The organism is Paenibacillus sp. FSL R7-0179, from assembly GCF_038002265.1.
In the GTDB taxonomy this organism is placed as follows: domain Bacteria; phylum Bacillota; class Bacilli; order Paenibacillales; family Paenibacillaceae; genus Paenibacillus_AQ.
Map to the genome: position 1 here is coordinate 2,555,044 of NZ_JBBOCC010000002.1, position 57,671 is coordinate 2,612,714.

Annotated in this window: 57 protein-coding genes (2 of these 57 only partly in view); 48 read left to right on the top strand and 9 right to left on the bottom strand. The window is 52.5% G+C overall.

Translation table 11 applies throughout. The features are described from left to right. Positions 1-363 carry the 3' portion of a hybrid sensor histidine kinase/response regulator gene (locus MKX63_RS27570; RefSeq protein WP_341023318.1) on the top strand. It extends 2,760 nt beyond the left edge of the window, so only the last 363 of its 3,123 coding nucleotides appear in the window; the start codon falls outside the window, past its left edge; it ends in the stop codon at positions 361-363. A gap of 40 nt (positions 364-403) precedes the next feature. Further along, on the top strand, positions 404-913 hold the full coding sequence (locus MKX63_RS27575) for a GNAT family N-acetyltransferase (protein ID WP_341021679.1): 510 nt from the start codon (positions 404-406) through the stop codon (positions 911-913). A 69-nt stretch (positions 914-982) separates the two neighbouring features. On the opposite strand, the gene MKX63_RS27580 is transcribed toward MKX63_RS27575, so the two are convergent. Further along, a complete protein-coding gene (locus MKX63_RS27580; RefSeq protein ID WP_341021681.1) occupies positions 983-1,522 on the bottom strand; it encodes a DUF4303 domain-containing protein in 540 nt (179 codons plus the stop codon). 189 nt (positions 1,523-1,711) lie between these two features. Here MKX63_RS27580 and MKX63_RS27585 point away from each other — a divergent pair, with 189 nt between their 5' ends. From MKX63_RS27585 to MKX63_RS27600, 4 genes are all read left to right on the top strand, one after another. After that, positions 1,712-2,830, top strand: a complete 1,119-nt coding sequence (locus MKX63_RS27585; RefSeq protein ID WP_445323541.1) for a phosphodiester glycosidase family protein — start codon at positions 1,712-1,714, stop codon at positions 2,828-2,830. 127 nt (positions 2,831-2,957) lie between these two features. Then, positions 2,958-3,890 carry a LysR family transcriptional regulator gene (locus MKX63_RS27590; protein ID WP_341021683.1) on the top strand — a complete coding sequence of 311 codons (933 nt, stop codon included), beginning with the start codon at positions 2,958-2,960 and terminating at the stop codon, positions 3,888-3,890. A 15-nt stretch (positions 3,891-3,905) separates the two neighbouring features. Further along, positions 3,906-5,021, top strand: coding sequence for a 5-methyltetrahydropteroyltriglutamate--homocysteine S-methyltransferase (locus tag MKX63_RS27595; protein WP_341021685.1), 1,116 nt, complete (start codon positions 3,906-3,908; stop codon positions 5,019-5,021). Between the two features lie 435 nt (positions 5,022-5,456). Continuing rightward, positions 5,457-5,912 carry a GNAT family N-acetyltransferase gene (locus MKX63_RS27600; protein WP_341021687.1) on the top strand — a complete coding sequence of 152 codons (456 nt, stop codon included), beginning with the start codon at positions 5,457-5,459 and terminating at the stop codon, positions 5,910-5,912. A 101-nt stretch (positions 5,913-6,013) separates the two neighbouring features. Here MKX63_RS27600 and MKX63_RS27605 read toward each other — a convergent pair whose 3' ends face one another. From MKX63_RS27605 to MKX63_RS27615, 3 genes are read right to left on the bottom strand one after another with little or no spacing between them, the layout of a single operon-like run. After that, complete coding sequence (locus MKX63_RS27605; protein WP_341021689.1) at positions 6,014-6,547, bottom strand: hypothetical protein; 534 nt, start codon at positions 6,545-6,547, stop codon at positions 6,014-6,016. A gap of 42 nt (positions 6,548-6,589) precedes the next feature. Further along, on the bottom strand, positions 6,590-7,813 hold the full coding sequence (locus MKX63_RS27610) for a hypothetical protein (protein ID WP_341021691.1): 1,224 nt from the start codon (positions 7,811-7,813) through the stop codon (positions 6,590-6,592). Between the two features lie 37 nt (positions 7,814-7,850). Beyond that, complete coding sequence (locus MKX63_RS27615) at positions 7,851-8,516, bottom strand: hypothetical protein (protein ID WP_341021693.1); 666 nt, start codon at positions 8,514-8,516, stop codon at positions 7,851-7,853. 300 nt (positions 8,517-8,816) lie between these two features. Between MKX63_RS27615 and MKX63_RS27620 the strand changes: the two genes are divergently transcribed. The 15 genes from MKX63_RS27620 to MKX63_RS27690 all read left to right on the top strand — a co-directional run bounded on the left by MKX63_RS27620 (position 8,817) and on the right by MKX63_RS27690 (position 23,710). Next, entirely contained in the window at positions 8,817-9,536 is a 720-nt protein-coding gene (locus tag MKX63_RS27620; RefSeq protein WP_076078109.1) for a YebC/PmpR family DNA-binding transcriptional regulator, read from the top strand. An 89-nt stretch (positions 9,537-9,625) separates the two neighbouring features. Next, positions 9,626-10,060, top strand: coding sequence for an NUDIX hydrolase (locus MKX63_RS27625; RefSeq protein WP_341021695.1), 435 nt, complete (start codon positions 9,626-9,628; stop codon positions 10,058-10,060). A gap of 18 nt (positions 10,061-10,078) precedes the next feature. Beyond that, positions 10,079-10,843: a TSUP family transporter gene (locus MKX63_RS27630; RefSeq protein WP_341021697.1), complete on the top strand. Its 765-nt coding sequence runs from the start codon at positions 10,079-10,081 to the stop codon at positions 10,841-10,843. Positions 10,844-10,866: 23 nt separating this feature from the next. Further along, positions 10,867-11,301, top strand: coding sequence for a GNAT family N-acetyltransferase (locus MKX63_RS27635; protein WP_341021698.1), 435 nt, complete (start codon positions 10,867-10,869; stop codon positions 11,299-11,301). A 3-nt stretch (positions 11,302-11,304) separates the two neighbouring features. Then, entirely contained in the window at positions 11,305-12,477 is a 1,173-nt protein-coding gene (locus MKX63_RS27640; protein ID WP_341021699.1) for an alanyl-tRNA editing protein, read from the top strand. A 149-nt stretch (positions 12,478-12,626) separates the two neighbouring features. After that, positions 12,627-14,978 (top strand): ABC transporter permease, encoded by a 2,352-nt coding sequence (locus MKX63_RS27645; protein ID WP_341021701.1) that lies wholly within the window; start codon positions 12,627-12,629, stop codon positions 14,976-14,978. Positions 14,979-15,012: 34 nt separating this feature from the next. Further along, entirely contained in the window at positions 15,013-15,795 is a 783-nt protein-coding gene (locus tag MKX63_RS27650) for an ABC transporter ATP-binding protein (protein ID WP_341021703.1), read from the top strand. A gap of 29 nt (positions 15,796-15,824) precedes the next feature. Continuing rightward, entirely contained in the window at positions 15,825-16,505 is a 681-nt protein-coding gene (locus MKX63_RS27655) for a response regulator transcription factor (protein WP_341021706.1), read from the top strand. Further along, complete coding sequence (locus MKX63_RS27660; protein ID WP_341021707.1) at positions 16,492-17,784, top strand: sensor histidine kinase; 1,293 nt, start codon at positions 16,492-16,494, stop codon at positions 17,782-17,784. The genes MKX63_RS27655 and MKX63_RS27660 overlap by 14 nt, the downstream gene beginning before the upstream one ends. A gap of 29 nt (positions 17,785-17,813) precedes the next feature. Next, the gene (locus MKX63_RS27665; protein ID WP_341021709.1) at positions 17,814-18,647 is read left to right on the top strand and encodes a GNAT family N-acetyltransferase; all 834 of its coding nucleotides are present in this window, start codon (positions 17,814-17,816) and stop codon (positions 18,645-18,647) included. Positions 18,648-19,130: 483 nt separating this feature from the next. Further along, on the top strand, positions 19,131-20,114 hold the full coding sequence (locus MKX63_RS27670; protein WP_341021711.1) for an aldo/keto reductase: 984 nt from the start codon (positions 19,131-19,133) through the stop codon (positions 20,112-20,114). 9 nt (positions 20,115-20,123) lie between these two features. Continuing rightward, positions 20,124-22,160, top strand: coding sequence for a translation factor GTPase family protein (locus MKX63_RS27675; RefSeq protein ID WP_341021713.1), 2,037 nt, complete (start codon positions 20,124-20,126; stop codon positions 22,158-22,160). Continuing rightward, the gene (locus MKX63_RS27680; protein ID WP_341021715.1) at positions 22,153-22,554 is read left to right on the top strand and encodes an NUDIX hydrolase; all 402 of its coding nucleotides are present in this window, start codon (positions 22,153-22,155) and stop codon (positions 22,552-22,554) included. Before MKX63_RS27675 ends, MKX63_RS27680 begins: the two co-directional genes overlap by 8 nt. Before the next feature lie 208 nt (positions 22,555-22,762). Continuing rightward, positions 22,763-23,188, top strand: a complete 426-nt coding sequence (locus MKX63_RS27685; protein WP_341021717.1) for a DMT family transporter — start codon at positions 22,763-22,765, stop codon at positions 23,186-23,188. A gap of 18 nt (positions 23,189-23,206) precedes the next feature. Further along, positions 23,207-23,710 carry a DMT family transporter gene (locus MKX63_RS27690; protein ID WP_341021719.1) on the top strand — a complete coding sequence of 168 codons (504 nt, stop codon included), beginning with the start codon at positions 23,207-23,209 and terminating at the stop codon, positions 23,708-23,710. A 93-nt stretch (positions 23,711-23,803) separates the two neighbouring features. On the opposite strand, the gene MKX63_RS27695 is transcribed toward MKX63_RS27690, so the two are convergent. Then, complete coding sequence (locus tag MKX63_RS27695) at positions 23,804-24,853, bottom strand: anthranilate phosphoribosyltransferase (protein ID WP_341021721.1); 1,050 nt, start codon at positions 24,851-24,853, stop codon at positions 23,804-23,806. A 12-nt stretch (positions 24,854-24,865) separates the two neighbouring features. Beyond that, positions 24,866-25,462 carry an ANTAR domain-containing response regulator gene (locus MKX63_RS27700; protein ID WP_341021722.1) on the bottom strand — a complete coding sequence of 199 codons (597 nt, stop codon included), beginning with the start codon at positions 25,460-25,462 and terminating at the stop codon, positions 24,866-24,868. A 339-nt stretch (positions 25,463-25,801) separates the two neighbouring features. On the opposite strand from MKX63_RS27700, the gene nirB reads away from it, so the two are divergent. The 6 genes from nirB (at position 25,802) to MKX63_RS27730 (ending at position 31,004) form a co-directional block, all read left to right on the top strand. Then, on the top strand, positions 25,802-28,231 hold the full coding sequence (gene nirB / locus MKX63_RS27705; protein WP_341021723.1) for a nitrite reductase large subunit NirB: 2,430 nt from the start codon (positions 25,802-25,804) through the stop codon (positions 28,229-28,231). 19 nt (positions 28,232-28,250) lie between these two features. Further along, a complete protein-coding gene (gene nirD, locus MKX63_RS27710; protein WP_076086655.1) occupies positions 28,251-28,562 on the top strand; it encodes a nitrite reductase small subunit NirD in 312 nt (103 codons plus the stop codon). A gap of 39 nt (positions 28,563-28,601) precedes the next feature. Continuing rightward, complete coding sequence (locus tag MKX63_RS27715) at positions 28,602-29,471, top strand: formate/nitrite transporter family protein (protein WP_341021724.1); 870 nt, start codon at positions 28,602-28,604, stop codon at positions 29,469-29,471. Then, positions 29,468-30,235 (top strand): uroporphyrinogen-III C-methyltransferase, encoded by a 768-nt coding sequence (gene cobA / locus MKX63_RS27720; protein WP_341021726.1) that lies wholly within the window; start codon positions 29,468-29,470, stop codon positions 30,233-30,235. Before MKX63_RS27715 ends, cobA begins: the two co-directional genes overlap by 4 nt. Positions 30,236-30,470: 235 nt before the next feature. Then, positions 30,471-30,791 carry an iron-sulfur cluster biosynthesis family protein gene (locus tag MKX63_RS27725; protein WP_341021730.1) on the top strand — a complete coding sequence of 107 codons (321 nt, stop codon included), beginning with the start codon at positions 30,471-30,473 and terminating at the stop codon, positions 30,789-30,791. 75 nt (positions 30,792-30,866) lie between these two features. Continuing rightward, the gene (locus MKX63_RS27730; RefSeq protein ID WP_341021732.1) at positions 30,867-31,004 is read left to right on the top strand and encodes a hypothetical protein; all 138 of its coding nucleotides are present in this window, start codon (positions 30,867-30,869) and stop codon (positions 31,002-31,004) included. A 71-nt stretch (positions 31,005-31,075) separates the two neighbouring features. Here MKX63_RS27730 and MKX63_RS27735 read toward each other — a convergent pair whose 3' ends face one another. After that, positions 31,076-31,834 carry an SDR family oxidoreductase gene (locus tag MKX63_RS27735; protein WP_341021733.1) on the bottom strand — a complete coding sequence of 253 codons (759 nt, stop codon included), beginning with the start codon at positions 31,832-31,834 and terminating at the stop codon, positions 31,076-31,078. A gap of 126 nt (positions 31,835-31,960) precedes the next feature. Between MKX63_RS27735 and MKX63_RS27740 the strand changes: the two genes are divergently transcribed. The 3 genes from MKX63_RS27740 (at position 31,961) to MKX63_RS27750 (ending at position 35,175) form a co-directional block, all read left to right on the top strand. After that, entirely contained in the window at positions 31,961-33,355 is a 1,395-nt protein-coding gene (locus MKX63_RS27740; protein ID WP_341021735.1) for a sedoheptulokinase, read from the top strand. Between the two features lie 135 nt (positions 33,356-33,490). Then, on the top strand, positions 33,491-34,126 hold the full coding sequence (locus MKX63_RS27745; protein ID WP_341021737.1) for a type 1 glutamine amidotransferase family protein: 636 nt from the start codon (positions 33,491-33,493) through the stop codon (positions 34,124-34,126). A gap of 131 nt (positions 34,127-34,257) precedes the next feature. Beyond that, complete coding sequence (locus tag MKX63_RS27750) at positions 34,258-35,175, top strand: class I SAM-dependent methyltransferase (RefSeq protein ID WP_341021739.1); 918 nt, start codon at positions 34,258-34,260, stop codon at positions 35,173-35,175. On the opposite strand, the gene MKX63_RS27755 is transcribed toward MKX63_RS27750, so the two are convergent. Then, entirely contained in the window at positions 35,165-35,764 is a 600-nt protein-coding gene (locus MKX63_RS27755; RefSeq protein WP_341021741.1) for a hypothetical protein, read from the bottom strand. The two genes, MKX63_RS27750 and MKX63_RS27755, sit on opposite strands and share 11 nt — an antisense overlap. Before the next feature lie 131 nt (positions 35,765-35,895). Between MKX63_RS27755 and MKX63_RS27760 the strand changes: the two genes are divergently transcribed. From MKX63_RS27760 to kdpC, 11 genes are all read left to right on the top strand, one after another. Further along, the gene (locus MKX63_RS27760) at positions 35,896-36,378 is read left to right on the top strand and encodes a GNAT family N-acetyltransferase (RefSeq protein ID WP_341021743.1); all 483 of its coding nucleotides are present in this window, start codon (positions 35,896-35,898) and stop codon (positions 36,376-36,378) included. A gap of 354 nt (positions 36,379-36,732) precedes the next feature. Then, on the top strand, positions 36,733-37,503 hold the full coding sequence (locus tag MKX63_RS27765) for a flavodoxin family protein (protein ID WP_341021745.1): 771 nt from the start codon (positions 36,733-36,735) through the stop codon (positions 37,501-37,503). 46 nt (positions 37,504-37,549) lie between these two features. Next, complete coding sequence (locus tag MKX63_RS27770) at positions 37,550-37,972, top strand: FMN-binding protein (protein ID WP_341021746.1); 423 nt, start codon at positions 37,550-37,552, stop codon at positions 37,970-37,972. 325 nt (positions 37,973-38,297) lie between these two features. Beyond that, positions 38,298-39,137, top strand: a complete 840-nt coding sequence (locus tag MKX63_RS27775; protein WP_341021748.1) for an RCC1 domain-containing protein — start codon at positions 38,298-38,300, stop codon at positions 39,135-39,137. A 119-nt stretch (positions 39,138-39,256) separates the two neighbouring features. Further along, complete coding sequence (locus MKX63_RS27780) at positions 39,257-41,917, top strand: sensor histidine kinase KdpD (protein ID WP_341021750.1); 2,661 nt, start codon at positions 39,257-39,259, stop codon at positions 41,915-41,917. After that, positions 41,910-42,626 carry a response regulator transcription factor gene (locus MKX63_RS27785; RefSeq protein ID WP_341021752.1) on the top strand — a complete coding sequence of 239 codons (717 nt, stop codon included), beginning with the start codon at positions 41,910-41,912 and terminating at the stop codon, positions 42,624-42,626. The genes MKX63_RS27780 and MKX63_RS27785 overlap by 8 nt, the downstream gene beginning before the upstream one ends. 249 nt (positions 42,627-42,875) lie before the next feature. Beyond that, positions 42,876-43,202: a hypothetical protein gene (locus MKX63_RS27790; RefSeq protein WP_341021754.1), complete on the top strand. Its 327-nt coding sequence runs from the start codon at positions 42,876-42,878 to the stop codon at positions 43,200-43,202. A gap of 231 nt (positions 43,203-43,433) precedes the next feature. Next, positions 43,434-43,511, top strand: a complete 78-nt coding sequence (locus MKX63_RS32615) for a potassium-transporting ATPase subunit F (RefSeq protein WP_445323565.1) — start codon at positions 43,434-43,436, stop codon at positions 43,509-43,511. Between the two features lie 19 nt (positions 43,512-43,530). Further along, positions 43,531-45,207, top strand: coding sequence for a potassium-transporting ATPase subunit KdpA (kdpA, locus tag MKX63_RS27795; protein WP_341021756.1), 1,677 nt, complete (start codon positions 43,531-43,533; stop codon positions 45,205-45,207). Positions 45,208-45,225: 18 nt separating this feature from the next. Further along, the gene (gene kdpB, locus MKX63_RS27800; protein WP_341021757.1) at positions 45,226-47,259 is read left to right on the top strand and encodes a potassium-transporting ATPase subunit KdpB; all 2,034 of its coding nucleotides are present in this window, start codon (positions 45,226-45,228) and stop codon (positions 47,257-47,259) included. 44 nt (positions 47,260-47,303) lie between these two features. Continuing rightward, a complete protein-coding gene (gene kdpC, locus MKX63_RS27805; RefSeq protein ID WP_341021759.1) occupies positions 47,304-47,924 on the top strand; it encodes a potassium-transporting ATPase subunit KdpC in 621 nt (206 codons plus the stop codon). A 157-nt stretch (positions 47,925-48,081) separates the two neighbouring features. Here the strand turns inward: kdpC and MKX63_RS27810 are convergent, their stop codons facing one another. Further along, positions 48,082-49,251, bottom strand: a complete 1,170-nt coding sequence (locus MKX63_RS27810; RefSeq protein WP_341021761.1) for a hypothetical protein — start codon at positions 49,249-49,251, stop codon at positions 48,082-48,084. A gap of 89 nt (positions 49,252-49,340) precedes the next feature. Here MKX63_RS27810 and MKX63_RS27815 point away from each other — a divergent pair, with 89 nt between their 5' ends. The 7 genes from MKX63_RS27815 to MKX63_RS27845 form a co-directional block, all read left to right on the top strand. Next, the gene (locus MKX63_RS27815; RefSeq protein WP_341021763.1) at positions 49,341-51,662 is read left to right on the top strand and encodes a universal stress protein; all 2,322 of its coding nucleotides are present in this window, start codon (positions 49,341-49,343) and stop codon (positions 51,660-51,662) included. A 169-nt stretch (positions 51,663-51,831) separates the two neighbouring features. Further along, complete coding sequence (locus MKX63_RS27820; protein ID WP_341021764.1) at positions 51,832-52,773, top strand: ketopantoate reductase family protein; 942 nt, start codon at positions 51,832-51,834, stop codon at positions 52,771-52,773. A gap of 565 nt (positions 52,774-53,338) precedes the next feature. Then, positions 53,339-53,740 (top strand): IS200/IS605 family transposase, encoded by a 402-nt coding sequence (gene tnpA / locus MKX63_RS27825; RefSeq protein WP_076154137.1) that lies wholly within the window; start codon positions 53,339-53,341, stop codon positions 53,738-53,740. 6 nt (positions 53,741-53,746) lie between these two features. Then, a complete protein-coding gene (gene tnpB / locus MKX63_RS27830; protein WP_341021765.1) occupies positions 53,747-54,820 on the top strand; it encodes an IS200/IS605 family element RNA-guided endonuclease TnpB in 1,074 nt (357 codons plus the stop codon). A gap of 168 nt (positions 54,821-54,988) precedes the next feature. Then, on the top strand, positions 54,989-55,474 hold the full coding sequence (locus MKX63_RS27835; RefSeq protein WP_341021766.1) for a nitroreductase family protein: 486 nt from the start codon (positions 54,989-54,991) through the stop codon (positions 55,472-55,474). 44 nt (positions 55,475-55,518) lie between these two features. Continuing rightward, positions 55,519-57,264: an ABC transporter ATP-binding protein gene (locus MKX63_RS27840; protein ID WP_341021769.1), complete on the top strand. Its 1,746-nt coding sequence runs from the start codon at positions 55,519-55,521 to the stop codon at positions 57,262-57,264. Further along, positions 57,248-57,671, top strand: the 5' portion of a protein-coding gene (locus MKX63_RS27845) for an ABC transporter ATP-binding protein (RefSeq protein ID WP_341021771.1). It continues 1,418 nt past the right edge of the window; only the first 424 of its 1,842 coding nucleotides appear in the window; the start codon lies at positions 57,248-57,250; its stop codon lies beyond the right edge, outside the window. Before MKX63_RS27840 ends, MKX63_RS27845 begins: the two co-directional genes overlap by 17 nt.

Sequence of the window (57,671 nt, forward strand, 5' to 3'; positions counted from 1 at the left end):
TGGGAAATTGATGAGACAAAATACATCAGGGTTCCTTTTTTGTCAATTCAGCCTCTCGTGGAGAATGCGATCAGGCACGGAGTCATGAAGCGCAAACGTGGAGGCCGCATTGTAATACGAATTTCTGTTGTGGAGACCCTTGCAGAGATAACCGTCCTTGATGATGGGGTAGGAATGGAAGAGGCTCAATTGCAACGAGTGCTGGATAGGAATTCAGCCAACCGATCCGGTGTTGGATTAATTAATACAGATCAGCGATTGAAACGACAGTTCGGTACGGGTCTTGATATCAAGAGCTCGTCGGATACAGGGACAACGGTCACTTTTCACGTTCCGCTCAGCGTAGAGAACGCCCGTGAATAGACTGTAATTACTTTGGAACGGAAAGGAAAAAAACGACCTTATGAGTCAATCAATTCATATCCGCCGGATGAAGTCCGAGGACACGGCATGGATACATGAGGGGCTGGCCCCGCACGATGTCAACAAACCGTTAGCTTATATTGAACAGTGTTGGAAGGAGAACGAAGGGGAGAAGCGGCTTACGCTCGTAGCCCTTCGTGAGAATGAGTTTACTGGCTGGGGACATATCGTCTATAGCTCTCACTATCCTTATTTTGCCGAGAATCACATTCCTGAGATCCAGAATCTTGATGTAATTCCCACCCTGCGGAAAAGCGGTATCGGCAGTATGCTGATGGACGCTCTCGAAGCAGAAGCCTTCGCCAGATTTGACACGGTTGGGATTGGGTTCGGACTATATGACAGCTATGGCACAGCCCAAAGGCTGTACATTAAACGGGGCTATGTCCCGGATGGCCGGGGACTCATGTATGACAATCTGCCCGCAGTTCCTGGAAGCCAGGTTCGGGTGGATGATGAGCTCACGCTATACTTAACAAAATCAAGGTAGCGCAGGAATTGTCATTACTATAGCGGCAGTCAGGGAGGTTAATTCCCGGGCTGCCGCTGTTTGGTTTCTTTAGCTCTCTGCATCATAACGTGTTAAAAACGCTGGAACCAATACAGGATTTGTCATCAGTGCCACCGATTCATTCTCTAATTCCTCAGCCAGCTCATCGTCGGTCATTGATATAAAGAAGGTAATGTCTTCTTTGGTTTGATTATATTTTGTGAAGATATCGCCCTTGGTTTCATTAACCACCTTGGCAATGATTTTGACCATTTCATCTTTATATTGGTATACATTATCCTGTGCATATAAAAAACGGCTGATATGATTGAAATGCGAATGCTCGCCATATTGGAACTCGGAAATTCCCCATCTGTAATAAAGCTCGGTTTCAGCATCATCACATAACCCTTCACTTCTCATATCGGAAATATGTCTGGCAAGGGATTGCTCTGTATTGACAGCAAGGAACAGAGTGACAAAGTCGCTATCCGTCCCGACTGCGCAGGCATATACCTTCTCATGTGCTGCTTCCTCTAAAATACCTTCAAGGTCCGCCACAAACCCCTCACGTATCTGTTGTTCAAATTCAGTCAGAAATGCGTTCATGATAACCCTCCTTATATTATGTTTAGTATGACTTCACTCTACCATAATTTAGCTGCAACATAAGCAGTTTACAGTTTATGGACAGAGAATTAAACAAACTGAAACTTTTAAATCCGGAATTTCGTCTATCATGGAAGTTGTGAGTTTGTAGATTTAACCATTATCAGTTTGTTAGGGAGGATTTCAGAAGTGAGCTCTTTACCACAACGTTCTACTGTCCGCAAGAAGAAGAAGCCGGCGCCGAAGCGCAAGAAAAGAGGTTTCTTCCGCACACTATTCAGGGTGTTCATGGTCTGTTTCATTCTGGTTATAGCAGCCGGAGGCTGGCTCTATTTCGCACCGTCGGCCAAGAATACGCGCTTCCTGATTGCAGATACGCTGATTACGACTCAACACCGGCACTGGGCCAAATATATTATCGGCGAAGAGGAGCTGAAGCACCGCGTCAGCGATTATACCAAGCGCTTCGAGGAGATGGGCGACGAGGTAGATACCCATGAGATCAAGCCTGAGCCTGTAAAGGAAGCTGAGCATACACCGCTGGTCCAGGTTAAAGAGGTATCGGGCAGCGGCTATAGCGGCTATGTCATGATTGTGAACGATCCCAAGAAGGTGCGCCTGGGTGTGCCGAGCAAAATCGGCTCCGGGGAAAAGGTATCCAGTATGGTGCAACGCACGGGGGCAATCGCCGGGGTGAACGGCGGCGGCTTTGCCGATCCGAACTGGAAGGGCAATGGCTTCAAGCCGATCGGGCTGGTGATCTCGCAAGGGAAGCTGTTCTATAATGGGCTGGGCGGCAAGAAATCCACACAGATTGTCGGCATTGATAAGGAAGGCAAGATGATTGCCGGGAATTATACCCTGGACCAGCTCAGCAAGATGGGCGTGCAGGAGGCAGTGACTTTTCAGCCACGGATTATTGTGAACGGTAAAGGCCAGATTAAGAATGCCGCCGAAGGCTGGGGCATCGCGCCAAGAACAGCTATGGGCCAACGGGCAGACGGTGCGCTCATCTTTGTAGTGATTGACGGACGGCAGCCGGGCTACAGCATCGGGGCGAACCTGTATGATGTGCAGCAGATTATGCTGAAGCATGGGGCGGTCATCGCAGCCAATCTGGACGGGGGATCTTCGACGGTGCTGGTGAAAGACAATGAGATTGTCAACAAGCCCTCTTCGCAGTATGGGGAGCGTTACTTGCCGACGGCATTCCTGGTATTCGATGACCCTGAGAACGCGAAGATCAAGAATATCTGGGAAGGGCTGGACCCGGCCAAAATCGACGCAGGCAAGAAGCGCACCCAGTAACATCCGCCAGGCCACCTTCTTCAATAATCTATAGTAGATCAGACGCGGCAGGTGTGCTAGGATAACAAGTAAATTCTTATTTTGATGAACCTGCCAGATGAAGTCCTTGATCGGAGGGGGAGAAGGTTTGACTTTGCAGCAGCTCCGCTACGCGATTGAGATTGCGAACAGCGGCTCTATGAATGAAGCGGCCAAACGGCTATTTGTGTCGCAGCCCAGCCTCTCGAATGCTATCAAGGAGCTGGAGAACGAGCTTGGCATCACGATTTTTGAACGGAATAACCGGGGGATCAGCATCTCGGCGGAAGGCATGGAATTCCTGGGCTACGCCCGGCAGATTATTGAGCAGACCGAATTCATGGAGAACCGCTATACCGGCAAGAAGCGCAGCCCGATCTATTTCTCGGTATCTACACAGCATTATGCGTTTGTTACGGATGCTTTTGTGAAGCTGATGAAGGAGAGTAAGGTGCAGGAGTACAACTTCAGCCTGAGAGAGACGCAGACCTATGAGATCATCGAGGATGTGCGTACCCTGCGCAGCGACATCGGGATTCTGTATATCAACGAGAGCAACTACAAGATCATGAACAAGCTGTTCAGTGACGGGAACCTGAAGTTCACTCCGCTGTTCAATACGAATCCGCATGTCTATGTGCGGGCAGGGCATGTTTTGGCTGCAAAAGAGAGAATTACGGCGGAGGACATTCATCCGTATCCTTACATTACTTTTGAGCAAGGGGATAATAATTCGCTGCATTTCTCGGAGGAGATGCTTAGCTTTACGCAGATCGAGAAGAATATTAAGGTGACTGACCGGGCCACGTTGACTCATTTGCTGCTCGGAAGCGATTCGTATACTGTGGGGACCGGGATTATGGCCTCTGAGCTGGATGATGCAGGGCTGATCACGATTCCTTTTGACAGCAAGGAAGTGTTCTCTGTCGGCTGGATCGCCCACAAGGACCGCAAGCCTAGTGAGATTATGTCTATATATATTGATTTTCTGAATGATTTGGTGTCGGGTAATGTGTTTAAGTTTGAATCTTTCTTATTATAAGAGCAGGAGGGACGTATGAGCAGTCCAGTGATCGGATCGACAAGAAACGCACCGCCCTTCCGTTACGACATTGTCGGGAGCTTCCTGCGTACAGAGGAGATCAAGAATGCGCGCAGCTTGTATGCCCAAGGCGAATTAACAGCCGGACAGTTGGCGGAGATTGAGAATATGGAGATTGGCAAGCTGCTTCAGCAGGAGAAGGCGCTTGGGCTGAAGGCTGTAACTGACGGCGAATTCCGCCGTTCCTGGTGGCATCTGGATTTCTTCCTGGGGATGGAAGGGACAGGCAAGATTACGCTTGGCCCTCCAGGCGCTTCCAAGGAGCAGACGAACCGGGCGGAGAGCTTCAGAATTACCGGTAAAATCGCCTTCGGAGACCATCCCATGGTCAGGGAGTTCCGCACCTTGCAGCAGATGGCCGGAGAGACTATGGCCAAAATGACGATTCCTTCACCGTCTTTGTTCCATTTCGTGCAGGAGTATAACGGGAACGAGATTTATTCCGATACCGAAACGCTGTACGGCGACATCATTCAGGTGTACCGGACGGGGATTCAGGCCTTCTATGATGCCGGTTGCCGTTATCTGCAGCTGGATGATACTACCTGGGGGACGCTTTGCAGCGGCAGACATCGTGCCCATCTGCGCAGCAGAGGTGTTGACCCGGATCAGCTGGCCAAAGACTACGTCCGGCTGATCAACGAGAGCATTGCCGGCCGCCCGGCGGACATGACCATTGCCCTGCATGTGTGCCGGGGCAACCTGCGCTCGACCTGGTTCGCTGCGGGCGGGTACGGGCCGGTTGCCGAGGAGCTGTTCTCGAATACGAACGTGGACGCGTTCTTCCTCGAATACGACAATGAACGCTCCGGCGACTTCGAGCCGCTGCGCTTTATCCGGGACCAGTTCGTGGTGCTGGGACTGGTGACCACCAAGCATGGCGGTCTGGAGAGCAAGGAGCAGCTCATCGCGCGTATCGAAGAAGCAGCGCAATATGTAGATATCAACAAGCTATGTCTAAGCACACAATGCGGCTTCGCCTCTTCGGAGGAAGGCAACATTTTGACGGAGGAAGAGCAGTGGGATAAGCTTCGGCTGGTGATTGAGACGGCGAATGAGGTATGGGTGTAGCGCTCAGTGGATCGGGATGAATTGGTGTGAATTGGGGAGGATTGCCCAGTGTGGCGATCCTCCTTTTTGGCGAGGGGCGCTAGGCAGCGGGCTGTGGCGGATCATAGGTGGATTTCCTCCACTTGCTGATGAAGGAATGGACTTTGCCGGGACAACAGTTGGATAAACGACACTTAAGTTCTTCTATATTACGCCGAAGCGGCATATATCGATGCAGAAGTTGCTGTTTTTCCACTTGCTTTCCTGAAAAGATTAGAAACCGGGAAATTAAGATACGTTATTCCATTTATTTCAGTCCTGCGGAGGCTCAAGTGTTCGTGTGCTTCTTGTGATAGCCTTTTTCTTTAACCATTCTATACCAACCGTAGAGATTCCCTCCACAGTATAATGTTGAAGAAGTTTAAATGCTGAAACTGGATCTTTGGAGGGAATATTATGGTTATTGAACTACGACCTGTAACGGCCGAGAACTGGTATGATTGCACATTGCTGAAGGTGAAGCCAGAACAACAAAGCGTTTTTCCTGCTCCGGTGGTTAATTGGATTGCTGAGGCAAAATTTGTGCAGGAGTTTGAACTTCTGGCTATTTATTCAGGAACTGTGGTGATAGGATTTATTGTTTTTTGTACTACTCCCGATGAGGACGGTAACTGCTGGATACCAGCCCTTATGATTGATGAACATCATCAAGGACAGGGTTATGCCAAACAAGCCTTGGGGAAGTTAATCGAGTATATGCGAAATGAAGGGTGTACCCGATTAATGATCGGACATAGACCCGATAATCGGATTGCCGGAATGTTGTATGAATCGCTTGGATTCCAAAAGGTCAGTGAAGAGTTATACGACGGTGAGGTTGTACGTTGTCTGGAGCTTAATCAATGCATTTGACCACAAATAGCCCTCCTGCAAAGAGGGCTGATCGTTTGGCCATAGGAGCCGGGACATTCGATTCTATTACTCGCATAGACCTAAATCGTGATTTCTTACTGTTACATACTGTTGAGAGCTTTTTCTATTTTCACTCCGAACTCTGTTTCGTTTAGCTTGGGTGTTTGAGTCTTTGAATCAGCGAGGGAGTAATACAGAACTAAATAATCTCCTGATTGGTAGATAATTGGCGCGTGGGAACTAAGCAGCTGAATACTTTCTTCAAAGTGTTTTGTTCCACTTTCTCGTTCCTCCTCCGATCCGAAAACGTAAACTTTTATAATTTCCTCATTACTCAGTTTATAGCTAACAGGTTTAATACCCTCAAGCAATTGGTCGTCAGGTGATTCAATTTGTGTAATGTTTTTTTCAAGGGAATTTATGGCTTCATTCAGGTTAGGATATTTCTCTTGAGAAGAACAAGCGATAAGGAATAGTAAGCTAAATAAAATGGCAAGTTGATTTTTTTTCATGATGGTCCTCCTGTTCACCAAAGATAATGAAACCAAGCCAAAAATGTTTCCAGTAGGTGGATTTCCTGCGGTTGCTGGGGAAGGAGCTGTAGTCTTCTTTTTTAACCGTTCTCTACCAATCACAGGGAATGGACTCCTTCAACTCCATGGTACGAAAGTTAACCGCTATAAGAATTTCAAATCTGACAAATTAATATAATACAATTTAGGTACAAGTTCTTCTCCAGTATTAGGGTCTTTATACCTCATTGTTAGTAAGAGCTTATCATTATATCTGGAAATATTAATTATAAAATATCTTTTGTCATCAGCATAAAACGTAGTTTTTTTAAATGTACCGTCTTTGTAATTCAATAGATACAAGTCATTTGTTTGGCTAAATGATTGATAAAATAATCCTGAGCGATTGCTCTTTACAGCTTCCGAAGACATCTCAAATTCCGGGTTAACAGTTTTAACAGAGCGGAGAGATCCATCCTCAATTTTCCCCAAAAATCTTGTAATACTAAAATTCGCATAGTAGAGATAATCGTTACTAACAACAAAACTGGATACGCCCTGACTTAATTCATTCTGACTCCCGTCTGAAGAATTAGATGAAACTGTTGAAACATCTGCGCTGCGCAGGAATTTCATATCGTGATTATATACATCCGCAAACAAGCGTGATTTACCACCTGATTCTATCTTTAACCGCAATAATGAAATTGTATTGTCGTCTGATGTAATTTGCCGGATGGCTTCGCCTACATTTTTTTTGTCATCAAAATCAAATTTTTGCAGAATCCTTCTTTTCTTCGTTTCTGTATTATATTCCTCTAACTCAGAGCCGCCTTTAATTACTCTAACCATTAGTAGTCTATTATCTACAGCGGTCATACTATTATAAGGAAATCCACCTTTTTCTGAAAAAACCACGGACATAGTATTGTTAATTAAATCTACTTTATAAAGATGAAGTGTTCTGTTTGCAATATCCGCTATTTCACCGGTTGTGACTAACATGTATAAAGAGTTTCCGATGATGGTTGTATCATATTTAGCTTCATAAGACCAATTTTTGACTGTTCCCAATTTAATATTTTCTTTAGTCTTAAAATTGTAACGATAATAATCCATTTCAGATATCGAGGCATCAGACACCGTTGGAATCTTAGTATAGATTATACTGTCACCGATGAGCACCAATGCTTCATAACGCTCAATTGTTCCGATTACTGAGTTGTTGATGTCATAAATCGAAATAGTTTCATTAGAAATCGAAGGTTTTGCAGTGAATGTTTGTTTTGGATTCTGGAGTTTTTCATCTTTGGAGTGGTTGGGTTGGTTATCACAACTACACAGAATCAATATAACAATCAAGCCAAGTAGTCTTATTATTTTTTTCAAACTAACCCTTCCTTTTCGCAAAAGCCATCTAATAGAATTAGAGAGGTGCTTGAATAACAAACACCTCTAGAATAATGAAACTTACCAGATTCACCACCAAATTATGACCACTTGTTGCATAATGCCAGTTTGCTCCAGATGAATTAGAAATCCCTACAGAAGAAGGAGATTTCATGGTTACGACATCATAATATAAATTGTTGAGCAAAGTTGTTTGAGTTGGATTTGCATTATAAATATAATGAACTTTACTTTGCTTGCTATTCAAATATGGTGCAATAGTTGTAGGATCTGTGCCGATAATTGAGGTTCCTAATGCACTTGCTATAGCACCTTGGCTATCAGATGATCCCGTAAGATATTGCACAATACTTTTTGTAGCGGCTGGAGAGCAGTAGTAACTTTGTGTCTGCTGGTAAATGTAGAATGTTCCCGGTATAGAAATTTTTGTTGCTGTTGCTGCCCGAGCCTGACTCCCGAGCTCTTCTGCAACGTTTTCTGCACTCTGGATTTTTTCCTTTATTTTTTCTTGTTCATCTTGGTTTAAGCTATTAAAATATTCATCGTTTTCAGCAGGACTTAAAACTTTTAAGCCAGAAGGGGCAGTTTCTGTTGAATTTTCTTCTGCATAGGCAACAGCAACAAAAGAAGACATCATACCCAAAATCAAGAGTAAACCTAGAAATCGTTTAGTTTTTTTCAAAATAAACATCCTTTCATGATTTTTATATTGAAAGCTGGCCAGCTATACAATCTTTTAGTGTTTACAATCATTTGAATCTTTGAAATGAAAATGAAGGTGCCTAACAAAGATAGACTATACTCTCTCAACCATATATTTACAATTATTTTTGGTGCAGAACCATGCCTCTGTTTAGGGAGCGGATGCTGAATTTGCTGGATTTGTGAAGGAGCGTGGACGGCCCTTTACGGGATCGATTGAAGAGAGGTATAATATACAAGACTGTTTTTAATTAAATGTTGGAAAGTGAGCGGTAACCATATGGGTCGTAAATGGAATAATATTAAGGAAAAGAAAGCATCCAAGGATGCTAATACAAGTAAGGTCTACGCCAAGTTCGGGGTAGAAATCTATGTTGCAGCGAAGAAGGGCGAGCCTGATCCGGAATCCAACCGGGCGCTGAAGGTCGTTCTGGAACGGGCCAAGACCTACAATGTACCGAAGGCGATTATTGACCGTGCCCTGGAGAAAGCCAAGGGCAGCGGCGATGAGACCTACGTTGAGCTGCGGTATGAAGGCTTCGGTCCAAGCGGCTCGATGATTGTAGTTGATGCGCTGACGAATAACGTCAACCGCACGGCTCCGCTGGTCCGTTCCACGTTCAGCAAGAACGGCGGCAACATGGGCGTCAGCGGATCGGTTACGTATATGTTCGATCCGACAGCGGTAATCGGGGTGGAAGGCAAATCAGCAGATGAGGTTATGGAGCTGCTGATTGAAGCAGATCTGGATGTTCGTGATGTGCTGGAAGAGGACGAGGCAGTCATCGTGTATGCTGAGCCGGACCAGTTCCATGCAGTACAGGAAGCCTTCCGCAGCGCGGGAATCACGGAATTCACTGTAGCCGAGCTGACACTGCTCCCGCAGAACTATGTAGCTATTCCTGAAGATGCGCAGGCCCAGTTCGAGAAGCTGATCGATGCGCTTGAAGAATTGGACGATGTGCAGCAGGTCTACCACAACGTGGATTCGGAAGAATAGAATAGCGGTCACATCAGTAAGCGGGCAAGCCGATTTCCAGGCTTGTCCGTTTATTCTTTCGTGTGCGGGAATGGGGAGGAAGAGCTGGAATGGAAGTCTTTCGATTCGTGAGTGTGGTTCATGTATTTCTGATCAAGGACGGGCAAGTCCTGCTATTGCGGCGCGCAAATACGGGACATCATGACGGGGAGTATGGGCTGCCTGCCGGGAAGCTGGATGGCGGCGAGCCGCTTCATACCGCTGCCATCCGCGAGGTCCGGGAAGAATGCGGTGCTGTTATAGCTCCCGCCGGGCTTACCCTGATCGGAACGATGCACCTGCGTACCTCCGGGGATGAGCGGGTGGATTTCTTTTTCAAGGCGGAGCAGTGGACTGGAGAGATCTGCAATATGGAGCCGGACAAATGCGCTGACCTAAGCTGGTTCCCGGTAGATGCGCTGCCGGAGAATATCATCCCGTTCGTACAGGAGGCGTGGAATACATTCAGGAATGGCGTCTGGTATGCTGCTCACGGATGGAATTAGAGGGGGAATGGCGCAGTAATGGAAGACTGGACGCTCAGTATGGTACTTATATTGGTGATATGCGGATTTCTGGCCGGGTTAATTGACTCTGTAGTGGGCGGCGGCGGTCTGATCGCGATTCCGGCCTTGCTGTCGGTGGGGATTCCGCTCCACCTGCTGCTCGGCAGCAGCAAATTGGCGGGATCGATGTGCTCGCTGACCAGCACCGCCTCGTTCGTGCGTTCCGGCAAAATCAATTTCAAGCTGGTTCGCACCCTCATCCCGTTATCCGTCATTGGAGCGATGGCCGGAACGCTGACTGTCCGTCAGGTGCCTTCCGAGTTCCTGAAGCCGCTGGTGATCGTGATGCTGATCGTAATTACCCTCTATACCTTGTTCAAAAAATCCTGGGGAGATATCTCCACCTTCTCCGCGAAAAACGGCAGGCTGCGCCTGGTCGGAAGCATGGCGGCACTGGTTATCGGCTTCTATGACGGGTTCTTCGGTCCGGGAACGGGGTCGTTTCTGATTTTCGCTTTTCTGATGATGGGGTTTGAATTTGTAACCGCCGCAGGAAACGCCAAAATCCTGAACTTCGCCAGCAATATCACCAGCCTGCTTACGTTCATTGCCCTGGGCTCTGTCAGCTACACCCATGGCCTGATTCTAGGGATTCCGATGGTGATCGGAGCCGTTGTCGGCTCCCGGATGGCTATCCGCAAAGGGGCAGCGTATATCCGGCCGTTATTCATTACAGTCACTGTGATATTGATCGGCAAGCAAATATGGGATACGATGCATTAAGCACAACTAATGGAGTGGATGAGATGGAGGTCAAGCTTATACATAAGGAAGAAGTCTGGAAGCTGAGGCATGAAGTCATGTGGCCTGAGCGGGAGCCGGATTATATTAAGCTGGCTGATGACGATCAGGGCAAGCATTACGGGCTGTATGTGGGAGATCGTCTGGTATCGGTGTTATCCTTGTTCGTCAACGGCACAGAAGCACAGTTCCGCAAGTTCGCGACCCTGGAGCTGGAACAGGGCCAGGGCTACGGCAGCAAGCTGCTGAAGACGGTCCTTGCGGAAGCGGAGCAGGCGGGGGTGCAGCGGATTTTCTGTAATGCCAGAACCTATAAGGCAGGCTTTTATAAGAAATTCGGCATGCAGAGAACGGATGAAGTATTCAGCAAAGGCGGCAAGGATTATGTGGTCATGGAGATGTTCTTCGGGCCTGCAACGGATGCGAATGGGGGAGCTTAAGGGATGACCAAGAAGCTATATTATGATTCAGCATATATTCAAGAATGGAGTACCGTAATCTCTTCTACGATGGAACGTGAAGACGGAATCTATGTGACGCTTGCAGAAACGGCCTTCTACCCGCACGGCGGCGGACAGCCCTGTGATACGGGAACCATCGGCGGAATTGCTGTACTGGATGTGGTGCTGGAGGATCAGGAGGTGCTGCATAAGGTAGCGGAGCTGCCCGGGCAGACTGATGTGTATTGCGCCATCGACTGGAACCGGAGATTCGACCATATGCAGCAGCACAGCGGCCAGCATCTGCTGTCGGCGGTATTCCGCGAACGGCATCAGGCACTGACACTGAGCTTCCACCTGGGCAGCGATTATGCCACAATAGATCTTGATCTGCCGGAACTATCTGCGGCGCAGCTGGCGGAGGCTGAACAAGAGGTGAACCGCAAGATCTACCGGAATCTGGCGATTACGAGCTACTTCGTGACTGCAGAGGAAATGGCCAAGCTGCCGCTGGTGAAGCTTCCTAAGGTAACGGAGGATATCCGGATTGTCGAGATTGAAGGTGTCGAGCATAACGCCTGCGGCGGCACCCATGTCGCTTCGACCGGGGCGATTGGGATGATCAAGCTGCTGCGGTCCGAAAAGCAGAAGGGTAATATTAGAATTACCTTCAAATGCGGAGACCGGGCGCTTGCGGAATTTAACGATCATATGCAAATCATGAGTCAGCTGTCCGCCCGATTCAATACAGGCAAGGACGAAATTATGGACCGGATCGGAAAGTGGGAGCAGGAGCAGAAGCTGTTGCAGGCGGAACTGGCTGCTGTGAAAGAGCAGAATGACTGCTATCTGGCCCGGGACCTGTTAGCGTCTATGGAAGAGGGCAGCGGGGTGCTCACCCATATTTCAGACGATAGACCGCTTAAGGATCTGCAGAGTCTGGCTGCGAAGCTGACGGCGCTGACCGACCTGCCGGTGCTGCTGCTGAGTGCGGCGGAGTATAAGGCGGTACTCGCGCATAGCGGATCTGCGGATTTCTCATGTGGCGCCTTCTTCAAGGCTCACCTGGGCGGCTACCAGGGCAAGGGCGGGGGCAGCGACAAGCTGGCACAGGCCGGATTCCCGTCATGGGAAGACGCACTCGCATTTTACAATTTTGCCAAAGCACAATTCTGAGGTAGGGCAAGTAAGGAGCTATGGAGCGTTTATGCCGTAGCTCTTTTTGCTGTTTTCATAGGGTGAGCAAGGATTGGACCGATTTAAGGATTATTTAACAATTGCCTGCTTATAATCAGGACAGAGCTTGACGAAGGGAGAAAATCAACGTGTTCCTGACTATTCTAAAAAAAGATTTGCGGCGCAAAAAGGTGATGAATACCGTTCTGCTGATCCTCATCATCCTGGCCTCCACACTAGCCGCAAGCAGCTCCAGCCTGATGTATTCTACCTCCAGCGCCCTGGGCAGCTTCATTGAAGCCAGCAAGGTTGCAGACCTTAATATCACGCTGGCCAATGCCCCCGGCTATAACTCGGCAGTAGAAGGCTGGGTGAAGCAGGAGAAGAAGGTAGAGACAGCTTATACCGAACGGCAGCTCAATCTCTTCCTGAATCAGATTACGATGCCTGAAGGCCGCAAGAGCTTCTCGGGAAATGTAAGCTTCGTGCTGTCTGCCATTCCTGAGCAGGTGAACCTGGTCTTCGGTGAGGACAATGAGCGATATTCACTTCGCCCGGGGGAGATCGGTCTTCCAGCCAGCCTGATGCTGGGCAGCGGCATCGTGCCGGGAGAACAGCTGAAGCTCAAGTTCGGTGAGACTACGAGAACGTTCACGGTGAACAGTTACTTCAAGGATGCATTCATGGGGGCAGATCTGCTGGGATTGAAGCGCCTCATGCTGTCGACAGAGGATTTCAAGGAAATAGAGAGGCTGGTGCCCGAAGATAAACAGATGAATCTATGGAGCTTCGTGGCGGCACCGGGTGTAGCATCTATGGAGATATCGGCTTCTTTTGCGAACAGTGATCTGCCCATCAGCTTCGAGGTGGATAAGGCGCTGGTCAAGATGACATATATGACGGACCGGATCATCTCAGCCATGATGTTTGCAATCAGCATGTTCCTGATCTTCATTGCGTTTCTGACCCTGCGCTTCACCATTGTCTCCACCCTGCAGGATGAATACAAGGAGATTGGTGCTATGAAGGCCATCGGGTTCAGGAACCGGGCGATCAAGCAGCTCTACCTGACAAAATATACTGGGCTGGCCTGTCTCGGCGGCATTCTCGGACTCGGCATCAGTCTCCCGCTGACTGCGCTGATGTCCCGCAAAACCTCGCAATATATGATTCTGCCCGCAAGCAGCATCAATATAATGATCTCGGCGCTTAGCACGCTGGTCATGATCGCATTCATTCTGCTGTTCTGCTTAGTCTGCATGCGCAAGATTAACAAGGCATCGGCCATCGATGCCATCCGGCAAGGCCAGACCGGCGAACGCTTCAAGGCATCCCGGCGCATTCATTTACATACAAGCCGTTTCCTCCGGCCCCCGTTCTTTCTCGCACTGAGCGATGTACTGAACCGGCTCAAGAGCTATACGTCGCTCATCCTGACGCTGATCTTAAGCTCGGCGATCATCCTGATCCCGGTCAATCTGACCAATACCATCGTGACACCTAAGTTTCTGGAATATTTCGGGACGATTGGTGCGGATTTTTATGGCCCAACCGTTGTGGCAGAGAAATCCGTAGAGCAGATCCAACAGGAGAAGGCGCTCCTGTCCAAGCAGCTGAAGGATCAGGGCTTCCAGGTCACGCTTACAGCGAATTATACGGTAAATACCAAATATATCTCCGATAACGGGGAGGCCAACCGGCGGATTAACGGCCAGAAGAATGATCAGAACGGGTCTGTTGAGATTCTGGAGGGAACGGCCCCGCTGCTGAAGAATGAAATTGCGATTACGGCCATCATGTCCGGGAAATACGGGAAGCGGGTGGGCGATAATATTACTTTTGAAATCGGCGGGATTAAGGGGACCTTCATGATCAGCGGACTGTTCCAAAGTATCTCCAACGAGGGGTACGCGGTCTGGATTGCACGGGACTATGAGCTGAAGACAGTACCCGCTTACATGTTCTCCGGTGAACTCCATGTCCCAGAGCAAGCAAAGGCAGGAATAATGAAGCAGATTCAACAGCAGTTCCCGGAACAAGGCATCAAAACCTCGCTTGAACTGCTGGGAGAGATCACCGGCGGCTTCATGGGCCAGCTTCACAGCATCAATGGGCTGCTTACGGCTATCATCTGCCTCATTTCGTTCTTCATCACCTGTCTATTCGTCAGACTGATGATTGCGAAGGATGTCTACGGCATTGCTGTCATGAAAAGCATTGGCTTCACGAATGCCGCGATCCGGCGGTGGCAGGCGCTGCGTATTCTGATCATTATGTCCGTCTCGCTGGTGCTGGGCGTAATCGCTGCGAATACCCTTGGCGGCAGCCTGCTCGGTCTCATCTTCCGGATCTTCGGACTGACCAGTCTCCGGCTGAATATTCTTCCGCTTCAGGTCTATCTGCTGTATCCGCTGCTAATCCTGGCTGTGGTTATGCTGGCGGTATACACAAGCTGCGGCCAGATCAAGCGTGTGCAGATATGGAACATGAATAAAGAATAGGCTTAAATTTTAAAAGAAAAGAAGGAGTGGCGAAATGGCAGCAGTACTTGAAGTAACCAACCTATGCAAAACCTATATCGTCAATAAAAGTCAGAATAATGTTCTGCGGAATATCAATTTCACGCTTCATGCAGGAGAGTTCGTGTCTGTCATGGGGCCGTCCGGTTCGGGCAAGTCTACGCTGCTCTATACCGTCAGCGGGATGGACCGGCTTACTGCGGGCGAGGTGGTTTTTGACGGAGAGAGTCTTTCGCGGCTCTCGGAGAAGGGCATGGCTGAACTGCGGCTGCACAAAATGGGCTTCATCTTCCAGCAGATGCATATGCTGAGCAATCTCTCCGTTTATGATAATATTATTCTATCAGGCTATCAGTCGCTGAGCGGCAAGGGAAACGGGCAAAGACGCAGCCGCAGCGAGGTGAATCAATACGCTGATGAGCTGATGCGCAAGCTGAACATTATGGAGACGGCGGGCCATGATATTACAGAGGTGTCCGGCGGACAGCTGCAGCGGGCCTGCATCTGCCGGGCGCTCATCAACAAGCCGGCAATGCTGTTCGCCGATGAGCCGACAGGTGCGCTCAATTCCAAAGCTGCACAGGAAGTCATGTCCGAGCTCTGCCGGATCAACCGGGAAGGAACAACGCTGATGGTGGTTACACATGATGTGAAGGTAGCCGCGCAGAGTGATAAGGTGCTGTATATGGTGGATGGCAATATTCAGGGCGAGCATGTGCTGGGCAAATATATGCCGGAACAAGGCTCGAGGGAACGCGAACGCAGCTTGACCGGCTGGCTGATGGAGATGGGCTGGTAGGAAGCTGCAAGCAGCAGGAGGAGAGAGGCGTGGCGGACATTCTGATCATTGAGGATAATGCGGAGCTGGCAGAGGTGATGAAGGATTTTTTGCAGGTGGAAGGATATTCTGTATGCAGTAGGGCCTCTGCGGAAGAGGGCTTGGCTTACTTGGAGACGAGTGCTGTCAAGCTGCTGCTGCTTGATATTATGCTGCCGGGGCTGGACGGCTTCGCCGTATGCAGAATCGCCAGGGAGAAGTACAATTTGCCGATTCTGATCATGAGCGCACGCCATGGGGATGAGAGCAAGATTATCGGGCTTGAGCTGGGAGCGGACGACTACCTGGAGAAGCCCTTCTCGGCTCCGCTGCTGACGGCCAAGGTCAAGGCGCATCTGCGGCGGAGCTATGAGATGAACGAGAACAAGCTGCTGCTGACCGATGGCGAACTTACGGTGAACCAGACCGCAAGAGCAGTGTATAGAAGCGGCCAGCCGCTCGGGATGACGGCCAAAGAGTACGAGCTTCTGGTGCTGCTGATGAGCAACAAAGGCAAGGCGCTGCGCAAAGAGTGGTTGTTCCAGCAGGTGTGGGGCGCAGACAGCTTCAGTGAGCCGTCCACGCTGACCGTACATATGAACAAGCTGCGGGACAAAATCGAGCAGAACCCCAAAGAGCCAAGACGCATCGTCACCGTCTGGGGAGTGGGATATAAATATGAAGGCATTTAACAGGCTGATGCTCTGGACATTACTTCTCGGTCTGACGTTCGTAGCGGCTCTGAATGGATATGTATCCTACAGGGAGACAGGGGCAGGGACACCCGGGAAGGCTTATAGGATAGAGATCAACCGGATCTATGACCAGGTGCAGCGAGGTATTCCTATGGAGGAACTGCTGCCGGATGTGAACCGGTACACCTACGTGAACGGCTTAAGCTGGACCGGAAAGGAAGCGGGACCGGATGAGGTTCAGCGCTTTTTTGCCGGTAACGGGGTGGAGGACGCAAGTGAATTCATGGTCAAGCCCTTGTATGCGGACCAGCAAAGTACAGGATACTTAAGGTTCTCTTACCGGATGCCCGGGCAGGATGTGCATACGCTTCTGGTGTTGAATCTGTTCCTGCTGGCGGCGCTTGGCGCGGTTATGGTGCTGCTGTTCTACATCCGCAAGCAGATTCTGCGGCCGTTCCATACGCTGCAGGAGCTTCCCTACGAGTTATCCCGGGGGCAGCTGAACATAGGCATGAAGGAGCACCGGAGCCGGTTCTTCGGCCGGTTCGTCTGGGGGCTGGACCTGCTGCGGCAGACACTCGATGCCCAGAGAGAGACGAATCTCCGCCTGGAAAAAGACCGCCAGACGCTGGTCGCGTCCCTCTCGCATGAGCTCAAAACCCCAGTCGCCACGATCAGGCTCTACGCCAGCGCCCTTGCGGACAGCCTCTATGACAGTGAAGTCAAGCGGCAATCGGCCGCCCGGATGATTGGTCAGCAAGCAGAGCAAATGGAGCAGCTGATCGGCGGGATTATCACCGCTTCCGTCTCTTCTTTGCAGAATATAGAGGTGGATGCGGGAGAGTTCTATCTCAGCGGGCTGGTCGGCAAGGTCCTCCGTAACCATAAGGAGCGGCTGGAGCTGCTGAAGGTGGAGCTTGAAGTAGGTGCTTATCAGGACAAGCTGCTGCTTGGGGACGAAGAACGGCTGCATGAGGTGCTGAATAATCTCATCGAGAATGCCATTAAGTATGGAGATGGCAAGTCTATCTCTATTACCTTCCGTGAGGAGGATTACCGCCAGCTGATTGTGATAGAGAATTCTGGAGAGCCGCTGCTCCTGAGCGAGCTGCCCCACATCTTCACCAGCTTCTGGCGCGGGTCCAATGCGGACGGCAAGCCGGGCAACGGTCTAGGTCTCTTCATCTGCAAGCAGCTGCTACGAAAGATGGGCGGCGATATTTACGCGGAGCCGCTGGAGCGGGGGATGCGGTTTGTGCTGGTGTTGCGGTATTAAAGTGAGATACATACATGGAGGGAAGCGTAGTGAATGAGTTGAATAAGCTTTTGGAGCTGCAAATTGAGAATTATGCTGCAGTTTATGATTTTTATGCCGGTAAAAAGCAACACCTTCCTGCCTTATCCGTCCTGCTGGAGAATTATCCCGGGCGGGTATTTGCTGATCATATGGAAGCGCCGACACTGGCTGTGGTATGGGCTACGGGGAGATGGATGTATGCTGCCGGAGATATTAGCAGTGAGATTAACCGGCTGAAGCTGATGAGCTTTTTGCAGACGGTAGTCGTACCTGATTGCCAGCAGAGGCACGAGAAAGGGTTCGAGATCTATACAGAAGATAGTGATTCCTGGACGGAACTGCTTACGCTTGAGATTGCCGGGCTGAGCGTAGACAGACATATGGAGTCGGTCTATGAGTTCAATAGCGAACGATTTTGTGAGCTGAAGAACAAGCGTGCTGCTATCCCCTTGGAGGGAGATCTATCTGTCACCTATGAGGAATTTCCTGTTCTCGCCTTACCGGAGCATTATAGGTCTGCAAGAGAGGGCGGGTTCGTTGGGCTGACAACCACTGGTACTGTAGTGAAGGTTAGGGATAAGGCAGTCTCCATTTGCAAAAATAACGGCTTCAGCGTGAATAAAAGGTACTTCATTGATGTAGATACTTATGCAGAATCGGAGCGCGGGAAGGGCTATGCTACGCTCGCCGCTGCATCGTTAATCAGTTACTATCTCGATCAGGGAATGCTTCCCCTATGGGAAACAACGCATGAGAATATGGCTTCACATAAGCTCGCGCTAAGGCTCGGCTTCGAGCCGGTGGAGAGCTATCCGGTGTTTGCTTTTGCAATGGAAGGATAGTCGTGCCCGCAGAGAGAGCTCAATAAAGGTTCATTCACCTTAGTGAGATTTGCAGGTGGGAAATAGCTGGATTTACTACACTTGCTGAGGAGCTAGTGGCTTCTGGTGGGGCAACAGTTGGAGAAACAACACTTAATTAATCATAATTCGGACCTAAGGGCAAAAATGGACAGGATTAGATGCTGTTTTTCCACTTGCTTCCGAAAGATTTATAGATATGGATAAATTAAGATACATTATTCCACCTAAAGGTATTTTATCAAAGAATAAAAGAGACGGAAGAAGAATCTTAAGCTACAAGCGGAGAATTAGGAAGTGCAGGTGTGTGCAGGGCCGGATTGCCCGAATGCTCACCGGAGTGACGATCAAGCTTCGAGTGAAATCCAGCCGCCAACTGGACCTTACCGGTCAAACCCTTCATAATAAGAAGAGTTGAGAACGCTTCACACAAATCACACAAACTCATAAACGGAGGTTCATAGCATGAAATACCGCGAGCTGGGAAATACGGGGCTGTCTGTCAGCGAAGTCAGCTTTGGCACTTGGGCGATTGGCGGGGACTGGGGTAACAGCAAGGATGAGGACGGGCTAAGAGGCTTGCAGGCAGCGATGGAGCAGGGCGTGAATTTCTTCGATACGGCAGACGTCTATGGCGGCGGTCATGCGGAGGAGCTGCTTGCCAAGGCGACCCGGGGGAAGCAGGATGAGATCCATATTGCCACGAAGTTCTGCCGCGCCGGAGATATCCATGACCCGGAGAATTATTCCGCGCGCCGGATCAGCGAATACTGTGAGCAGAGCCTGCGGCGTCTGGAGCGGGAAGCGATTGATCTGTATCAGATCCACTGTCCGCCGATGGAGATTCTGCGTGATGGGAGTGTGTTCGCGGCGCTGGATCAATTGAAGGCCGAGGGTAAAATCCGTCACTACGGCGTCAGCGTTGAGACTATCGAGGAAGGCCTGCTCTGCCTGGAGTATCCTGGCGTTGCGGCGCTTCAGGTGATCTTCAATCTGTTCCGGCAGCAGCCAGCACTGGAGTTATTGCCGCAGGCTGCGTCCAAGGGTGCAGGAATTCTGGTTCGCCTGCCGCTGGCCAGCGGTCTGCTGACCGGTAAATTCACGGCGTCCAGTACCTTCCAGGAGAATGATCACCGGAAATTCAATGCGAACGGGGAGCAGTTCAATGTGGGCGAGACCTTTGCCGGCCTGCCTTTTAGTAAAGGTGTAGAGCTGGCACAGAAGCTGGATTGGATCGCTGATGGACGCGGTAATATGGCACGGGCCTCCATGCGCTGGATTCTGGACCATCCGGCCGTCAGCTGTGTGATTCCGGGCTTCAAGAATGAGGCTCAGGTGAACGATAATCTGGCTACACTGGATGTACCCTCCTTCAGCCCAGGGGATATGGAGCGCCTGGCTGCCTTTTACCAGTCAGAGGTGGTTCCGCATATCCGTGGAGAGGTGTAGTGGCACTCTATGAATATAACTGTCGGACTGCTCGCCCATGTAGATGCCGGGAAGACGACCTTCGCCGAGCAGCTGCTCTACCATACCGAAGCCATCCGCAGCAGGGGGCGTGTGGACCATCAGGATACGTTCCTGGATACCCATGAGATTGAAAAAGCACGCGGGATCACCGTCTTCGCCGATCAGGCGGAGTTCACCTATAAGGATGCCCGCTATTTCCTGCTGGATACGCCGGGCCATGTCGATTTCTCCCCGGAGATGGAGCGCTGTCTGCAAGTGCTGGACTATGCGGTGGTGATTCTCAGCGCGGTGGAGGGTGTAGAGAGCCACACCGAAACGCTCTGGCAGCTGCTGCGCCAGCACCGGATTCCGACCCTGTTCTTCATTAACAAAACCGATCGCGCAGGCAGCGACCCTGAGCGGGTCCTGGAAGAGATCCGGCAGCTGCTTAGCGGCGATGCCATGCTGTTGCCGGAGCAGCCGGAAGCTGAGTGGACCGAGGAGATGAAATCGTTCCTTGCCGAACGCGAAGAGACGCTGCTGGAACCCTATCTTGAAGGCATGCTGACAGACAGCGGTTGCCGCATTGCACTGAGGTCTATGGTAAAGCGCGGAGAGATTTTCCCATGTATGCACGGCTCTGCGCTGCTGGACCGCGGGGTGAGTGAATTTCTGGAGATGCTGGATGCGCTCACGTTCACGGAGTACGATCATACGCTGCCTTTTGCCGGGAGGGTCTACAAGATCCGCCACGATGCCAGAGGTACGCGTATCACCTACATCAAAGCGCTGCAGGGCGTGCTGAAGAACCGCGAGAGCTTGGCTTATGGCGCAGAAGCGGAACAAACCTCCGAACGGATTACCGGAATCCGCAAATATAACGGTACTGCTTATAGCGCTGCTGACTGGGCTGCCGCCGGGGAGCTGTTCGCCGTTGTCGGCCTAAGCTCCGTGCTGCCGGGTGCGGGAGTAGGCGAACTTCAGGACGCGCAGAGCAGCGGACTGATTCCCACCTTGAAATCCAAGGTGCTCTTCAAGCCGCCCGTGCACCTGAAGGAGCTGATGCATGCCTTCGGACAGCTTGGCGCGGAAGATCCGTCACTGAATGTAAGCTGGGATGAAGATCTCCAGGAGCTGCATATTCATGTGATGGGCGGGATACAGCTTGAGATTCTGGAGCAGATCGCGGCGGAGCGGTTCCAGCTTAAAATCTCGTTTGGCCCGCCGGAGATTCTCTATAAGGAGACTATTGCGGGTACAGTCTATGGTTGCGGGCATTTTGAGCCGCTGGGCCACTACGCCGAGGTGCATCTCATGCTTGAGGGCGGGGAACGCGGGAGCGGGATCACGTTCATGAACCGCTGCCACCCGGATGATCTCACATTAGGCTACCAGCATCAGATTGAGCAGCATCTGCTGGAGAGCGGCCATCACGGCCTGCTGACCGGTTCCCCGCTGACGGATCTGAAGATCACCTTGCTGACGGGAAAGGCACATAATAAGCACACGAGCGGCGGTGATTTCCGGGAAGCAGCTTACCGCGCCTTGCGACAGGGGCTGGAGCAGGCAGATAATCTGCTGCTGGAGCCGGTCTACGACCTGAAGATCCGGATAGATCCGGACGATGTGGGAAAGGTTATGAGTGATATTCAGCAAGCCGGCGGCCGCTTCAATCCCCCGGATATTTCACCGTCCAAGGCGGTAATTACGGGCATAGTTCCGGCGGCAAGCTTCATGAATTATGGGGTGAGACTGGCGGCGATGACGCAGGGCAAGGGATCGATGTCGCTCAGAGTAGCCGGATATGAGCCTTGCCACCAGACCGGGGCGGTGGTGGAGCAGCGGAATTATAATAAAAATGCAGACCCGGCCTACTCCTCGGCGTCTATTTTTTGCGCTAAAGGTGAGGGATATGCTGTACCCTGGGAAGAGGCCGGACAGCATATGCATATTCAAGCAGCAAGCAGGAACGGGTACACTGTTCTTAAACGGGCAGTTCCGTTTCAGCGTGACGCAGAAGGAAAGGTGCAGACTAACAATGAGTAATGTAATAGATAAGGTAGCTTGGATCTATGTTGTGGACGGCAAGGTACTGGGCGCGCGTTCCACAGGCAAGGACACCTATTATTTCCCCGGCGGTAAGCGGGAGCCCGGCGAGAGTGATGCCGAGACTCTCATCCGCGAGATTGAGGAGGAGCTGTCCGTTCAGATCCTGCCGGAGACGATTGCAGCGTTCGGAAGCTTCGAGGCTCCCGCCCATGGCAAAGCGGAAGGCGTGCTCGTGCGGATGACCTGCCTGACCGCAGATTTCACAGGCGAGCTTGCCCCGGCTTCGGAGATTGAAGAACTGGCATGGTTATCCTATAAGGACAAAGACCGTGTGTCGGCGGTCAGCGTCATCATCATGGACAAGCTGCGGGAGATGGGTCTCATCTCCTAAGAGTCAGGCGTGCACCCAGCTTGTCCGAAAAGTCTATGCAAGCCCGTTTTGAGCCGGAATCCGGCCTGAAACGGGCTTGTTCTCTCTTTAGCAGGGCGATGCAGGCGGCACGGCTAGCAGACTTTAACGGAATAGGACATATGTCCTTTTCCAATCCGGCGAACTGGCTTTTAATAAGTAGAGAGAAGCAAAAAGAGGAGAGAGACAGATGAAAGGAATACTATTCGCATTTATGGCCGGGGCCTGCATTACACTTCAGGGGGTAGCCAATGCCAGAATCAGCCAGGATATCGGCACGTGGCAGGCGGCAACCATTACCCAGCTTACCGGATTCATTATGGCGTTAGCGATAGCGCTGGTGGTACGGGACGGCAAAAAGCACGGCTTCCGCAAGGTACATCCGCTATACATCAGCGGCGGCGGTCTGGCCGCCTTCGTGATTTTCAGTGAGGTGACGGCGATTCAGAACATAGGGGTTACACTTACGATCTCGGCGCTGCTGATTGCGCAGCTCTGCCTGACGTTCATCATTGATATCCGGGGCTGGTTCGGTGTCGTCCGGCAAAAGATGAAGCTGCCGCAGTTTATCGGCATCGGGATGATGATTCTCGGGGTAGTTGTACTAAAGTTCTAAACGAAGGGGGCAAAAGATATGTTAGCAGGATTAGTACTTGCACTGATCGCGGGCGCGCTGGTCAGTTTACAGAATATTTTCAACGCCAAGGTTAATGAACACACAGGCTCTTGGTCGACTACAACACTGGTACTAGGTATGGGTTTCGCCGCATCCCTCGTCATGGGGCTGATTATGGAAGGGAAAAATATGTTCACGCTGCAGCACATGCAGCCCTGGTACTGGTTAAGCGGAATGATCGGCGTGGGGGTCGTGATCTGCCTGGTCCAGGCCACCAGAATCCTTGGCGCAACTTATGCCATCTCGATTGTACTAACTGCCCAGCTCGGCTTCGCCTTGCTGTGGGATTCACTGGGCTGGCTGGGCCTGGCGAAGGTTCCGTTCTCGTTAAACCAGCTAATCGGCGTGCTGATCATTGTCGGCGGCATCCTGGTCTTCAAGCTGGGCGGCACAAGCGATGCTAAAGAGCCCGCCGGGAGCCAGGGTTCCGGCAAGCCGCAGGGGGCACTGCATACGGATTAACGACGAAGCATTTGCAGTAACGGACAAGAGCGTGCACCGCAGGAATGCGGATGGCACGCTTTTTAGTGTGTGTGGAACACCGATCTCCCACTCTCATCTCTGTCCGAGTGGAGCAACTCTGCTGCCCGTCATTGCGCGATGCCAGCGCTGATACGTCTCCCAGGCCTGGCCGTTGTCCAGCAGAGGCTTGCAGGTATAGACGCCTTCTTCAATCGAGTTCACACGCCCGGCGGCATGCAGTCTGGCGGCGGCGTTAAGCAGCGTCTGATTGTAGTAAGCCATATGCCCGCCGCCTTGCAGGACTTCTTCGGCCGTACGGAGCTGCCGCAGAGCCGTCCATTCCTGCTCGACAGGTACGGGAACCTCCAAACCAAGCGAATCGGGGTCGATGATATCCAGCTCTGCCGCTCCGTCCTGAATCCGGTATACGCGGTTCGGCCGGTCAATGTACAGGTCCTCCGAGCCTTCCACGCCCTGCACCACCAGTCCCCGCTGATAGCCGAGCTTCACAATGAGCCGGGAGCTCCGGTCGAATACCGTATTATGGAATATCCCGAATACAATAAACGGCGAGCAGGAATAGTCGATCAGCTTCTCCGCCGTATTGAAAATCGTCCGCATCCCAATGTCCTCACGGAGTCCGCGAAGCTCACCCAGCGGCGGGCACCACTGCTCCGACTTCACGAACAGCACCCCGCCGGCTTCGGCGGCATGAACCGCGTCCTTGCGGCTCAGTCCGGCTACATCCACTCCCCCGGCCTGGATGATATCCTGTAGCGTAATGCCCCATTTGGGCGGCAAGCCCGCTGAACCATGCAGGGTAACCGGCAGACCTGCGGCCGACAGCAGAAAGGCCGTGGGGAAGGTTGCAATGAAGGAATGTACCCTGCCGTCATACGGACCGGCGCAGTCAATTCCCTGGTGAACAGGCTCACGGAAGGCATATTTACGGCAGACTGCCACAAAAGCCTCCAGCTCCTCCAGGCTCTCCAGCTTCATGCGCTCTGCGATCAGGAACGCGCCAATCTGCACCGGCGAAGCGGACCGGGTGAGTATGGCCTCGGCCGCATATTCAGCTTCCCCGTAGCTTAAATCCTTCGCACCGCGTTTGCCGCGGGCAACTTCCTTCAGAATATTAATCATATGGCGTTCTCCTTAAGTTTGATCCTGCAGCATCTGGTAGACCTTGACGATGGAGGTTGCTACATCCACGATCCGTTTGCGTTCATTCATTGCCTGCTTGCGCAGCAGGTCATAGGCTTCCGATTCACTGATATTCTTGGCCTTGGACAGAATGCCCTTGGCCATGTCGATCCATTTGCGTTCTTCAATCCGGGAGAGCAGCTGCTCCCGTTCCTTCAACCATTGCTTGCGCTCGAAGCATTGCCTGGCACTGAAATGCAGCGTCCAGTGAATCTCCGGCGGCTTCATAGCAGGGGATAGAATGCCGTCCACCATAATATCGTCGCCGCAGGCAGAGACGGAGAGGTTAGCGGTATGCGGGGTACACCACCAGATTACTGGCGCAAGCTTATGCTGCACCAGCAGGGTTCTCCAATGGCTGATATCCGTCACCGGAAGATTGAGGATGAAGGCATCGGCATCGCCGATGAACGGGGCAGCCTGCTCCGGTGACGCTGCGCTTCCTACTACATAGCCGCAAGAGCTTAGGATGTGGTCAGGTCCTTCAGAGGAGCGCGCTTCTGCGGGATTCTCTGTTCCAGCAGGTTCTATTACGAGCAGGGAATGCATGGGGACGACGCTCCTTTTACCTAAGAATAGAGACATCTTGTATAATTGCTCACAATCTAATTTACAGGATAGTTAATGTTATATTATATAACACAAAATCAACGTTCTTGTCGATAAATTAAATTAATTAAATTTTATATGTCATAATTATTGACGTATCGTAGACGGCTGTAGTATAGTCGTTTTAACAAATTCAACAATTCACGAATACAACGATGTATTCGGCTGAAGCGGCAATGGCGCCTGCTCTCACTTATAACGCTTACGGGAAAAGTATCTTTTCCGGGCGGAGTGAAGCGGGCTATTTCTGTTGTGCACCTGGAGAGGAGAGAGATACAGATGACAGTGAAGCGTAAAAAATTGATATTAGTCGGCAATGGGATGGCGGGGGTCAGAGCCATTGAGCATCTGCTCAAATTGGCGCCGGAGGCGTACGAGATTACGATTTTTGGCACAGAGCCTTATCCCAATTATAACCGCATCATGCTGTCTTCCGTGCTGGCAGGCGGGGCAAGCCTGGATGAAATCGTCATTAATGATCTCGAATGGTACCGCAGCTTCAATATTACCTTATACACAGGGCACACAGTGACTTCTATTAACACTGCTGCACGTACAGTCAATACGGATAAAGGAGTTACGGCTGCGTATGATGAGCTGATTCTGGCGACCGGCTCCAATCCCTTTATGCTGCCGATCCCCGGAACAGAGAAGGAGGGCGTTATTGCCTTCCGTGACATCAAGGATACTCAAATTATGCAGGACGTATCGCAAAAATATAACAAAGCGATAGTCATCGGCGGTGGTCTTCTCGGACTTGAAGCGGCCAGAGGGCTGCTGCACCTGGGGATGGACGTCTCGGTGGTTCACATCCACGAGTATATTATGGAGCGTCAGTTAGACGAGACCGCTTCCCGGATGCTGCGGGGAGAGCTCGAAGCTCAGGGCATGAAGTTCCTGCTGAAGAAGCAGTCGGAAGCCATTCTCGGCAAAAAAAGAGTCAAAGGCCTGCTGTTCGCAGACGGCGAGATGGCGGAGGCTGATCTGATTGTGATGGCAGTCGGCATCAAGCCGAATGTGGAGCTTGCCCGCAGCAGCGGGATTGAGGTGAACCGGGGCATCGTGGTGAACGATTATATGGAGACCAGCCTGCCCGGCATTTACGCCGTCGGGGAATGTGCAGAGCATCGCGGCATTGCCTACGGCCTGGTAGCCCCGCTGTATGAGCAAGGCGCTGTGCTGGCCAAAAGACTGGCAGGCGCTCCCACAGAGGGCTACGCCGGTTCGGTGACCTCGACGAAGCTGAAGGTGTCCGGCGTCGATGTTTTCTCGGCGGGACAGTATATTGAACAGCCCTTCACTAAGGCTCTACGCTTCCAGGATGAGACGGAGGGAATCTACAAGAAGCTGGTCATTCAGGATGATAAGCTAATCGGTGCCGTGCTGTTCGGGGATACCAATGACGGCGCGCAGCTCTTCTCAATGATTAAGAAGGGCGAGAATATCAAGGGGCGCGAGAAGGAGCTGCTGCTCGGCCTTCCGGCCGATGCGCTGGCTTCGCCCAAGGGCAACCGGCTGGAAGGGATGCCGGATGACGAGATCATCTGCGGGTGCAATGGTGTAACGAAGGGAACCATTGCCGAAGCGATTACCGCCGGCGGCTGCACCAGTGTCGGCCAGATCAAGGCCTGCACCAAAGCATCCGCCTCCTGCGGGGGCTGCAAGCCATTGGTAGAGGGACTGCTCCAGCTCTATGCCGGAGAGGCGGCCGTTACGGTCAAGGAGGGAATCTGCGGCTGCACGACGCTTGGACGGGATGAGATTGTCGCCGAGATCAAGCGGATGAAGCTGACCACGGTGAAGGAAGTCATGCATGTATTGTCCTGGAGCAATGAGGAAGGCTGCCCGAAATGCCGCCCTTCGCTGAATTATTACCTGGGTATGCTCTGGCCGGAGGAATACGTGGATGAGAATGAATCCAGATATACGAATGAGCGCTACCATGCCAATATCCAGAAGGACGGGACGTATTCAGTAGTGCCGAGAATCTACGGCGGGGTCACTTCTCCCGCAGAGCTGATCAAGATAGCGGAGGTGGCGGTGAAATACGATGTGCCGCTGGTCAAGTTCACCGGCGGGCAGCGCCTGGATTTGCTGGGCGTGAAAAAGGAGGATCTGCCGAAGATGTGGGAGGAGCTGGATATGCCCTCCGGCCATGCTTACGGCAAAACGCTGCGCACCGTAAAGACCTGCGTAGGCTCCACCTTCTGCCGGTTCGGGACCCAGGATGCGCTGGGGATGGGGATTCGGCTGGAAAAGGCTTTTGAACGGCTGAATGCTCCGGGTAAGGTGAAGCTGGCCGTATCCGGGTGTCCGCGCAACTGTGCGGAAGCGACAATCAAGGACTTCGGGGTGGTGGCGATAGACGGCGGCTGGGAGCTGCATGTCGGCGGCAACGGCGGCGTCCATGTCCGGGCGACCGATCTGCTCTGCGTGGTGAAGACCGATGATGAGGTCCTGGAATGGGCAAGTGCGTTCCTGCAGTATTACCGCGAGCAAGCCGGATGGAATGAACGGACTGCACAGTGGATCGAGCGCGTGGGTCTGGACAGCATCAAGCAGGCGCTGGAATCCCCGGAGGAACGGGCGGCGCTGGTGGAGAGAATTCAGAAGACGCTCAGCCTCACTACCGATCCATGGAAGCAGATTGTGAATACGCCGGAGCTGCGCAAGAATTTCGAAGCGATCTCGTTACCCGAGACGGTCTAAGGAGGAACCCGAAATGACAATGACCAAACTGCTAATCGGCAACCTGAATGAGGTAGATATCAAAGGATCACGTAAATTGCGGGTAGGCGATACCGAGATTGCCTTGTTCCGGCTAAGCAGCGGAGAGGTGCTGGCGGTGGAGAACCGTTGTCCGCACAAGGGCGGGCTGCTCTCGGAGGGCATGGTCTGCGGCTCCAAGGTGCACTGCCCGCTCCATGACTGGCGGATCGAGCTGCATACGGGTGAGGTGCAGGCCCCCGATACGGGACATGTGACTACCTATGAGGTGGAAGTCGATCACGCCACAGGCAGCTTGTACTTAACGATCTGATTCATTCATACAGGGACACGTATAAAGGGGGATTCATCAATGGACTATGTCAAACCAGGCGAAGTGCTGGGCTCCATGATTGAAGCGGGAAAAACCAAAGCAGAACTGGGCATCATGCAGCTCATTGTCCGCGGCAGTCTCGGCGGTGCCATTCTGGCATGCGCGACCACACTGGCCTTCACCGCTGCGGCACAGACCAAGATCCCTATGGCGGGCGCGATTCTTTTTCCGGTAGGCTTCGTGATGATTATTCTCCTCGGGCTGGAGCTGGTTACCGGCAGCTTCGCCTTGATTCCGCTGGCTGTACTGGAGAAGAAGACTACCGTCAGGCGCATGCTGGGGAACTATTTCTGGGTGATTCTCGGGCATTTGATCGGGTGTGCCGTCTATGCCGCATTATACGGGCTGACAATTACGAAGATGGGCACTGATCTGTCGAACCCCATGGTGCAGACGCTCATTACGGCAAGTGAAGGGAAGACGAAGGCTTATCAGAGTCTGGGGGCAGAGGGACTGGGGCTGGCCTTCATCAAGGCAATGCTCTGTAACTGGATGGTTACGCTGGGTGCAGTGATGGCGATGACCTCGAAATCCACCTCCGGCAAAATCCTCGCCATGTGGCTCCCCATCCTGACCTTCTTCGGACAGGGCTTCGAGCACACGGTTGTCAATTTCTTCGTCATTCCGGCGGGGATGATGCTTGGAGCGAATGTGACGATGGCGGACTGGTGGATCTGGAACGGCATTCCGGTGCTGCTCGGCAACTTCGCCGGAGGACTGTTGTTCACGGGCCTTCTATTCTACTTATCGCAAAAAAGCAGCAGACCTGGTGCTTCTGCGGCAGCGGAGCTTCCGGGACGCGGAGAAGCGGGGCTCCCGGGCACACCTGCCCTGGAGAAAAGCCTATGAAGCAGGGCAGCATATCCATTGTTGGTGCGGGTCCAGGCGATCCCGAGCTGATTACATTGAAGGCGCTGCGGCGCATTCAACGTGCCGACGTAATTCTGTACGACCGGCTGGTGAATGAGGAGCTGCTGGACTATGCCAGAGGCGATGCCCTGCGCATCTACTGCGGCAAAGCGCCGGGTCTGCATTCGATGCCTCAGGAGGCAACGGAGCGGCTGATGATCCGCCATGCGGCAGCCGGAAGCCATGTAGTCCGGCTGAAAGGCGGCGACCCGTTCGTGTTCGGCAGGGGCGGGGAAGAAGCGTTATCCGCAGCCGCAGCCGGTATTCCCTATGAGGTGATTCCGGGAATCACCTCGGCAGTAGGCGCAGCCGCTTCTGCGGGCATTCCGCTGACCCATCGCGGTGTGGCGGCTTCCTTCGCCATCGTGACCGGCAGCCGCTGCCAGAGCCAGGATTCGCCGCTGCGCTGGGATGCACTGGCCCATAGTGTAGATACGCTTGTGATTTATATGGGTGTAAGCAAGCTGGGGGAGATCTGCAAGGAACTGCTGGCCCACGGCAAAGATCCGCAGACTCCGGTTGCATTAATTGAGAACGGAACAACGGTGCACGAACGGATCGTGACCGGCACGCTTGGCCATATCGGCAAGGTCGCCGCTGCGATGAAGATCAGCAATCCGGCCATGATCATTATCGGTGAGGTGGTCCAGGTCAGAGCAGAGCTGCTAAGCCTGGAGGAAGCCGTACGTTCGCAGATCGGGTGAAGCAGAATAGAGCAGGCGTTGGCATTTCCAGGCTGCGGGCCGGGTTATGGCAGCGCCTGTTTCTGTGTTATATTCAGGAAGGAGATTTTATCGATGACTTGGCATGCTGCGCTGAGAGTCATATTTTCACATTCATAGTGACTGCTGTCACACGGGTCTGCGGAGATTAGGGACTATACTTGTCGCCTACAGATACAGCATACCGGGCAGAATGTCCTGAGAGGAGTAATTGCAGATGCAAATTGAGCTTAATAGCATGACCCGCGAACGGCTGGAGCAGAGTTTGGCCGGGAAGCCTGGGCAATTCAAAATGTTCTATGATACGGAGGACTGCGGCTGTAACGGCATGCTGGTCATCCGCGTAGTCAGCGAGCCTTCGCCGACCGATATTGTGTTTCAGACTGAGCCGTTCACCTTCCTGTGTGACCGCCAGCAGGAATTGCTGTTCGATGACGTGATGCGGCTCGAAGCAGAGGCCGGGTATCCGGCCTATAAGCTGACAAGTGATTCCACCTTGTTCGGGAGCAATATCAGGGTGCAGGATGCTCGGAGCTGAAGGAGATTTGTAAAAGGCCATCTACTCGAAGAGGGGAGATGGCCTTTTTTTAAGAGAAAGCCGAACATATTGGGGATGCCGAAGACTCGTGAGCTGATTGTAATCGAAAAACCGATTACAATTGGACTGGGCACGCCGCGTAGGCCAAATGTAATCGAAAAACCGATTACAATTGGACAGGGCACGCCGCAGCGTTTGGTCATCTGGCCCTGATGCGGCCCAAAGGTTGCAAATGAGGGTGCTATTTCGCAATAGTGCCCTTCATTTCGTTTGAGGCCCTCAGCTTAATAAGCCGTCCACCCGCCGTCTGCGGTAATGACTGCTCCATTCACAAAGCCTGCTTCCTCTGAAGCCAGGAACAAGGCGAGTTGTGCGATTTCAGCGGGCTGGCCCATCCGTGGATTAAGTGCCATGCCAGGCTGTGTACGTTCCATGCCAAAAGGATTAATATGAGTCATGGTAGAACCAATATTGGTCTCCACACCGCCCGGCGCAATCGCATTGCAGCGGATTCCTTTGGCAGCATACATGAATCCGGTATTCTTGGTAAAGCCGATAACCGCATGCTTCGAGGCTGTATAAGCCGCACCTGCCCGGGCACCGAACAGACCGCCTACAGAGGCAACGTTAATAATAACACCCTGTTGTTTTGCCAGAAAAATAGGCAGTACCTTGCGCGTTGCACGCATCACCGAAGTTGTATTAACGGCGAGCACACGCTCCCAGCTCTCATCCTCAATCTCACCCGCCGGTTCGAAGTTATCCATGATCCCCGCATTATTCACCAGAATATCTACAGTGCCATAGGTGTTGACAGTACTGTCGATCAGATTTTGGATGTCAGATTCGTCTGCAACATTCGCTTGTACTGCTATGGCTTCCCCGCCGTCAGCTTTGATGTCACCGGCTACCGTCTCTGCAGCCTCCAGATGAATATCCGCTACTACCACCTTGGCCCCTTCCTTCGCATACAGGACGGCAATAGCCTTCCCCATCCCGGATGCCGCCCCGGTAACTACTGCCACTTTGTTGTGAAGTCTCATTTATGTACCTCCGTTTATAGTTATACTTTCTCTGTTCTAGTATCTTTTGCTTCTTAGTGTTTTATGCGCCTGGTTGACGCTGTCCTTCGCGAAGGCTTAACATATGGCTATACAACAGGGAAGAGGATGGAGCCTATGATTACGGCCGGACTAGATATCGGAACTACATCCATCTCCGGGCTGCTATACGATCTGGAGAAGCGGACGATTCTGCATAGCCTTACGGAAGCGCATGCGAGCCTGCCCTTCAGTCTGAATCAGGAATGGGAGCGGCTGCAGGACCCGGAATTGATTGTGAAGCAGGTAGAACATATACTCGAACGTCTGCTGGCGCACCAGCCGGAAGTAGCGGGCATTGGCTTAACCGGGCAGATGCATGGGATTGTCTATTTGGATAAAAGCGGAAGGGCACTAGGTCCGCTGTATACCTGGCAGGACGGACGGGCGGGACAGCTCACCGGAGGGACTGGCAGTCCTACCTATGCGCAGCAGTTCAGTGACCTTACCGGTTACACTGTAGCTCCCGGCTACGGACTCGCCACCCATTACTTTAATATTTGCAGGCAGCTTGTCCCGGAAGATGCAGTCAGCTTCTGCACGATTGCTGACTACATTGCGATGAGGCTGGCAAACTGTGATGTGCCGCGGATCGATGCAACGCAGGCAGCGGGAATCGGGGGCTTCAGTCCAAGGATAGGGGATTTCGATAGAACAGCGATTAGTCTTGCCGGTATCGATCCTTCGTTATTGCCGCAGGTCGTACCCTCCGGTACGGCAATCGGTAGCACATCACAAGGCATTCCCGTGTATACCGCGCTCGGGGATAATCAGGCCAGCTTCCTGGGGAGTGTGCCGCAGCCCGGAGCATCTCTGCTGCTGAACATTGGCACAGGGAGCCAGCTCTCGGCTTGGGTACCTGAGTGTGATAACCCTCCTTCCGCGATGGAAGTACGCCCGTTCCCTGGGGGTGGGGTGCTGATGGTCGGTGCAGCCCTGAGCGGCGGCAAGTCTTATGCTCTGCTGGAGGGATTCTTCCGGCAGCTGATTACCGCATACACTGGAGAAGCGCCGACAGATATCTATTCCCTGATGTCCAGGCTGCTCAGTGAAGAGGTACCGGGAAGCGGCAGCACAGGACTTACGGTGAACACACAGTTCCTGGGGACAAGGACAGATCCGGGGAAGCGCGGCAGTGTGGAAGGAATCACGCTGGAGAATTTTACTCCCGGCGGGCTGGTCCATGCTTTTCTGCGAGGAATGGTAGATGAACTGCACGGCTTCCTGGCAGTTCTGGAACAGCAGGGCGCAGGCACATTCAGCCGCCTTATAGGCTCCGGCAATGCGCTGCGGACGAATCCGGTGCTGTGCGCCAAGGCAGAAGCTGCCTTCGGGCTACCGCTTGAGCTTGGTGAACACGCTGAGGAAGCGGCTGTAGGGGCAGCGCTCTGTGCTGCTGTCGGCGGCGGGGAGATTCCCAGCTTCAGTGAAGCGGGTGCTTATCTTAGAGCAGAGTCTAGCTGAGTTATCTTAACTAGCGGAGCGTCCACCCAAGTGCTAACGTAGATTCTTCCCATTCTCCCGATCTTCCCTGACACCGTCTGTCAGGGGAGTTTTACTATAATAGGCTATATCAAATAGTGATGGGAGAGTTGCAATATGCAAAACAGACAAGCTTATCTATATGTATTCAATACGATGTCAGACTGGGAATACGGGTATTTGGCCGCAGAACTGAACACAGGAAGGTACTTCAAAAAGGGGACAGCACCCTTAAAAGTCATCACAGTATCCGCCACCAATGAATCGGTTACAACTATGGGCGGACTGACGGTACAGCCGGATCTCACCCTGGATGAGTGCAGTTTGGCAAGCGGCGATCTTTTGATTTTACCTGGAGGCAATACGTGGGGAGAGGCGGAGAATCAGCCGGTCTTGGATAGGGCTCACGAAGCGCTCAAGCTCGGTGTGGCTGTTGCTGCGATCTGCGGGGCGACCATGGCGCTGGCGGATAAGGGGTATCTGGATGCTGTGCCGCATACAAGCAACAATCTGGATTACCTGAAAATGGTCAGCCCCGGCTATAAAGGGGAAGCTTATCATGAGGATGGGTCTGTAGCTGTCAGCGGGAAGCTGGTCACGGCATCAGGCATCGCTCCGCTGGAGTTCGCGAGGGAAGTGCTAAGGGTCTTAGAGGTATTTGCTCCAGCGACCTTGGATGCATGGTACAGTCTTAACAAGACACAGGAGACCGAATACTTTTTCCAGCTTATGGGCTCGTTAGATCAGGGGTAAACAGGAAATATTGTAACATCTATCATTGACAAAAAATATTTTATATGCTATAATTTACATATTAATATTTTCTGTATATAATAAGGTTCTCCTGGCCAGGGGGAATCTTATTTTTTATGGAGGAACCACCAATGAAGCAGAACAAGTCCAGCATAACTGCCTTAGTGTCCGCATTTGGCCGCGCATATCACAGTCAATTTGACAGTCCGAAGATCATCGATGATTATGTCGCACAGAAGCTGATATCACCGCAGGAGTTCGCGGACATCCGCAGGAATATGGTGCAAGGGATTACGTTCTTCAATCCTGAGATTGCGGAGAAATACCCTGATGATCCTGAAGCCATCTTGAGATGGATTGTCCAGGTTCAGTTATCCCCCACACCGCTGGCACGTGCTGCCTACTGTGAGAGCATAGTGCTGCATGAGATGAGTCTTGGGCTGAAGCAGTATGTAATTCTTGGTGCGGGGCTGGACAGCTTTGCCTACCGTTATCCTGAACTAGGGGAGCAGCTGGAGATCTTTGAAGTGGACGCTCCTGCTACCCAGGCATCCAAACAGCAGAGGCTTAAGGAAGCACAGCTTGCGGTTCCCGGCAATCTTCATCTTGTTCCCATGGACTTTACGGGCGGATTCGCTTATCCCAGTCTGCTCGCACAGGGGTTCGATCCTGATGCCTTAACCCTATTCAGCCTCCTGGGGGTATCCTACTACCTCACCAAGGAGGAGAACGCCCGCTTGATCAGCGCATTGTTCGCGAATCTGCCTGCCGGAAGCTCCATCGTGCTGGATTATGCAGATGAGCGGCTATGGGAGGAGCAGGGCTTGTCTGGCCGGGTTGGCAAAATGGTTCAGCTGGCTGCCGCCGGCGGCGAACCCATGCAATCCTGTTTTTCTTACGCGGAGATGGAGCAGTTGCTGACTGAGGCCGGTCTGCTGGTCTACGAGCACCTGTCCCCGGAAGCCATCCAGGACCGGTTCTTCGGTAACCGTTCGGATGACCTTGCTGCTTTTGAGACAATTCATTATATTCATGCGGTTAAGAAGTAGCTTCTTCTTCATAAATAAAAGCTTCCACCGCCGCTACCGCGACATTCCGGTCAGGGTGGGAATTGTCGATCTGCGCCACCTGTGCAGGCGGGAGCGGCCAGGCTACGGTGCGGTGGCCTAGCGAAGCGCTGAAGTTCTCCCAGTGGGCGAACTTCCAGGCGTCGAGCGCGGAATGTCTGCCTTCAAGCCGTTCACGGAACATGGCCGCATCCGCAAGTCCTACCATGACGACTTTGACCTCAACCTCCTTCAGTGTGCGCCCGATGCGCGCCAGCTCGCGGCCGATCCCCTCCGGATCGGCCGCTTCTTTGGTGAAGGGACCCACCACATAGATATCGCTGGACAGGCCGATATTATCGAGCGCGGCATCCATGGTGATGCGGTAGCCGAGATCGCGGCATAATCTTTTATACTCATCGGAATCTCTGTCGTCAGGGTCAAGCCCGTGCATAGTCATGATCGCGGTTGCTGCCGGACGCAGCAGAATGTCCATATCGAACACCGCCGCCGTACGCCGGGCTGCAACAGCCTTGGCTAAGGTGGTTTTGCCCGCCCCTCCGGGGCCAAGAAAAAATACCAGTCGGTTCATCTGTTTCACTCCTTATTTTGCTTGCAAATTCCAGTATAGCAGGCGCAACGTTCAGCGGGAAATGATATGATAGATTAGCTGTACATGAAGCAGGAAACGAAGCAGATAGAGGATAAAAGGAGGACAAAGATATGATTACCATCCGCCCCATTGAGCGCAGGGATAATGCGGCCATTGAGGGGATTATCCGGGAATGCCTGATTGAATTCGGCGGCAACCGCGAAGGCTTGGCCTGGGCAGATGACAGTCTGCATGATTTATATACCTATTATAATAGCGCGGAGAACCGGGCGTACTGGATTGTAGAAGTGGATGGAGAGGTGCTTGGCGGCTGCGGGATTGCAGCTTTTGACGAAACGCAGCAGATCTGTGAATTACAGAAAATGTACCTGTCCGCAGCTGTCCGCGGCCAAGGCGTTGCAGCAGAGCTGCTGGATAAAGCTCTTGCCTTCGCTAAGCAGCATTACCGCAAGTGTTACCTGGAGACGCTGCTGACGATGCAGGCGGCTGGCCGCTTCTATGTCAAGCACGGGTTCAGCCCGCTGGATGGTCCGCTTGCCGGTTCCGAGCACTATGCCTGCGATGCATGGTATATCCGGGACTTACATATCTGATTTCCTGTGGGAATATGGACACTTCTCAGGGGACCAGCAATATTTCGTATCCAAGCTTGTATTTTACTCAGAGCGGGTTTGGGATGTTGATGTTGATTCAGTAAAAGAAAAGCGGAAGGAGCCAGAAGCAGATTGCTGCTTGTGGCTTCTTGGGCATGCCAGGATTCTATTTTGCCATAATGAGCCCATACCTGTACATCTTCACCATTCGTTCAAAATCAAGCTGTGTCCATACAGACAATAACGCATATCTATGTTAATATACTTTATGAATGAATTATAAAATATTCATTCACAATAAGCGCATAGATGAATTAGAGCCACTATTTTGAATTCTAATCTGGAGGGACAATCATGAAGAAGGTTATCGCAATCATCGGCAATCAGCAAAAGAACAATACGTACAGAGCGGTCTGCGAATTCGAGGCTCAGCTCCGCACCTTTGGGGAGATAGAGGTTGAGTATATTTTCCTGAAGGATTACAGGCTTGAATTCTGCCGGGGCTGCAAGGTGTGCTTCAATAAAGGTGAAGAGTATTGTCCGCTGAGGGATGACCGGGATGTGCTGATCGAGAAGCTGGAGCATGCGGACGGTGTGATTATGGCGGCTCCCAATTATGCGTTCCATGTTCCGGCAGCGATGAAGAATCTGCTCGACCGGCTGGCGTATGTATTCCATCGGCCGCAGTTCTTCGGCAAGACCTATACGCCGATCGTCAATCAGGGAATTCACGGCGGGAATGCGATCCGCAAATATCTAAGCAGTATGGGAGAGAACTTCGGGTTCCAGGTGACCCGGGGCTGTGTGCTGCAGACGATGGAGCCAGTTCCCACGGCAGCCGCACAGAAGAATGCTGTGAGAATCCGCAAGGCTGCGGCCCGCTTCTACAAAGGTCTGATGCGTCCGGCACCGCCGGCTCCCACATTGTTCCGCTTGCTGATGTTCCGGCTGTCCCGGACCAGCATTCAGCATATGCTGGATGAGCGGTCGAAGGATTTCCGGCATTACCAGGCTAATGGCTGGTTTGAAGCGGCGTATTATTATCCGGTCTCGCTGGGTCCTGTCAAGAGCTTGGCCGGACATCTGTTTGACCGAATCGGTAAAAGAATGGCTAAACGCGCTTGAAAATGAATGAACACAATTATATTCATTCACAGCGAGGGGGATAAACATGAAAAAGAAGGGGAAACGCAACCTGCTGCTGTTGTTTTTTACCGTGGTTCTCTTGAGTCTAATCGGTTCAGGCGCGGCCTTGCTCTATACAGAGAAAGAGCGCCGGGAAGCGAGGACCGTAGAGATTGATAGAGTGAACTTCAACAAGCTGCATGCGGGTGAGTATACAGGTGAATATGCCGGCGGAATGTATAAATGGAGGGCGAATAAGGTTATCGTAACCGTCACGGCTCACAAAGTTACAGCAATCAAGCTCCTGGAGCATGCTGAGAATCAGTCGACAGCATCTGTAGATGAATTGTTCGGCAGAGTGATTCAGGCTCAATCGCTTCAGGTAGACAGCATCAGCGGTGCCACGCTTACAAGTAAAGCCTACCTCAAGGCTATTGAGAATGCCCTTCACAAGGGCGTTGAAAGGTAACGAGTATTTTGTAATACTATATAGATTGAACTAAAAATTTAAGTTAAAGGAAAAGTGGCGGAGGGGAATTTTGGAACTGGAGGAGCGGTAGCGACCGCCTGAAAGCTTTCCGCAGGAAAGCTCGCATCGTAAGCACCAGCAGTCTACGGATTTCAACCATTAAAAATGGTAACAAATCATGAAATCTGTAGAAGGGCAGCGGCCGGAAGTCCAAAACTTCTCTGGAGTCACGGCTAATTCCAAAACATAAAACATTAGTTCAATTTATATAGCTATATCATTACGAGATCCTTATACAAAAAAAGAAACCAAAGGAGCAATCCAAATGCATATCCACCCATTATCCGACATCGCGGCGGGACACCGCCATTCCGTTGTACTTTTGCCGGATGGATCAGTATGGGCTTGCGGCGAAAATACATACGGGCAATGCGAGGTAAGCGGCTGGAAGGATATTGTTGCCGTTGCAGCAGGCAATGCTCATACAGGGAATTCGCATACAGTAGGGCTAAGATCGGACGGAACGGTGATCGCGGCCGGCTGGAATAAGCATGATCAATGTAACGTGGGCGATTGGCACGATATCGTTGCGGTTGCGGCAGGCTGGCGGCGTACGGTCGGGCTGAAGGCCGATGGAACGCTGGTTGCGGCGGGAAGAAACAACGAAGGCCAATGTGAGGTAAGCGGCTGGGCGGATATCATTGCGGTCACTGCAGGAGACTGGCACACGGCTGGACTCAAGGCCGATGGTACAGCTATTACGGCGGGTAACAACCGCTATGGACAGCGGAACGTGAATGGCTGGCAGGAGCTGACGATGATCGCGGCGGGTTATCTTCATACCATTGGACTCAGAGCAGATGGTACTGTAGTCAATACAGGGCTGAACAAGCGCGGACAAGGTGAGGTAGGCAGCTGGTGCAACATTAAGGCCATCTCAGCTGGCAGTCATCATACAGTAGGCTTACAATCCGACGGAACTGTGATAGCTACAGGCTGGAATGATTACGGACAATGCGAGGTAAGCGGCTGGACAGATATTGTGGACATTGCCGCAGGCTGCACCCACACGCTCGGTCTTCAGCAGGATGGCACCGTAGTTGCGGCGGGAAGTAATGAGTACGGGCAATGTGATACATCCCTGCTGCATGGACTATCATCTTAATACAATCTTAATGCCACAGCCGAATCCATAATACTATGCTCATTATGCACATGCTATACTAACGCTACAGTGTATAATGGCTGGTCTAAAGATGGGCTTAGCGGGAAGGAAACCTTCAGATGATAGGGGAAAATACAGCGAAGAAGCGGCGCGGAAGGCTGAGGATATTCTTCAGCTATGTACCGGGAGCAGGGAAGACCCGGGCGATGCTGGAGGCTGCCCATGCGGAACAGAAGAACGGCCTGCAGGTGCTGGCGGGCTACATTGCAGCCCATGACAGAGCAGATACAGCGGAGCTTATTAACGGTCTCGAGCTGCTGCCGCCGCTGGACATTCCTGTAAACGGGACCACCCTGCGGGAATTCGACCTGGACCAGGCGATCTGCAGGAGGCCGGACCTGATTCTGCTGGATGAACTAGCCCACATCAATGCTCCGGGAGTGCGCCACAAGCGGCGGTATCAGGATGTGGAGGAGCTGCTGCGCGCGGGAATAGATGTCTACACTACGGTTAGTATAGAGCAACTGGAAAGTATGACCGATGTGGTAGCATCCATGACCGGAATGGCTGAACCCGCGCATATTCCCGACAGTGTGTTCGATCGTGCGGACCAGGTCGAGTTCATTGATATCAGTCCGGACGTTTGGCTGGAGCGTCTGCATGAGGGGCGAATCTTTTCCACGGAACCGCTCCGGCAGGAGGCTGGTGAACTGTACACATCGCAGAAGCTGAGTGCTTTGCGGGAAATGGCTTTAAGGTACAGGGCGGATCAATTCAAACGTTATGAGGGCAGACTGGGGGAACGGGCAGTCGAAGCCAGCTTGTACAGCAGAGAACATATCCTGGTCTGTCTGTCGTCGGCAATATCCAATAAGAAGGTCATCCGCACAGCGGCGAGAATGGCCGAAGCTCTGCAGGGGGAATTCACTGCTCTCTACGTGGAGACCTCTCGAACGAAAGAGTTAACGGCAAGGAACAAGTCGGAGCTGCGGGAGAATCTGCGGCTGGCCGAACAGCTTGATGCACAGGTTGCCACTGTGTACGGAGAAGATGTGCCGGGACAGATCGCCGAATATGCCAAAACCAGCCGGGTCTCCAAAATTATCCTGGGCCGGTCGCAGAATCGCAGCCGCTGGTCAGTCGGGTCCAATTTCGTAGACAAACTGACGGCTGCTGCCCCGAATATCGACATCTATATCATCCCGGATCAAGAGTCTGCCTTGCAATCCAAAATCCCGCAATATGCCAGACCTCCGCTTCTCACCCTGGCTGATACGGGCAAGACCCTGGGGATTCTGCTGGTCTGCACGATCATCGGGTTATGGTTCAAGGTTCTCGGCTTCAGTGAAGCGAACATTATTACAGTCTATATTCTGGGTGTTTTGCTCGATGCGATGGTTACAAAAGGACGGTTGTACAGCGCGGTGACATCGATTTTGAGCGTGCTGGTCTTTAACTATTTTTTCACCGAGCCTTATTTCTCGCTTCAGGCCTATGATTCCGGGTATCCGGTGACCTTCCTCGTGATGCTGGCCGCCTCGTTCATCACCAGTACGTTGACACTGCGGGTGAAGGAGCAGGCCAGGGAATCAGCGCAAAAAGCGTACCGAACCGAGGTGCTTCTGGAGACCAGCCGTAAGCTCCAGCAAGCCAAAGACACGCCCGCCATCCTGAGCGAGACCGCGCTGCAAATGCTCAAGCTGCTGGACCGTAGCATCATCATCTACGAGGTTACAGGGGATGGGCTCTCGGAGCCGCTCGTGTACAGCAAGGATGGGAGCGCGGCGAACGGCCAAAAGGATATGCTGGAAACAGAGCGTGAGGTAGCGGAATGGGTGCTGCAGAACAATAAACGGGCCGGAGCATCTACCGATACCTTCTCTGCCGCCCAATGCCTGTACCATGCGGTGCGAAGCGGCGATACAGTGTTTGCGGTGGCGGGAATTGTGATGCAGCAGGAAGAGCCGCTGGAGGTATTCGAGTCGAGTCTGATGATTGCCATGCTAGGCGAATGCGCCCTCGCGCTGGAGAAAGACAAGCTGAACGAGCTGCAAAAGGAAAGCTCCCTGCAAATCCGGCAGGAGCAGCTGCGCGCCAATCTGCTGCGCGGCATCTCGCATGATTTGCGCACGCCGCTTACGAGTATATCCGGTAACGCGGGCATCCTGATCGGCAACTCGGCGGTGCTGAGCGAGGAGCAGAAGCAGGAGCTGTACAGCGATATCTATGACGATTCGATCTGGCTGATCAATCTGGTGGAGAATCTGCTGTCGATCACCCGGATTGACAATGGGGCGCTTCATTTGAATTTTCAGGCGGAGCTGCTGGAGGAAGTGATCGCGGAAGCGCTGCTGCATGTGAACCGCAACAAGGAGGATCATGTAATCCGGGTGGTGCTCGAAGAGGAGCTGCTAATGGCCAGGATGGATTCACGGCTGATCATTCAGGTGATCATCAACCTGGTGGATAATGCGATTAAGTACAGCGGGGCGGGTTCACATATTACCCTATCCGCCAGACAGGAGAATGGGCTGGTTGTGGTCGAGGTCGCTGACGACGGGCCGGGAATATCCCCGGAAGCGAAGGCCAAGGTGTTCGAAATGTTCTATACGGCGGACAATGTGCGGGGAGATGGCAGGCGCGGTCTGGGTCTGGGCCTTGCGCTCTGCAAATCAATTATTCATGCCCATGGCGGGCATATTGAAGTACAAGATTATGCACCGCAGGGAACGGTCTTCCGCTTCACCCTGCTGGCAGAGGAGGTGAATGTCCATGAATAAACCCATGATTCTGGTCGTCGAAGATGACAAGCCGATCCGCAAGCTGATTACCACAACTCTGGAGACGCAGGGCTATAAATACCATACCGCAGAGACGGGGGAGGCATCCATCCTGGAGGCGGTATCCAGTCAGCCGGATCTGATGATCCTGGACCTTGGTCTGCCCGATATGGACGGTGTGGATATTATCCGGAAAATCCGGGCGTGGTCGAACCTTCCGATCATCGTGGTCAGTGCCCGCAGCGAGGACCGCGACAAGATCGAAGCGCTGGACGCCGGAGCCGATGATTATCTGACCAAGCCCTTCAGCGTGGAGGAGCTGCTCGCCCGGCTGCGGGTCAGTCTGCGGCGAATCCGTGGGGACAGCGAGAAGCTGATGAAGGATTCGGCCTTTTTTGCGAACGGAAATTTGCGGATTGACTATGCGGCGGGCTGTGTCTGGCTGGAGGGTGACGAGATCCACCTGACGCCGATTGAGTATAAGCTGCTGTGTCTGCTGGCGAAGAATGTCGGCAAGGTCCTGACCCATAATTATATCCTGCATGAAATCTGGGGCAGTCCTACCTACGATATTCCGGCGCTTCGTGTGTTCATGGCTACGCTCCGCAAGAAGATTGAGCGCAGCCCTTCCCAGCCTAAGGTGATCCAGACCCATATCGGTGTGGGCTACCGGATGCTGCAAGCGGGAGATGATAGCAGAGTGATTTGAACCGGCTTACGGAAGCCGCATAGCGCGTTTCATAGTGCGTTTCATAGTGTTCCTAACCATGCCTGAGCAGGCATGGTTTTTTTGCCGTTCCGGGGGATGCTGCAAGAGCGGCTGGAGCAGCGTGCCGGCGGTATTTTAACGTAATCTTAATCTGCTGAAGTAAACCCTAATCCTGAACTAATGGCCGGAGTGGTACGCTGAATTCTGAAGTTAACCTACTGGAGAGAAGGCTTGGAGATGGATGTGTGGGTGAGAAATATCGGATGGGTGAGCATGCTGACGGCGCTGCTGGTGCTGATCAAGCGGCATTATGACCGGATCTGTCTGCTGCAAGAGTGCACCTATGAGAATAGCGGGGTGTACGCTGCGGCATACCAGTTTGCCTGCGGGGCTCCGGCCCGTGAGGTCAGTGAGCTGCTTGTGGTAAGCTTCGAGTTCGATCGTCAGGAAACGGAAGTGATCCTTGCCTGGGCGCTCCCGCACCGGATGGAGGCGGACGGGGGTTATGTTGCTTTTATCGGGGCGGTCAACAGGGTGCTGGGTGAAGAGATTTACCGTTCACAAAAGAAGGCTTAGTCCGATCTTAATACAATCTTAATGCGCCTGAGGAAACCCTTACCCTGAACTAATGGGAGAAATGATACGCTAGACCGGAAGTTACAAGAGAGAGATTACCCTAAGGTGAGGAGTGGCAAAAACGATGATGGATGTGTATATGACGGCAATGCTGGCAGCAATATTCACCGTGTTCTATGCGTTTGTACAATGGTGCAGCCGTGTGACCGATGAGCAGGGGGGGACGGAGTAATGGCGGTTGTCCTCACGGCTACTGTGCTGCTGTTTCTATATTTGGGCTATGCTTTGATTCATCCCGAGAAATTCTAACTACTAAGGAGGGCCATCCGTGGGGATTGTGCAGATTGTAGTCGTCATCTTAATACTAGTACTGCTGGTGAAGCCGGTGGGCACTTATCTATATCATGTATTCTCAAATGAACCGAACCGGACAGACCGGGTGTTCGGCGCAGCGGAGAAAGGGATTTACCGTCTGATCGGGCTGAAGCGGCGTGGCGGGATGTCCTGGAAGAAATATGCGCTCAGCTTCATCGTAACGAACCTTGTACTGGTGGTATTTAGTTATCTCTTTCTGCGGCTGCAAAAGGGGCTTCCGCTCAATCCGGGCGGGATTGGCAATATGGAAGAGACGCTGACCTTCAACACAGTGATCAGCTTCATCACGAATACGAATCTGCAGCATTACAGCGGGGAGACGGGCGTATCCTACTTCTCTCAGATGGCGGTCATGACGATGCTGATGTTCACGTCGGCTGCCAGCGGCTTCTCGGTTGCGGTTGCTTTTGTCAGAGGGATTACAGGCCGCCAGTCGGTGGGGAACTTCTTCGAGGACTTTGTCAAGGCGCATATCCGTATCTTCATTCCGCTGGCACTGCTTGTAACAATGGCGCTTGTAGCGCTGCATGTGCCGCAGACGCTGAAGCCTACACTTGATGTGACCACGCTGGAAGGGCAAACTCAACAGATTGCCATCGGTCCGGTGGCCTCCCTGGAGTCCATTAAGCACATTGGCACGAACGGCGGGGGCTTTTTCGGAGCCAACTCTGCGCATCCATTTGAGAATCCGGGTCCGCTGAGCAATGTGCTGGAGATCCTCTCCATGTGGCTGCTGCCCGCATCCCTGCCGTATATGTACGGGAAGTTTGCCGGGAACAAGCGGCAGGGCTGGATGATTTTTGGCGCGATGATGACGCTGTTCGTGGTATTGCTTGGAGTAAATTACGCTGCGGAAAGTGCGGGCAACCCGGCGGTTAACGCCATGGGCATAGACGCTTCACAGGGCAGTATGGAGGGAAAAGAGGTCCGGTTCGGCATCGCTCAGTCGGCGCTGTTCACCACCGTTACAACGGCGGCCACTACCGGCAGTGTGAACAATATGCACGATACGCTGACGCCGCTCGGCAGTATTACCCCGCTGACCCTCATGATGCTGAATAACGTGTTCGGCGGCAAAGGTGTCGGGCTGATCAATATGCTCATGTATGCGATCCTCGGCGTGTTCCTCTGCGGGCTGATGGTGGGCCGGACGCCGGAGTTCCTGGGCCGCAAGATTGAAGCGCGGGAGATGAAGCTGATCGCCATCGCGATTCTGATTCATCCGCTGATTATACTGATGCCGACAGCGGCTGCTTTTCTGACAGAACTCAGTAAAGGCAGTATCAGTAACCCCGGCTTCCACGGAATGACCCAGGTGCTGTATGAATACGTATCGGCTGCGGCCAATAACGGCTCAGGCTTCGAAGGGCTGGCGGATAATACCTCCTTCTGGAATATCACCACCGGGGTTGTCATGCTGCTGGGCCGGTACGTCTCGATGATCGCCATGCTGGCGGTTGCCGGTTCCCTGCTGCGCAAGAAGCCGGTGCCGGAGACCATTGGGACCTTCCGCACAGATAACGGCCTGTTCACTGGCATCCTGATTGGTACGGTGCTGATTATCGGCGCGCTGACCTTCCTGCCGGTGATTGTCCTCGGTCCGGTTGCAGAATATTTGACTTTACGGTAGGGAGAGGGAGAGAAGAGAATGAGTACTGTACACAGAAAGAAGCTGCTGACGGGTCCCATCCTGCTAAGTGCTGCCAAGGATAGTCTGGTGAAGCTGAACCCGGTGACACTAATGAAGAATCCGGTCATGTTCGTCGTGGAGGTGGGGACGGTTATCGTCTTGCTCATGGTGCTGGCACCCGTTTATTTCCATGCGGAGCATGCGGTAGGCTTCAATATCACCGTGTTCTTCATCCTGCTGTTTACCGTGCTGTTTGCTAACTTCGCGGAAGCGCTGGCGGAGGGCCGGGGCAAGGCGCAAGCCGATTCGCTCAAAAAAACCAAGCAGGACATCACCGCTAATAAGCTGGCGGGATCAGGGGTCAAGCAAGTACCGGCCTCTGAGCTGCGCAAAGGCGATATTGTAGTCGTCAGCCAGGGCGAACTGATTCCTGGAGACGGGGAAGTGACCGAGGGGCTGGCTTCTGTGGACGAATCGGCTATCACCGGGGAGTCGGCACCGGTCATTAAGGAAGCCGGGGGTGACTTCGGCTCCGTGACCGGCGGTACCCGCGTAGTCAGCGACCAGATCAAGGTGCGGATCACGAGTGATCCGGGGGAATCGTTCCTGGACCGGATGATCTCGCTGGTCGAAGGGGCGAAGCGCCAGAAGACACCGAATGAGATTGCCCTGAACACGCTGCTGATCAGCCTCACGATTATTTTCCTGATTGTCGTCGTCACCCTGCGTCCCATCGCGGATTATATCGGGGTGAAGCTGGAGATTCCGGTCATGATCGCACTGCTCGTCTGCCTGATTCCGACCACCATCGGCGGGCTGCTGTCGGCCATCGGGATTGCGGGCATGGACCGGGTGACGCAGTTCAACGTCCTGGCAATGTCCGGGAAGGCGGTGGAAGCCGCCGGGGATATCAACACGATGATTCTGGATAAGACGGGGACGATTACCTTCGGGAACCGGATGGCCAGTGAGTTCGTTGCGGTAGGCGAAGCAACTGTAGCCGAGCTTGCCGCCTGGGCGGCGGTCAGCTCGCTGAAGGATGAGACGCCGGAAGGGCGCTCGGTCCTGGAGCTGGCGAAGAAGCTGGAACTCCAATATGACAGCAGCCTCGCGGACGGCGGGGAGTTCATTACCTTCAAGGCAGAGAGCCGGATGAGCGGGATGGATCTGCAGGACGGGCGCTCAGTGCGTAAGGGAGCGGTCGATTCCGTGAAGAAGTGGGTGCTGTCCCGGGGCGGCAGCGTGCCGTCCGATCTGGATACCCACTCGGATGCCATTGCACGGCTGGGCGGCACTCCGCTCGCGGTTGCCGTAGACAACCGGATCTATGGGCTGATCTATCTGAAGGATACGGTGAAGCCCGGGATGAAGGAGCGCTTCGACGAGCTGCGCAGCATGGGGATCAAGACGATTATGTGCACAGGGGACAATCCGCTGACCGCCGCTACGATTGCCCGTGAAGCCGGGGTCGATGATTTTATAGCCGAGAGTACTCCGGAGGATAAGATTGCGGTGATCCGCCGGGAGCAAAGCGAGGGCAAGCTGGTCGCCATGACAGGAGATGGAACGAATGACGCTCCCGCTCTGGCCCAGGCCGATGTGGGGCTGGCGATGAACAGCGGTACAACCGCTGCCAAGGAAGCGGCCAATATGGTCGATCTGGATTCTGATCCGTCCAAGATCATCGAGGTTGTAGCCATCGGGAAACAGCTCCTAATGACACGCGGGGCGCTGACCACGTTCAGCATCGCTAACGATATTGCCAAGTATTTTGCAATCATTCCGGCGATGTTCACGCTCGCTATTCCTGAGATGGAAGCTCTGAACATTATGGGGCTGAGTTCCCCAAGCTCGGCGATTATCTCGGCGCTGATCTTCAACGCGATCATCATCCCGCTGCTGATTCCGCTCGCTATGCGCGGGGTCTCCTATAAGCCGATGAGCTCCTCCAGACTGCTGACGCGCAACATTGTCATCTATGGTCTGGGCGGAGTCGCCGTTCCCTTCGCCGGGATCAAGCTGATTGATATGCTCGTCAGTATATGGATCTAGAAGGTGCGGCAGACGATTGACTATACAAGGAGGGCGTATTCATCATGGCACAATCTATTCACGAGACAGACGGAGAGCAGGTCTCCGCTTCAAAAGCTGCTTTTTTCTTCACTACAGTAAGGTTAAGCATTGTATTCATTATTCTCTGCGGAATGATCTATCCGCTGGCTTCCACCGCGCTTGCCCAGGTGCTGCTGCCTGCCCAGGCGAACGGCAGCCTGCTGAAGGATGCGTCCGGGAAGGTGGTCGGTTCTGCGCTGATCGGGCAGAGCTTCACGAACCAGGCTCTGTTCCAGAGCCGTGTATCGAGCATCGGGTACAAGGCCGAAGCTTCGGGCTCGAATAACTATGGTCCATCGAATCCTGATATGCTACAACGCACCAAGGACTCCATTGCCCAGTGGAAGCTGGATAATCCCGGCGTCCCTGTAAGTCAGCTCCCTGTGGATTTGATTACGAATTCCGGCTCGGGTCTTGATCCGCATATTTCACCGGCTGCGGCGCTCGTGCAGGTTCCCCGGATCAGCAAGCTGACCGGCATTCCGGCAGCTACCCTTGAAGCGCTGGTGAAGGAGCATACCGAAGGGCGCGACCTGGGACTTTTCGGAGAGAAACGGGTGAATGTGCTGAAGCTGAATCTGGCGCTGACGGAGGTGGCGAAATAAGCAGGAGCGGACTGTCCCTCATATGTGAGCTATGTTGCAGTTCCTTAGCCTTTAGCAGTAAGTGTTATTTTGGGAGAGAGGAATATTTAGATGCAAACAAGCCCGGAGCATCACGAGGACACTGCCGGGCTTCCCACATTCTTTTTGGGGAAATGTGCTAGCGGATTTTTTTCCAGGTCAAGCCGTTCTCCGAAAGGGAAATTCCGCCCTGATAGCCAATGCCGATAAACCATTGGCCCGCCTGAATGACATTCATGTTATTAGGTACGGTTAAGCCAAGGTCCGTCATCGTCCATTTTACCCGGTCTGACGAAATTCCAGCTTTGATGCGAATCACACCGGGGCTGTACCAGTACTTAACAAAGGTATAGTATTTGCTGCCCTTCTTATAGATCGGGCTTCGGCCAAACGGATTCACGATAGCGGAGGGAGCCTTCTGAATGGCAAACAGAATTCCGTTCTTGGAGGTATAGGTATTTCTCTCATCAAACAAGGTGATTACGCCATCCGGCGTATACCCTTCTTCCAACTTGAAATTGTAGCTCGTTTGGGGAACGTCATTCACACTAAACTTGTAGTTGAGGTCCTTTTTGACTGTTCCCGATTGCTGGGTCCAGCTTGTCAAATTGGTCGACGTATACAGAACAAGCTCCGCATAGCGATTGTCACTGGCATCCGTCAGGAACTGGTTGCGGGACAACGTCATGGCCTGTCTTGATAAGAACTCATACTCCCCACAGTAGGCAGAGTATATGTTGCCGTTCCAGGTCAAGTAGTGCACTTCGACGGGCAACAGGCCGGCTTCCTTCCAATTCACTCCATTAGAGGACATATATATGGGACTGATATCATCCGCTTGGCTGCCGATCAGCACATATTGCCCATTTAAAAACTGAACATTGCCGATGGTTGTCGCTTTCCCGTTGCTTGATTCCAGGGTGAAGGGAGTCCATTTGTCGCCATTCGCAGACGTGTAGTTGCCAATCGCGGAATTGTATGAATTCACATGAATGACAGATAAGAAGAAACGTCCCTTGGCATAAAAAACGTTGTACATGTCACTGGAAGGCAGTTTTCGGGAGACCCATTTGTTCCCGTTGTTGTGTGTGACATTCAGGTAGGACGAGTTGGACACGGCGATGATGGTACCTTGTCCATCCGCTGCGATGGTGTTAATTCCATCGCCTGTTGCCCGGTCAAAGGCTAACGGAAACTCCACTTCTTTGGCGGCTGCTTCCGGAGAGGGACTTGTTCCCTCTGCAAATGAAGCCGGGGCCAGCGACACCAGTAAACAAAGAACAAAAAGCCACTTTTTCACATTGCGCATAATTTTCCTCCTATGGTGGGTACAGCATTAAGAAGAAAATTATAGCATATATGGAGGATGTGCAGAGACTATTTAAAGAAGGTGAGCCGGTGCCACCCTATAAACGCAAGTCTCCTGAGGAGATTCTATATTCTATCTACCGGCTCCAGCGGGGACGGCTGAAGATCATCATCGGCTCGGTCAGCGGCTCCGGCAAAACCTATCATATGCTGGAGGAAGGCAAGCTGCTGAAGCAGCAGGGGATCGATGTGGTGATCAGTGCGGTCTCGACGATGGGCCGGGCGGAGACGGTTCAGCAGCTTGGCGATCTGGAGCGTGTGCCCAGTATTCACTGGCTGAAGGACGGCAAGGAGGAGAAGGACCTCCCGCTTGATGCTCTGGTGGAGCGCAACCCCGAGGTGCTGCTGGTCGATGGTCTGGCCCACCGCAACCGTGCGGAGGCCCGCTTCCCGACCAGGCTTGCAGACATCCGTTATCTGATGGATCACGGAATCAGCGTAATCACTACTATTAATGTCTATGAGCTGGCCGGTGTGGGGGAGCAAATCTATGAAATGACCGGCATCCGTGCGGAGTGCACCGTGCCGCTCAATACACTGGAACTCGCCGATGAGGTACGGCTGATCGATGTGTCCCCGGAGACTATTCTCAAGCGGCTGGAGGAGGGAGTGCTTGGAGAGGGCGCGCATCCGGCTCTATCCCTCAGGGGCAATCTTGGCGTACTCCGTGAGGTGTCGCTGCGGCTGATGGCGGAAGGGGTCAATGATTCCCTGGAAAAGCACCGCGAGGCCGAGGGACTGATCGGCCCATCCGGCGCGACAGAGCGTATCCTGGTATCCGCGCAGTATCACTGGAATGGTTCCCTCTATATTAGAAGAGGACAGCAGATTGCCAAACGGCTGAACGGAGACCTGCTTATCGTTACCTTCCTCCTGCGCGGCCGCCCGCTGACCAAGGATCAGCAGGTATTCAAGCGCTCCATCCGCAAGCTGACTGAACGGATTCAGGCCCGGTTCGAGGAGCTGGAGCTGCTGCGTCTGCGGATGCTGCCCACCATGCTTGTGCGCTATGCCATTCAGAACAATGTCACCCGAATTGTGATGGGGCATTCGCAGAAAAGCCGCTGGCAGGAGAAGTGGCAGGGCTCCATAGCCAGCCGTGTCCTGCGGCGGACGCGGAATATCGATGTGTTCCTGATGGCTGACCGTGCCGAGCAGGAAGGAGAACGGGTGCTGCCGATCCGTCCCGCCGTGAAGATGGCGGCAGAACCGTTCCACCGGCTGACCGGCCGGGAGCTGGAGCGGCGGATCGAGGACATCCGCCGGGGTACCTTCAAGGTGTATATCGGTGCAGCCCCCGGCGTGGGCAAAACCTACAAGATGCTCCAGGAAGGCAATCTGCTGCTGGGCAGGGGCATCGATGTGGTCATCGGACTGCTGGAGACCCATGGGAGAGAGGAAACCGGCAAGCAGGTAGGCAAGTTAACGATGATTCCAAGAGCGCGGATTGCCTACCAGTCCACTGAGCTTACAGAGATGGACACAGCGGCCATTATCGCCCGCCGTCCCGAGGTGGTGCTGGTGGATGAGCTGGCCCACACCAATGTTCCCGGAAGCGTGACCCGGAAGCGATATGAGGATGTCATCCAGCTGCTGGAGAACGGAATCTCAGTGATTACAACGGTTAATGTGCAGCATCTGGAGAGCCTGAACGATGCGGTGGAGCAATTAACCGGTGTGCGTGTGCGCGAGACGGTGCCGGATGCCATCCTGCGGATGGCGAGTGAGGTGGAGCTGATTGATGTCACTCCGCAGATGCTGCAGCAGCGGATGCGGGAAGGGAAGATCTATGCGCGGGAGAAGGTCAATCAGGCGCTGGAGTCTTTTTTCAAAATAGGCAATCTAATCGCCCTGCGTGAGCTGGCCCTGCGCGAGATTGCCGATGATGTGGATGAGCGGCTGGAGGCCTGGGAACGGGAGCCTGCCTTGCGTGGACCTTGGAGCAGACGGGAGGTCATCTTCGTCTGTGTAGACACAGGGCCGCAGGCTGAACGGCTGGTCCGCCGCGGCTTCCGCATTGCACACCGCCTGAAGGCGGAGTGGCATGTACACTACGTACACTGTGCCCGCATGAAGACAGCGGAGGAGCAGAAACGGCTGGATACGCTGAAGGCTTTGACCGAACGGCTGGGCGGGGTTATGGATATTACGGAGGCGGGAAGCCGCAAGCATCTCTACAAGCATCTGCTGAAGCGGATGAATGATATGCAGACTACGCAGGTAATCATCGGGCAGTCCCGCAGACCCTTCCTGCGCAGCTTGTTCAGAGTGAGCTTTGTTCAATATCTGCTGCGGCATGCCCGGCATATGGATATGCTGATCGTGGCCCTTCATACGCAGATGATGGAATGAGGCGGCTTAGCGTCGTAGGAGCGGTACGGTAATGTACAATTTACACGGGTTTGTTCAGTAATTGACATCCCCGGCACCATTGGCAATTGCGTGATTGAGTCCCCGCCGCTAACATAATGAACAGATGTTCATTTAAATACAACTGTTTGAAGCGGAGAGGGGATTCGAAATGCGAATATTAGTGATCGGTGCAGGGGTAATAGGCAGTTATTTGGCACATGTGCTGGTACGGGGCGGGAATGAGGTCACCCTACTGGCCAGAACGAAGCGGGCGGGCCAATTGCAGAAGGACGGACTGGTCCTTCGGCATTATTTTCAGCGTAAAACGACTGTGGATCAGGTGAAGGTTATATCCGAACTGCGGAGGGACGATGTCTATGATCTGATCTTCGTAGTGATGAAATACAATGACTTCCCGGCCGTGCTGCCGGCGCTGGCGGACAACGGTAGTAAGAATATTGTGCTTGTAGGCAATAACGGGGATACCCGCGGGATGCAGCATTTCTTCCAGGAGAACAGCCGGATTCCGCAGAATATTGCGTTTGGCTTCCAGATAAACGGGGGGACCCGCGAGGAAGATGGGCGTGTTATCGTTGTAAGCGGTGGCGGCAGGATGGTGCTGGGCAGTCTGGAGGGGGAGATTCCGTTCAAGACGGAGCTTGCGGAGGCCTTCCGGCAGACGAAGTATAAGCTGGATTATTCGCAGGATATTAACGCCTGGCTCCTCAGTCATGCGGTTTCAATTATTCCGGTGATGTCAGTCATTTATCTCTATGATTTTGATCTGGCAAAAGCAAGCAAAGACTCTGCCCGCTGGAAACAGGCAGTTGCCCTAATGGATGAAGGGTTCCGCGTGCTCTCCGCGCTGGGCTTACCCGTTAACCCCGCCACCCTGGTTAACGGGGCGAAGAAGCACCCGGCACTGCTCGCCCAAGGGTTGAGATTGTTACAAAAGCTGCCCTTCATGAAGCTGATCGATGGCTCATTCAGCGAGATTGCAGCGCTCTATCAGGCCTTTGAACCTCTAATGCAGCAAGCTCGCCTGTCCACACCGGCGTGGGATGACTTCAAGCAGCAGACGATGAGGAAATATGCGCTGGAGCAGGCTTAGGATGAACGGATGCACCGAGAACAATTGAACTGATGAACAGAGCAACTCCTCCAACGAACAGCTCAGAAAGCTCCGCTTAGGCGGAGTTTGCTGGGCTGTTTTCGCTCTTGTGAGTAGGTGGGGGCACAATGTAATCGGAAAACCGATTACATTGTGCTCGCGAGAGGCCAGATGACTGGATGTAATCGGAAAACCGATTACAATGCGCTCGCGAGAGGCCAGATGACTGGATGTAATCGGAAAACCGATTACAATGTGCTCGTGAGAGGCCAGATGGCCAAATGTAATCGGAAAACCGATTACATTGTGCTCGCGAGAGGACAGATGGGTAAGGCTGTTTTTGCCCAGGAGCCCATTCACTTTCAGCATAAAAAAATCATTAACACCATATACATAATGTTCCAATTAACTTATGAAGTCTTGTGATTTAACCCTCAGTTGACAGAATTCTCCCATCTTCTTTAAGTGGGGGATGAATGGAAACGGTCTAATCTACATGGATTCTAACCGTCTAAGATGCTATAATAAAAGTATTCAGTCGTATCTTGGAAAGGTCAGTGAATCAATGAAATTAGACTCGAATAACCATTCAGTGTTCTCCCTTCACTTCCACCTTATTCTAGTCATCAAGTATCGTAGGAAAGTCATTACAGATCCAATATCCGAACGTCTGAAAGAGATATTTGCATACATTCAGCCTACTTACAATGTGACTTTGCAGGAATGGAATCATGACAGGGATCACGTTCATGTCCTAATGAAAACGCATCCTAATACCGACATTTCTAAATTTCTCAACGCTTATAAGAGTGCATCATCCAGGCTGATCAAGAAGGAGTTTCCTACCCTCCGAAAATCACTTTGGAAAGAGGCTTTTTGGTCACGCTCCTATTGCTTGCTTACAACGGGTGAAGCGCCAATAGACGTCATTCAAAAATACATCGAAAATCAAGGTGTGAAAGGGTGATCGCCATTGCTGAAAGCCTACAAATACCGTATCTATCCAAGCCATGGGCAACAACACTACTTCGCTAAAGTGTTCGGATGCGTTCGCTTCATCTACAACAGAATGCTTGCAGATAAAATGGAACATTACAAGCAAACGAAAACGATGCTGAGGAATACACCTGCACAATACAAAAAGGAATTCGACTGGCTGAAAGAAATCGATAGCCTTGCCTTAGCGAATACACAAGTGAACTTAGACAAGGCTTATAAGAATTTTTTACGGGATAAGAAAACGGGATTTCCTAAATTCAAGAGCAAGAAGACGAATAATCATAGCTTCACAACGAATAACCAAAATGGAACAGTGGCTATAGAAGATGGATATCTCAAGATTCCAAAGCTAAAAACGGGCATCAAAATTAAGCTGCATCGCCCATTCGTGGGGCTGATCAAGTCATGCACGATTTCAAAAACACCAACGGGAAAGTATTATGCTTCCGTATTGGTTGAAACGGATATCGTGCAGTTGCCCAAAATACATACGAAGATTGGCGTTGATCTTGGGCTGAAAGACTTTGCGATTACTTCAAATGGCGAAATCATATCCAATCCTAAATACTTGCGTACGTCTGAAAAGCGATTAGCGAAGCTGCAAAAGGATGTATCGCGGAAGAAGAAGGGAAGCCATAACCGTCATAAGGCTAGGCTGAAAGTGGCCAAACTGCATGAAAAAATAGCGAATCAGCGTAAAGACTTCTTGCATAAAACGTCTGCCAAAATGATAAACGAAAACCAAGTCATCGTGATGGAAGACTTACGTGTAAAGAATATGATGCAGAATCACAAACTTGCAAAAGCGATTAGCGAGGTATCTTGGCGTATGTTCCGTTCCATGCTTGAATATAAGGCTCAATGGTATGGCAGAGAACTGATTATTGCCCCTAAGCACTATGCAAGCAGTCAGCTTTGCTCCTGTTGCGGTTATAAGAACGCAGAGGTGAAGAATCTCGCCTTGCGAGAGTGGACTTGTCCAGAATGTAACGTGCATCATGATCGGGATGTAAACGCTGCTCAAAACCTACTGAAACTAGCCATGTGATATTGCAAGGATTGGGCTAGGGACTAGCCTTTGAGCTTGGGGAAACTTGGAGCAGTAGCTTCATTGACCAAGAAGCCGCCACCTCTTAGGTGGATGGTAGTTCACCGTGTTAAAGAGATATGCTTATTATCATGTGGATACAAATACAACTGAGGGAGTGGACTAACTATGACTATTATCGATACTATTCAAACGCGAAGAACGATTAAGGCCTTCCGGCCGGACCCGATTAAGGAGGAGGAGCTGAATACTTGGCTGGAAGCCGCCAGCTATGCTCCGAACCACCGGATGAATGAGCCGTGGGAGCTGCTGTTCATTGGGCCGCAGACCCGGGCAGCGCTGAACCATAAGACTGATTTCGGCGGTGCTCCGTTACTGATTGGAGTCTTATCCAAGTCTGCTGCTTCGACAGTGGAGCGTGAAGAGAACATCATGGCTGTGTCCTGCTATATCCAGAATTTCATGCTGGCGGCCCATGCGGCAGGAGCAGGTGTGTTCTGGTCATCACTCGGCGGTACAGCCAAGGGCCGTGAGGTGCTGGGCGTTCCTGAAGAACAAGATGTTATTGCGGTGCTTGCCGTAGGCTATCCTTCGGAAATGCCCGCTGCCAAGCAGAGAACGCCAATGACCGATAAAATCACATATTTACCCTAAAGGGACGAACGGATGCAACAACTGATGAGATGAAGGTGAACTGAATGTGGAAGCTCAGGGGCTTCATGAAGCCGTACGCGCTCTGGAGCGTGCTTGCCCCGCTGTTAATGGTAGTTGAAGTAGTGATGGACCTGCTGCAGCCTGCACTTATGGCCAGCATTGTGGATAAGGGCCTGATGAAGAATGATTTATCACATATCCTTTCAACAGGCGGAATAATGATTGGAATCGCTATCATCGGGATGACCGGCGGTGTGGGTTGTGCGATTTGTGCAAGCATTGCTTCACAGAATTTCGGCAATGATCTGCGTCTCAAGCTGTTTGAGCATATCCAGACCTTCTCGAACCGCAATCTGGACCGGCTGAAGACTGGCTCGCTGATCACCCGGCTGACGAACGATGTAGTGCAGCTTCAGACCTTCGTGCAGATGATTCTGCGGAGCTTCGTGCGGTCGCCACTGCTGCTGATCGGCAGTCTCGTTATGGCGGTTCGGATCAGTCCGTCTCTGGCGATGATCCTGCTGGCTGCGGTGCCGCTGCTGTTCATTCTGCTGTTTGTACTGATCCGGCTTTCTTTTCCGTTATTTGCCCGGATGCAGGAGAAGCTGGATGGGGTGAGCAATGTGCTGCAGGAGAATCTCACCGGCATTCGTGTAATCAAGGCCTTCGTCCGTGGAGACCATGAGCAGAAGCGCTTCGATACCGCCAATACCGGCTATACGGATACCGGAATCCGGGCGATCCGCCTGATGGCGCTGAATATGCCGCTAATGATGCTGATTCTGAATGCCAGCATTATTGCCGTACTCTGGTTCGGGGGACTACAGAACTGGAACGGGACACTGCCCGTTGGTGAACTAATTGCCTTCATTAACTATGTTACTCAATTGCTTATGTCGATGATGATGCTGAGCACGATGCTAGCCTTCGTATCAAGGGCCAAGGTGTCGGGAGACCGTGTAAATGAAGTATTCGCCGCCACAAGTGAAATTACCGAAGCGCCTGCGGCGGATCAAGCAGCCATTACGCTAGGACGGATTGAATTCAGAAAGGTCTCCTTCGCGTATAACCGCGGGGATGATAATCTTGTACTTGAGGATATCAGCTTTGCAGCCAGTCCCGGGGAGACGATCGCTATTCTGGGGGCTACCGGAGCAGGAAAGTCTACCCTGGTTAGTCTGATTCCAAGATTCTATGAGGTCTTGTCCGGTGCCGTTCTGATCGACGGAACGGACATCCGGGAGATTGGCATAGAGCATTTGCGGAGCAGAATCGGCTTCGTAATGCAGCAGTCTTTGCTGTTCAGCGGCAGCATTAGGGACAATATCCGTTACGGACGGCCGGAAGCAACAGATGAAGAAGTGGAGCAGGCGGCTGTGGCCGCAGAGGCGCATGGATTCATCACAGCTATGCCGCAAGGCTACGACACGCAGCTCGGGCAACGCGGGGTGAACCTGTCTGGCGGACAAAAGCAGCGTCTGTCCATTGCACGCGCACTGCTGATCAAGCCGTCTATTCTGATCCTGGATGACAGCACCAGTGCTCTGGATGCGGTTACAGAAGCAAGCATCCGCCTGCTGCTGAAGATAGAGCTTCAGAATTGTACGGTCGTTATGATTGCTCAGCGGGTATCTTCTATTATAGATGCCGACCGGATCTTGATTCTGGAGAATGGCCGAATCGCCGCGCAGGGTACGCATAACGAGCTGATGGCAGGCAGCGAGATCTACCGGGACATCCGTCACTCCCAGCTGAAGGAAGAGGAGGAGCCTTATGTCCAATCCACGTAAAAGGGAGCAGGCTCCCGGCGGACCTGGAGCATTAGTCGGCGGGCCTCCGGGCCGGGCTGGTGTTACACCCAAGGTACGCCCGAAGAACAGCAAGGCAACGATCATCCGCATCTGGTCCTATCTGAACCGTCAGCGGACAGGGCTGATTATGGTCTATGTATTCACGATTCTGAATGCTGTGCTTGCCCTGATCGGACCCTACCTGCTAGGAAAAGCCATTGATACCGCGATCCTCCCGCAGGATTACAGTCTGCTGGTCCGGTTCTGTCTCCTTCTGGGCGGCATTTATCTGCTGGGCAGTGCCGTCTCTTGGGTGCAGGCTTACGTGATGACCTCCGTCTCTCAGCGCACGGTGTATGAGCTGCGGCGGGACCTGTTCGCCAAATACCAGGAGCTGCCGGTCAGCT

Excerpts from the sequence above, each read along its gene's own strand:
- MKX63_RS27575 (WP_341021679.1), top strand. The coding sequence starts at position 404 with ATGAGTCAATCAATTCATATCCGCCGGATGAAGTCCGAGGACACGGCA.
- MKX63_RS27580 (WP_341021681.1), bottom strand. The coding sequence starts at position 1,522 with ATGAACGCATTTCTGACTGAATTTGAACAACAGATACGTGAGGGGTTT.
- MKX63_RS27595 (WP_341021685.1), top strand. The coding sequence starts at position 3,906 with ATGAGCAGTCCAGTGATCGGATCGACAAGAAACGCACCGCCCTTCCGT.
- MKX63_RS27600 (WP_341021687.1), top strand. The coding sequence starts at position 5,457 with ATGGTTATTGAACTACGACCTGTAACGGCCGAGAACTGGTATGATTGC.
- MKX63_RS27620 (WP_076078109.1), top strand. The coding sequence starts at position 8,817 with ATGGGTCGTAAATGGAATAATATTAAGGAAAAGAAAGCATCCAAGGAT.
- MKX63_RS27625 (WP_341021695.1), top strand. The coding sequence starts at position 9,626 with ATGGAAGTCTTTCGATTCGTGAGTGTGGTTCATGTATTTCTGATCAAG.
- MKX63_RS27630 (WP_341021697.1), top strand. The coding sequence starts at position 10,079 with ATGGAAGACTGGACGCTCAGTATGGTACTTATATTGGTGATATGCGGA.
- MKX63_RS27635 (WP_341021698.1), top strand. The coding sequence starts at position 10,867 with ATGGAGGTCAAGCTTATACATAAGGAAGAAGTCTGGAAGCTGAGGCAT.
- MKX63_RS27640 (WP_341021699.1), top strand. The coding sequence starts at position 11,305 with ATGACCAAGAAGCTATATTATGATTCAGCATATATTCAAGAATGGAGT.
- MKX63_RS27650 (WP_341021703.1), top strand. The coding sequence starts at position 15,013 with ATGGCAGCAGTACTTGAAGTAACCAACCTATGCAAAACCTATATCGTC.
- MKX63_RS27660 (WP_341021707.1), top strand. The coding sequence starts at position 16,492 with ATGAAGGCATTTAACAGGCTGATGCTCTGGACATTACTTCTCGGTCTG.
- MKX63_RS27670 (WP_341021711.1), top strand. The coding sequence starts at position 19,131 with ATGAAATACCGCGAGCTGGGAAATACGGGGCTGTCTGTCAGCGAAGTC.
- MKX63_RS27675 (WP_341021713.1), top strand. The coding sequence starts at position 20,124 with ATGAATATAACTGTCGGACTGCTCGCCCATGTAGATGCCGGGAAGACG.
- MKX63_RS27680 (WP_341021715.1), top strand. The coding sequence starts at position 22,153 with ATGAGTAATGTAATAGATAAGGTAGCTTGGATCTATGTTGTGGACGGC.
- MKX63_RS27685 (WP_341021717.1), top strand. The coding sequence starts at position 22,763 with ATGAAAGGAATACTATTCGCATTTATGGCCGGGGCCTGCATTACACTT.
- MKX63_RS27690 (WP_341021719.1), top strand. The coding sequence starts at position 23,207 with ATGTTAGCAGGATTAGTACTTGCACTGATCGCGGGCGCGCTGGTCAGT.
- MKX63_RS27695 (WP_341021721.1), bottom strand. The coding sequence starts at position 24,853 with ATGATTAATATTCTGAAGGAAGTTGCCCGCGGCAAACGCGGTGCGAAG.
- MKX63_RS27700 (WP_341021722.1), bottom strand. The coding sequence starts at position 25,462 with ATGCATTCCCTGCTCGTAATAGAACCTGCTGGAACAGAGAATCCCGCA.
- nirB (WP_341021723.1), top strand. The coding sequence starts at position 25,802 with ATGACAGTGAAGCGTAAAAAATTGATATTAGTCGGCAATGGGATGGCG.
- nirD (WP_076086655.1), top strand. The coding sequence starts at position 28,251 with ATGACCAAACTGCTAATCGGCAACCTGAATGAGGTAGATATCAAAGGA.
- MKX63_RS27715 (WP_341021724.1), top strand. The coding sequence starts at position 28,602 with ATGGACTATGTCAAACCAGGCGAAGTGCTGGGCTCCATGATTGAAGCG.
- cobA (WP_341021726.1), top strand. The coding sequence starts at position 29,468 with ATGAAGCAGGGCAGCATATCCATTGTTGGTGCGGGTCCAGGCGATCCC.
- MKX63_RS27725 (WP_341021730.1), top strand. The coding sequence starts at position 30,471 with ATGCAAATTGAGCTTAATAGCATGACCCGCGAACGGCTGGAGCAGAGT.
- MKX63_RS27730 (WP_341021732.1), top strand. The coding sequence starts at position 30,867 with ATGCCGAAGACTCGTGAGCTGATTGTAATCGAAAAACCGATTACAATT.
- MKX63_RS27735 (WP_341021733.1), bottom strand. The coding sequence starts at position 31,834 with ATGAGACTTCACAACAAAGTGGCAGTAGTTACCGGGGCGGCATCCGGG.
- MKX63_RS27740 (WP_341021735.1), top strand. The coding sequence starts at position 31,961 with ATGGAGCCTATGATTACGGCCGGACTAGATATCGGAACTACATCCATC.
- MKX63_RS27745 (WP_341021737.1), top strand. The coding sequence starts at position 33,491 with ATGCAAAACAGACAAGCTTATCTATATGTATTCAATACGATGTCAGAC.
- MKX63_RS27750 (WP_341021739.1), top strand. The coding sequence starts at position 34,258 with ATGAAGCAGAACAAGTCCAGCATAACTGCCTTAGTGTCCGCATTTGGC.
- MKX63_RS27755 (WP_341021741.1), bottom strand. The coding sequence starts at position 35,764 with ATGAACCGACTGGTATTTTTTCTTGGCCCCGGAGGGGCGGGCAAAACC.
- MKX63_RS27760 (WP_341021743.1), top strand. The coding sequence starts at position 35,896 with ATGATTACCATCCGCCCCATTGAGCGCAGGGATAATGCGGCCATTGAG.
- MKX63_RS27765 (WP_341021745.1), top strand. The coding sequence starts at position 36,733 with ATGAAGAAGGTTATCGCAATCATCGGCAATCAGCAAAAGAACAATACG.
- MKX63_RS27770 (WP_341021746.1), top strand. The coding sequence starts at position 37,550 with ATGAAAAAGAAGGGGAAACGCAACCTGCTGCTGTTGTTTTTTACCGTG.
- MKX63_RS27775 (WP_341021748.1), top strand. The coding sequence starts at position 38,298 with ATGCATATCCACCCATTATCCGACATCGCGGCGGGACACCGCCATTCC.
- MKX63_RS27780 (WP_341021750.1), top strand. The coding sequence starts at position 39,257 with ATGATAGGGGAAAATACAGCGAAGAAGCGGCGCGGAAGGCTGAGGATA.
- MKX63_RS27785 (WP_341021752.1), top strand. The coding sequence starts at position 41,910 with ATGAATAAACCCATGATTCTGGTCGTCGAAGATGACAAGCCGATCCGC.
- MKX63_RS32615 (WP_445323565.1), top strand. The coding sequence starts at position 43,434 with ATGGCGGTTGTCCTCACGGCTACTGTGCTGCTGTTTCTATATTTGGGC.
- kdpB (WP_341021757.1), top strand. The coding sequence starts at position 45,226 with ATGAGTACTGTACACAGAAAGAAGCTGCTGACGGGTCCCATCCTGCTA.
- kdpC (WP_341021759.1), top strand. The coding sequence starts at position 47,304 with ATGGCACAATCTATTCACGAGACAGACGGAGAGCAGGTCTCCGCTTCA.
- MKX63_RS27810 (WP_341021761.1), bottom strand. The coding sequence starts at position 49,251 with ATGCGCAATGTGAAAAAGTGGCTTTTTGTTCTTTGTTTACTGGTGTCG.
- MKX63_RS27820 (WP_341021764.1), top strand. The coding sequence starts at position 51,832 with ATGCGAATATTAGTGATCGGTGCAGGGGTAATAGGCAGTTATTTGGCA.
- tnpA (WP_076154137.1), top strand. The coding sequence starts at position 53,339 with ATGAAATTAGACTCGAATAACCATTCAGTGTTCTCCCTTCACTTCCAC.
- MKX63_RS27835 (WP_341021766.1), top strand. The coding sequence starts at position 54,989 with ATGACTATTATCGATACTATTCAAACGCGAAGAACGATTAAGGCCTTC.
- MKX63_RS27840 (WP_341021769.1), top strand. The coding sequence starts at position 55,519 with ATGTGGAAGCTCAGGGGCTTCATGAAGCCGTACGCGCTCTGGAGCGTG.